The following is a 56100-nucleotide window of genomic DNA, read 5'->3' as shown; positions in this document are numbered from 1 at the left end:
ATAGCAACCACAGTTGGAATTGTTGGGCCGGCCGTGACTTTTTTAACTGAGCAGTCACAATAATCCAAATCCCATATACCGCCACGGCAAAGGTCGTGACGAAGTTTAACACGTTAATCATGTCTAAATAGCCTCATTTTTATTTTTTCGGTGCCAATAACGGACTACGGTAGGCTGCACTCGGCGCTAATTTTAGATCCGGTTGCGTTTGGGCTAGCCAATCATGCATTTCATCTATTGTTTGGACAGAGACAGCGTTAGCCGTTTGAAACCGCGGCAACGCCAATGCTGATACTTGCGTCGCAGGATAACCGAGTTTTTTTGTCAAAATCATCTGATAATCAAGACTATTAGGGTGACTATTCAACCAACGAACGGCTTGATTATAGGCGAGCATGAATTGGCGCATAGCATCCGAGTGATGAACTAGCATCGTTTGATTTATCACTAGTGCTGTGTTGGCTTGTCCGGCTTTAGTTTGGGCAATCGAACGAGCACCATTGCGTCGCAACTGACTCGCCGCCGGGTCTGGCAAGCTAACCGCTGTCACAGCTCCGGTATTTAAAGCAGCCAATAGCTCTGCTTCATTCGCATAGTTTTGAATCATTACAGTATCAGTCAGTCCTGCGTGATCTAATAACTGCGTAGTGGCATACGCAGCCGTTGATGATGCGACAACCCCCACTCGTCCGCCATTTAAATCGGCCAGCGACGTAACCTCATCATTAATCGTCATGATCGTCACGTAATTCGTCGTCAAGCTCACTATTTGTCCAGCGGCCTTAGTCGAATTAGCCGACATTAGCTCAGGCACGCCAACCACGGCGCCATCAACCTGGTGTTTTTGAAGTGCGCTGACCCGTTCACTGGCGTTGAGTTGAACCATTAATGTGACATTTAAGTGATGGGCGGTAAAATATCCTTGCTGCGCCGCCACATATAATGGCAATGCATCGATCGAATGCCCAACCGACAGTTTCAAATCGGTCACTGGCGTTGGCTGATGATTAGACGAGTGAGCTGTTTTCTTTGATGACCCACAACCAACCAGTAATACCGCTAATAGAAGAATCAATATTTGGCCATACCTAGTTCGTTTATGCTTGATCATCATGGTGTGGCTCACTTGCCGATGACACAGCCGGAGAGGCAGACTGTTCTAGTCCGCCAATAGATGATGCACCCGCACTCTGGCTAGTCGTCATACTGGCTGGATAAAAGATTTCAACTTGCGGTGTGACTGCTGTCGTTGCTTTTTGTTCACCGTTGCTATCATCTACCGCGCCACCGTCAGCCGCTGGATATTTGGTCTGCTTTCGACTGGCCGGCAATAACGTTAGTAACAATAGAATCAATTGGCCAATGCGACCAGCTAACGCCAGGAACACCCAACCAGCACTCAATTGTTGATCATGCAATCGTCGAGCCATCAATGCCAACTTTGGCAACCAGACTGGCACACTCAAGCCAATGCCCAACACCACTAATAGAACTAGCGGTCCGACCATCCCTTGCCAATTTGGTGCTGCCCCAAGTAGCGTGGCCTCACTTAGTCGCCGACCAAACGTCAACACTGCGCTGATAAACAGACCCATTGCCAAAAAAATTCCATAAATGGTGCCGAAAATGCCCCAGGCTACTCGCGCCCATAAGTAGTTTCCTCGCGAAGTTGTATCACGAAAATTGAAAAAGTTTCGCCAAGTATGCCCGAACGCATTCCCCAAAATACCGTGAACATAGCCGCGATGGTCCACAACTAACGAAGTCGGCTGATTATCAGCATCAACCATGTGATACCACGGTGCTCGGTCATCTTGTTCAGCTTCTGGCAAGGCGTGCAGCACAATCATATGTACCCCTGGTAAAAGCATTAGCCATTGATACTCACCGGGCAACCGTAAACTGTGGAGCCGGCGCACAGAAAGACTGAGATATTGGAGAAACTGGGCGATAAAAAAGAGGTCTAAAATAAGGCGTACACTCATCGATATACCTGTACTCATCGTTAGCGCTGGGCTCAGCAGCAAATTCAATACGATCGTCACAATTGCCATCCCGATAATCGCCGCCCAAAAATCCCGACGACGAGTCTTGCCGTGATAGTTAAACATCTGTTGCCAACTGGCTCGATAATTCTCCCAAACATTCATATTTGTCACCCTTTCTCAACTCATGCTATTACTATTATTTTAGCGGACTTGATCCTAGTTTGCACAAATTATCGTGCCTTTTGTCTCGTGCAGCAAAAGTCAAACGTGCTACACTAATAACAACGGTGCAACCGTTTTATCTTTAAAACAAACCAACATGGTCTTATTTTGCTTCAATCACCATCATCATGGTTTGAAATCAGGAGGCTACCCTAATGAAACAAGGCACCACGATTATGACCCTCGATAATGGGTATCATTTGTGGACAAACACCCAAGGTACTGGCGACATTCATCTCTTATGTTTGCACGGTGGCCCAGGTGGTAACCACGAATACTGGGAAAATTTTGCCGAAGAATTAGGCAAACAAGGCTTAAATGTCAGTGTCCACATGTACGATCAACTTGGTTCGTTTTACTCGGATCAACCTGATTATTCGGATCAAGCTACTGCCGATAAGTACTTGACCTATGAATACTTCCTCGATGAAGTTGAAGAAGTCCGGCAAAAGCTTGGGATCGATAACTTCTATCTCATCGGACAGAGTTGGGGCGGATTATTGGTTCAAGAATACGCCGTGAAATATGGTGACCACCTCAAGGGCGCGATTATTTCATCGATGGTGGACGAAATTGATGAATATGTCACGCATATTAATCAAGTCCGCGAACAAGCATTACCTGCTGAAGAAGTCACCTACATGAAACAATGCGAAGCGACCAATGATTATGACAACAAACGTTATCAAGATGACGTAGATGTCTTAAATCGAGGCTACGTTGACCGTAAACAGCCACCGGCCATCTCTCATCTAATTTCTACAATGGCCACCCCGGTCTACAATGCTTTCCAAGGCGATAACGAATTTGTCGTGACTGGTAAGTTAAAGGACTGGCATTTTCGCGATCAGCTCCACAATATCACCGTGCCAACGTTATTGACCTTTGGCGAACACGAAACCATGCCTGTTGAAACAGCCAAGACGATGCAGACATTAATTCCTCATGCTCGGCTGGAGACCACGCCTAATGGTGGCCACCACCACATGATTGATAATGCGCCCGTTTACTTCGATCACTTAGCGAAGTTTATCAAAGACGTTGAAAGTGGTCATTTTAATGACTAATTAAGCACTGGCCTTCAATTGAGGGTCAGTGTTTTTTTATGGATTGGCATTAGTGATTGTTTTGTCGCTTTTTAAGTAACATTTCCGTTGATCAAAGTATCTTGCAAAGATATCATCAATCGTCCTTGAATTGAAAATGACAAGCCTATTGATCCCTTGAAAAGGTAATCTCAGAGCCTGATTACATGCACACGCGACTTTCATCCTCATCAAATGACGTGTTACCATTGGATGAGTTTAGTGTAACGGGGGAAAATTTATGTTAGCCATTTCATTAGCCATCATCATTGGTATTGCCTTGCCCATTGAAACCGCGGTCAATTCGCGATTACAAGGCGTTTTAAAATCGCCATATTTTGCTTCATTGGTTTCTTTTCTAATGGGCACGATTCTACTGACCTGCATGTTGTTATTCACAGGCCACTCTTTCCTGATTGCTGGTAATTTTTTTAGTAATCATCCGTGGTGGATTTGGTTGGGTGGTGTGTTAGGCGTTATTTACTTAACTGGTAACATTCTCCTATTTCCCAAATTAGGGGGCATCCAAACAGTCTTAATGCCAATGGTCGGCGAGATTTTTGCTGGTCTAGTGATCGATGACTTGGCGTTATTTGGCAGTGGTCATCATGCCTTGACCTGGTTAAGGGCCTTGGGAACCTTATTAATGATCATCGGTATTGTGTTTGCGGTCGTTTTACCTGAACGGGCTCGTAAGGCCACTTTTCAGGGGGCCGCTGAAGCGGATGCACGTCGCCGTGAGCCAACCCGCTGGTTATGGCAATTATTGGGTATTTTATTTGGCACATTCGCCGCGTGCCAAACAGCCATCAATGGCCACCTCGGCCAGTTATTAAAATCGCCTATTCAGGGGGCATATGTCAGCTTTATTGTCGGCACCGTGCTGTTATTGGTGGTCGTACTTTGGCAGAATCACTCACTTCGCCTACCAGCTGGTGCTTTGGCACGGGAACCATGGTGGATTTGGTTTGGGGGCTTTATCGGGGCGCTTTTCGTGCTGGGCAACGTTTATCTGGTTCCCATTATTGGGACTGGTCTGACTGTGGTCATTGTTTTATTAGGTCAGATTGTTGGGGGACTACTTGTCGACCAATTTGGTTTACTAGGCGCAAAACGCAGTCCAATTGTTCCTTTAAAAGTGATTGGGCTAATCGTCATGATGTTCGGCGTCACATTGATCAAAATTTTTTAAAAATGAGTTTGATATCTAACAATGGCCAAAGCGTAATAATCACATTAAAAATCAATAAACAAAAACGCGTTGATAAGAACAGTTCCTTTTGTTGATTTAGATTAGCGAGCATCGTTAAGTGAATAGACGTCAAAGCAAAAAAACGACGGTCATCTTTGAGGGTTGATCACGAGCAAAGTGGTCAGTGGAGGGGTCCTATTCCAGGGCTAGCGACCCGCGTACCTGACGTAAGAAATCTATAAATAAAGATGGTCCCGCCTGTAACGTCCTTGATTCTGGTCATTGTCAGAAAGAAGCTTTTACGTATTGTTCCTACCTCTCTTAAAGCTCCTCACGATAAGCTTTCGTGACTAAACCTTTAAAACACACGGTGGCCGAGTACTTTGAGCAAATTAATTAAAACGAATGCGGCGGGCCTGTTTTTAAACGCGGCCTCAAAGAGTCCCAAGCAATCCCAGTCTTTGCTACACCATCACTATAAAGAAAAAGCGGTATTAAGGATTTCGTTGAATCCTTAATACTGCTAGCCCAGTAGATTTTAAGCAGAGTCACTTGACTTATGTCCTGTGTCTTAGCTATTTAGGTTGGAAGTGAAATCTAGATTTTGGTTTTGCCGCCAACTCTTTCCTACGCTGAGGATGATTAAAACTAACTTATTTGCGTGACAAAAATGACCACCTACAACTGGTTAGCTCGCACCAGCCGTACTGGCATTTTCTTCTTGATACTCTTGAATCACATTGAGAAATGCTTCTCCGTATTTCTCCAGCTTATTTTGGCCAACACCTTTAATGGACAACATTGCTAAATTACTGTCTGGTAATTCTTCACAAAAGGCCTGTAAGGTTTTATCTGAAAAAATAACGTATGGCGGCACATGCTGTTGCTCAGCAAAGTTCAATCGTAATTGTCGCAATGATTCGAACAAATCATCGTCCACTGAAACAGTCCGTTTAGCTTTAACGGCGCCACGGCGCAAGACTTTGGCTTTGCCTTTTAAAACACTGGCCCCTAGTTTGCTGACATGCAATGTCGGGTATTCCCCGCCAATTTGTTGCAAATAACCGCCACTCGTCAAAAAGTCGATTAGATTGGCAACCTCTTTTTGTGGTCTTTCTTTCATCAATCCGTAAGTCGATAATTTGTCAAAATGTTCCGTTTGAATCCGTTTGAGCCGCGATCCGGTCAGCACTTGCGCAATTAATGATTTACCATAGCGTTCGCGCATCCGTAAGACACATGACAGAACTTTTTGTGCATCGAGTGTGACATCAACTTGGTCACGACTATCTAAGCAATTACCACAGTGACCGCAATCAACAGCTTGTTCACCAAAATAACCTAAGATATAGCGCTGCAAGCAACCTTCCGTATTCGCATACTTGGCCATTTCTTGTAATTTAAGGTATTCGCGGGTTTTAAATTCAGGGGCCATCTCTGACTGATCAATAAAGAAATGCTGAATCTGTAAATCAGCCGGTTGATAAAGCAAAATGGCTTCACTAGGTAATCCATCCCGACCTGCTCGTCCGGCTTCTTGGTAATAGGCTTCTAAATTACCGGGGACTTGATAGTGGATAACGAACCGAACGTTGCTCTTATCAATTCCCATACCAAATGCATTCGTTGCTACCATTACTTGCAAACGATCATAGAGAAAGGCTTCTTGATTTTGATTACGTTCAGTCTCGCTCATTCCCGCATGATACATACCTGCTTTAAAGCCTTTATGCACCAGCAACTGGGTCAAACGGGCGACTTCCTTGCGCGTACTAGCATATATAATGCCAGCCGCATTGGGGTTCGCCTTTAAATACTCTAATAAAAAAGCTTCTTTATTTTGGTTTTTGACAACTTGAAACGAGAGGTTGTCTCGCGCAAATCCAGTCGTTACCTCGTTGGCGGGATTGATGTTAAGTCGCGTCATGACATCTTGCGCCACTTTTTTCGTGGCCGTCGCCGTCAGGGCAATCACCACCGGATTCGAAGGAAATTGTCGCACAGTTTGCATGAGATTTAGATAGCTTGGCCGAAAATCATGGCCCCATTGCGAAATACAGTGCGCCTCATCAATCGCCAATTGTGAAATATTGAGATCACTCAACTCGGCTAAGAACCGCTCATCATCTAACCGCTCTGGTGCAAGATACACTAATTTAACTTGCCCCATTGCCGCTTGTTGCAAACGCCCCTCAATCTCGCCATAAGATAACGTACTATTGATAAAAGTCGCGGGAATCCCATTTTCCGCTAATGCATCCACTTGATCCTTCATCAAAGAAATCAATGGCGATACAACGACCGTTAATCCTGGCAATAGCAACGCCGGAATTTGGTAACATAGCGACTTGCCGCCCCCCGTTGGCATCACCGCCAAGACGTTTTGATGTGTTAACACCTTATCAATAATGGCAGCTTGTCCCGGGCGAAACTCATCATACCCGAATTTTTCTTTTAAAATTGTTTGTGCTGTGGCGTTCATGTTAACCCCTTAATTAATCCGTTACCCGCGACAAAGTGTAACTTCAATTATACAAGGGTCCGCCGATATTCGCCAGTTAACCGCGAGGTATGATCGTTGCTTGGTGGTGCCGTTGTAAACACGATAGTTGACGCTCCGACAGCTCAGTTACCGTTGGTTTTACGACGCGAACAACTTGTGAACGACTGGTTACTGCTCGTGTCACATATCCTTGTTGAAAATCACAATTAATAATCTTTGATCTAGTCATCTGGCGAAGCCTCCTTAGCCATCAATCATAAAAGTTAAAAAGTTAATGCCGTGTTATATTAATCGACAGTTTATCTTATTTATAAGTAAAAGTAAATTATTTTTTATAAAATTATGAATAATCTGGCCAATCCTTTGGAGATAACGCCACTCAAAAAATCCCCCACTTTCCGAAATTCATCACGGAAAATGGGGGATTTTACGAACACGGGCAAGTCGCCTGTCCGATTATTAATCCAATACTTGCTTAGACTGATTTAGCCCTTTTTACAATCATAGACGTCGATTGAAGAAACAGCTCCTGGCAACCAGTCTGGTCCATATGTGAAACCAAGTTGACCCTTACCAAAGGTCGTTCCCTTCCAAATAAGGATCGCATCATCAGTGGTAAGGACGTTGCGAATTTCATCCAAATAGGCACCATTTTTGACCTGTAATCGTAATAACATTGGCGCACTTGCTTCAAGGGCGGTTGCCGAAAAATCTGTTCGGTGACCTGCAACTTCCACATAAAAACGTTCTGCCATGACTAATTCCTCCAATTTACTCATTCACTGCATTCAGATTAGCATGTCTGCTCTACGACAACAATTGTTTGTCATCGTCAGCTAGTCACTTACCAGATTTGGACGCGATCTGCTGGCGCTAACCACATGCCATCGCCTTCATGCACATCAAAAGCAGTATAGAAATCAGCTAAATTTTGTGCCTGTACATTAGCCCGCAATTTGTGTGGCGCATGCACATCAATATTCAAGAGCAATTGTTCATAAGCTTCGCTAGCTTTCATGCACCAGACTTTGGCCCAATTCGTAAAGAACGCGACTGCATCAAAATCGGTGTCAGCTTTAGCCGCTTCTAATGCACAACTCAGGCCACCCTGATCAGCCACATTTTCAGAAACAACCAGCTTACCGTTAACGTGACCGCCAGCAAATGGTAGGCCATCAAATTCATCGATCATGGCTTGCGTCAAACCTTGGAAATGTTTCAAATCGGCTTCATTCCACCAATTGTGCATATTGCCATATTCGTCAAATTGCGCCCCATTGTTATCAAAGGCATGTGAGATCTCGTGCGCCATTACCGCCCCAATCCCACCAAAATTTTCCGAACTGGTCTGCGATAAACTATAAAACGGTGCCTGCAAGATTGCTGCTGGGAAGACAATAATATTGTTCGATGGATCATAGTAAGCATTAACGGTGGCTGGGTCCATATCTGCCCACATCGTTCGATCAACAGGTTGGTCAATTTGATCAAAATTATCTTGCGTCGCCAGTTGACTAAATTTCAATGCATTATCAAATAATGTTCCACCGTCACTCGCTGATGTCACCACCAATTTAGCGTACAGCGGACTAATTTTATCGGGATAACCGACGTTTGGAATCAAGGTATCTAACTTAACGATGGCTTGTTGTCGCGTTGTCTCACTTAGCCAATCATTATTCGCCAAACGCTGCTTATAGACAGCAATCATCCGGTGTACCATCTGCGTAACGTCTGCTTTGGCCCGTGAGCCAAAGTATTTTCGTGCATAGTAATCCCCAACAACCATGTTAAAGCGACGATAAGCGAGATAATAGGCCCCCTTTTGTGGATTAAAAGCCGACTTGCTGCCGGATAGTGCTCGCTGAAATTCGCCATGAATAACCCGCGCGTCATCAGTTAAGTGCCCTGCCCAATTAAAGACAACATTGACCAATAACCAACTCTTCACCTCAGCAAAATTATCCGCACTAATAATATCGTCTACGGCGGCATAATACTTTGGATCGGTTACAATAACTCGGTCTACACGACCGGCCAAGGCCTCATCAATATACGCTTTCAGATTGATCACAGAACTGGATTGAGCAAAGTCACTCAGCGATTGTGGGTTGTACATTTTCGGATAATCAGCTTTTTCTTCACTACTCTTTTCATGAGCGGCCATCTTCGCATCTAAAGCTAAGGCCTGGTCCAAGGTCATCTTAGTTGTCGCCTCATCAAAGCCTGCCAATTTAAACAGCTTGCTCATCATAGCTCGGAAGACCTCAAGTAATTTAGGACCAGCCTCATTGCCAGCTTCATAATAAGTCGTATCCGGTAAAATCAATGACGGTGCTTCAACATATAACGCGTTGCGCTTGGTGTCCTTCATATCCGGACTGACGCCGATTGGAAACGGATCGCCAATACCGTCACGTAAGAACTCAACTAGCTGTTGCTGTAAATCGTGATAATTTTGCAACGATTGCACCTGCTCAATTAAGGGTTGGAGCGGTGAAAAGCCAAGTTTTTCACGCGTTTCATAATCGCTAGCAAGACGATAGTAACTAATGAAGTTGGCTAACAACACGTTATTAGGCGCCACCTCGCCGCTTAGCATCGCATCAAAATCAGTCATCAAGGTTTTTTCAATTTGGTCGGCCAAATCAGCAAACCCACCCGTGGTCGGTTTGTCGGCAGGAATTTTAGCCGTCTTCAGCCACTCCCCATTGACGCCTAAGTACAGATCGTCTTTAACCGCGGCCGTGCCTTCATCAGCGCTACTAGCACCGCCAGCTAACTGAACATTATGATGTTTTACAGTCATTATGAAACTCCTTCTCTGATTAAATTAAAAACTGATTAAAAACTTCATTCAGTATAGCAAGTTTATCACAGAAACGAAAGTCACTCTGACTAATGGACTTGCATCCGTGCTTCACCAGTTAATGAAAAATTTAAGTAGGCTAGATGCCCCAAATATGCAGAAAACGATTGTCGAAAATCCATGTACTTGTCATAAAAATAGTTATTACCTTGGAGAACTAATAGTTATATGCAGCCAGTAGGCCAATCTGGGCATAGCGGGCATCGGCTCAACCGGTGCTATTCTAGGCAAATGCCCGTGAATTTCAGGTTGCCAATAGCGAACAACATTATGAAATATTTAGGCCGCTACCAGTCTAAGACTCCCCCATCAAAAGTTGACGTTACTGCTTCATCCTAATGACTTGTTTTAATGACCTGATATCGATACACTCCTAAGTGTAAAGGTTTTAATCATTAGAGAAGGTGACGACCATGTTCGACAAACGCATCATTCGTATCATCGAATTTGCTCTTAGCTGTGGCATGCTCCTCATTGCCCTTCTACTGACGATTTTTATGTTTCGTGAACTTTACTACTTAGCTTTGTTGGTGACCACTCATGAAACAGCGGCAACATTTGCCAGCGTGGCCGAAGTCGTTCTCGCATTTTTCTTGTACTTCGAGCTGATTTCATTAGTCGTTGATTACTTTCGCGTGGGCCATAAAATCCCCTTACATAATTTTATTTATGTCGGCATCACCGCAATGGTCCGACTACTCATTGCTCAACACGATGATCGATTAGGGATTCTCATGTTAAGTGGCGCAATTTTAATTCTTGTCATCAGCCTACAAGTTCTGGATTTTCGGCCGTCTAAACGGCCATAACCCTAAAGCAAATCAAAGAAACCTCGATCAGAGTTTATACTTGAACTCAGATTGAGGTTTCTTTGTCACCTATAGGCTTGTTTTAAAACAGCTAAGATTGAATCTCTACGCCAAATAAACCAATCAACTGAGCCGCCTGAAATTCATTGACAATCAGGCCCCTAATTAAATCAGCGCTCACCCGCAAGGTTTCAAATTCAGCATTATGCCAATCTACCCCCGCTAATCGCGTTTCAGTAAAGTCGGCATCAGTTAATCGTGAGCCATTAAATGATAAGCCTTGTTTGATTGTTACGACTTGAAACACACTTTCACTTAACTCACAATCGATCAATTGACTACTCGTCAACTGAGCTTCACTGAAATTCGCATAAGTCAATTTACTAGCCGTGAACCGTGTTTGCTTGAATATTGCCCCGCTGAAGTCGCCACCAGCTAACTGAACGTTACTGGCCTGACAATCGTACCAGCGCGTCTGACGCCAAGATGTATTCACTAATTGAACATGGTCCAACTCAACGTGTACTAATTCAGCTTCATCAAAGTTACTTTGTTCAAATTGACAGCGTTCGAAAATCACATCCATTAAACGAATCGGTAAGTTTGATACGGTGAACTGACAGTTAATATAGCGTGTATTTGTCTCTACCTGATCTAATGACAATGTTTGATCACGCACTTCAACTAAATCTGACATCAGCTTTTCCTCACCAATCTTTAGATTCTCATTATATGAGCCGTCACATTTATTTTCTTAAACTTAATTTTTCCACATTTAAGGTTTCATCAATCCACTCGTCGTAAAAACCAGCTTCATGACTGACCATGATCAAGTTGCCACGAAAGCTGCGCAAAGCATCACTCAAAGCCGCTTTAGTCTCGTCATCTAGATGGTTTGTCGGTTCGTCCATGATTAAAAAGTTAGCGGGCGTTAATTCCATAATTGCCAGCTTAACTTTGGTTTGTTCCCCACCAGATAATAAATTCATCGGCTTCATTACGTTGGCTGCATTAATTCCAGCTGCGCCAAGTTTAGTCCGAATGGTCTTAGGCAACATTGTCGGAAATTGGTCTTGAATTGTTTGGAGCGGTGTCTTTTGATCATCCTCCCACACCAAATCTTGGCTAAAGTAATTCACTTTCGCAGACGGAGAGAATTCAGCCTCACCGCTTAATGGCTTAAGCGTTCCTAGAATTGATTTAATGAGCGTTGATTTTCCGACACCGTTAAATCCAGCAAAGGCAATCTTTTGAGCAGTACCAAGGGTAAACGTCACCGGAGCTAAGAGTGGATGTTCATAGCCAACAGACAGTTTGCGAACCACTAATGCATTTTGTGAACCAGTGTCTAGGTATGGAAAATCAAAACGAGCGCGTAAATTATCAGCTGGTGGATCAATGCGATCCATCCGGTTTAGCATTTTTTCACGTGACTTCGCTAAGTTAGAGTGAGAACCGGCTTTGAACTTTGAAATCAATCGTTCATTTTTCTCAATTACGACTCGCTGTTTCTCATAAGCCTTTTCTTGAAATTCTCGTTTCTCTTCCTTTTGCTTCATCGCCTTTTTGAAGCTGCCTCGATATTTGGTGATTTGACCAAACGAAACATCGCAAATTGCATTTGTGACGGCTTCAAGAAAGTCATAATCATGAGAAATGATCAAGGCAGCACCCTCGTAGCCATTTAAATAATCTTCAAGCCACTGAATATGGGCCACGTCTAAATAATTGGTCGGTTCATCCAGCAAAATCACATCTGGATTTTCAAGCAATAATTTAGCTAAGATAATTTTTGACCGCTGTCCACCTGACATTTCTGAAACTACATGATCTTTACCAATCTCATTCAAGCCAAGTCCGGTGATCACCCGTTCAATTTCTGTTTCAACTTCATAAAAATTTTGGGCCGCCAATTCATCTTGCAAACGCCCCGCTTTTTCCAACAATTGGTCATCCATTGACGTGGCGTAGTCAGCATAATAGCTCTGCATGCGGTCATTAATCGCATACAGGTCAGCAAAGGCGGTATGCAAAAATTGAATCAAGGTCATCCCTGCTGGAATATCCGCATATTGATCCAAATAGCCAATGCGTAAATTTTTCTGCCATTTAATACTGCCAGTGACCGGCAAAACAGTCCCAGTTAGAATTTTAATTAGCGTCGATTTGCCGGCACCATTTTGACCGACAATCCCTAGATGCTCCCCTTTTTCTAATTGGAAGCTCGCATCTTCATATAAATTTTTATCAGCAAAACTCATTGATAAATTTGAAACTTCTAGCAAACTCATGTGTTAGTTACTCTCTTTTTCTCAGTCATGCTGGGACCTTAAATGAAAAACCGGCAGGATCAGCACGCCCATACCGGTTAACAACTATTACTTAATTAAGTCTTTAATTACCCAGTCTTGTTCCATTAATCGTGCCTACTAATATAACATAGACCTATGGGTGAGAGCAAAACTCAGAGCGTATGCATGGCCGCTTTGATCCTGAGCAAAAAGCCTTGCAATCCCGTTAAGAAAGATTGTACGCAAAGCTCATTAGTCAGGTTTTGCCTAAACCTGTGCTACACTTAAATTAAGTTAGTGAAAGGGGCGGTGGCCAATGAATGTTCGCACCATCAATACTTATGAAATCTCGGTAACCGATCCACAACGCGCCTGGCGCTTTTATCATGAGGTATTTGACTTACCTGACGCAGTTTTAACGAACGGCTTAGAAACCGTGTCAGTCGCTGGTAAAAACGTAATTTTTCGTCAAGTCCCTGCCCACGACACTCACGTTGACCTCGATCATCCCGACCTGATTTTACGCGCCCGTGATCGAATCAATGATCTAATTAACCACCTGCAAAACTATTATGTTCCCATTGTCGCTGGTCCGACACCAGAAGATGATCTACAAGCAATTTTCGTTAACGATTACGAAGGCAACTTGATTAAGATTTTGGAACGGGCCAAGTAAGTCAACGACGCAAGTAACGCATCGAATAAGGAGGTTTTTATTATGAAACCTGTTGAACGTGATTATCATAAATTATTTGTTCCCCGTCGATTTGGTTTTGGCTACAACTTTAACACCCGCAGTAAAGGTGGGCGTTTCTTAGCAAGATCGGTCACGATCGCGATGGTCTTATACATGGTTGTTAGCATTCGTCATGGTAAATGGGCTGAAGAACACGGCCGTTAAACAACTTTTTATTGCTAAATTTAACCGGAGCTGTGTCATAACACCGGTTGGCCAACGAAAATAGCACTGTTTCCCGTAAAAATTGGGAAGCAGTGCTATTTATGTTGAATGAAATTGGCAGGCTTCGACGCGTAATTGAGACAATGTTCATCTCGTCGAGTTCCTCCCGCCATCTTGGTTATCAACGCCGATGGGACCATGCTTGCCACAATAAGCAACCCACGAAAAGCAATGGTGCTAAAAGAATCTCCACCACAAATAACACAAAATTAGCGCCCCAAAAGACAGCATCATCACGGCTTTGAACGTTCATCCGCGCCTTGGTTTTATAGCCATAACGATCATGATCACTCGCTTGGCCACGTTGTTTTCGCTGATCGAGATCATGGCGATCCAAAGCATGTGCAGTGTAGGATGGTTGATTTTGGTCGGCAAAGTGAAGCCGTTTCGCCACAAATGAGAAAAAAAGCCAAAGTTAATCACGCAAAGCGTATCCAACCATGACCATGCCCATACCGTTTGAAACCCACGACTATGCATGGCAAACAAGGCCACTAGCACCAGCAGAGCAGGCAATCCCCTCACATAGATTTTTATCAGCCACATTCGCTCACCCTTTTATTAATCCACTCGTTGATCCAGTGTGACATCCCACCACTGCTGAGAATGCTGGCGCCATTCCAAGACACTACCCACCGGCTGTTCGCGGATCGACCAAATGGTTGGTTGTAACAGGATCACGAAATTAAATGGCAGCTCCTCTAAGGGAGTCGCTAGCGGATCTTGATCAGTTGTGGCGAAAAACCGCCAACCAGTGTCGACTTCATTGCGCGGATCTTCACGTATTGCATAGCCGACTTTTTCGCCATTAATGATTTGGCTAGAAACTAAACTTGTTGGCCGAGCTATTGTTTGATCGACGTGTTCTGATTCGCTCATTGAGCCTCCCTTAATCACAATAATGTCTGCCAGTCTCGTGCATAAATGAATCCCATTGCTTTTTCACCCGTATGAACCCCGATTATTGGCCCAATAATGCCACTTTCAAACGTCACTTGAGGAAAGTTTGCTTGGGAAGTTGCTAGCCATTGCGCTTTTAAGTCTGGGTTATTGGCGTCAACAATGCTAACCCGCAGTGGATAATCCGTTTGGGCAACAATTTCGTGAAATTGCGTTTGGATCGTTTGAAAAGCTCGTTTCATCTGCCGCTCCCGACCAACAGCAATAATTTTGCCCTCGGGAGTAAAAGCTAACATTGGTTTAATTTGCAGCATGGCACCAATCAAAGACTGACCATTGGAGATACGCCCAGTCCGCATAAGATGGCGCATATCATTCACGACGAACATCACCTTTGTTGTTTGGCGTAACTGAGCTAATCGTACAAATATTTCGTCAACGGACAAGCCCTGTTGAGCCAAGGCAGCTGCTAACAAAACTTGATTGCCTGCCCCAGCACAAGCAATCCGAGAGTCCCAGACATGAACCGCGATGTTTTTAACTGACGGCGCGTAGCTCGTCACATTTGAAATGAAGCCGGAGATACCGCTGGACATGCCGACAACAATCGCCGTGTCATACCCATCAGCGACTGCTTGATCTAACACACGTTGAACCTCGCCGTTAGAAGCCTGTGAGCTAGTCGGTGCTTCATGCTCAGTTTTGAGTAGCGCATAAAATTTGGCTGCATCAAGATCAACATTTTCGTGGTAGACGTGGTGACCAAAGAGAACCGGATCATTGATGACATAGATATGATACTGATCCAAATCCGTTTGATTGATATACGCTGAACTATCTGTTAATACCGCAATTTTCATCTTTCAACCATTTCCTTACATCCTCATTGAGACACTATTGAGACTTTACGAAGTTGCCAAAGTATAACGCGCTTTAAGGTAATTAAGCTATTATTGTCCCTAGCCATGCCAGAGTTACGCCACCTAGCAGCGTCATCAACAAGTAACAGCAGGCAATGACTCGCTGGTGCTGACGTTCTAATAATAGCACCTCATTAATCATGGTGGAAAAAGTGGTAAAGCCGCCTAAAACCCCCGCCCCAACTATTACCTTGACTGCTAACGGCATTGGTCCAGTCATCAGAATCCCTAACAGAAAGCTGCCTGCCAAATTAATCCCGAATGTGGCCCAAGGAAAACGTGATTGTTTAACCGGTATTTGTGCCAATTGCATCACTGCGTAACGGGCCATTGCACCTAAGCTAGCTCCGCTCCCCGCTAGGAAAACTAGTAAGCCATTACTCATCACCGCTCACCTCCACGTTGTGCTCGCGCCATTAACCATTTTGCCAGCATTTGTCCAGCAAATGCGGCACATAAACCGCCGACTAGTGACAACGTGACATAAAGCATCGCACTACCAATGAAGTGGCGTAAAAGTAATTTAACCATCTCTAAAGAAAAGCTAGAAAATGTCGTAAAGGCGCCAACAAACCCAGTACCAAGCCCCAAGATAACTTCGCTCGGTAGTGGCAGGCGTTCCGCCGCCCAAAAGTTCACCAGCGTTAATAAAAAAGCTCCAATAATATTAATCAACATTGTTGTCCATAGCCAATGGTCACTCACCGGCCACAACAACTCCACTCCTTCTCGACTAGCGCCTCCTAGAAAAGCAAAGCCAGCCACTGCCAGATACCGTTTCACCAACCACCGCTCCTTCATCTGATAAGAATTAATTGCAAATAGCATACACGTTGCTCGCCCATTCACGCAAATTTGTTTGCGCTATATTTTCACCCTCCGCTTCCTTATATTTTTGCGTTATGTCAGGCTGACTTCACTGCGAATTCCCATGATCCGCTCACTTTTTTCAAAAAAATGCTTGACGCGTTCCTTTGGTTCACCTAAACTAATTGCCATAAAGACAGCCGAAAAAAGGAGATCGTTGTGATGGCTCATTTCACGAATACTCAACTAAATACTTGGCAAAGCCGGTAATTCAGGTTGCGTAACCACCATCTTGCATGGATGCAATCCTGAAGTCAGATCTTCGATTGTATCTGTGCCGACGACTTTGATGTGAATTCATCACCGAGTGCACGGGACAAAAACTGTGCGGGCTCGGTGTTTTTTTGTTTAAGACAGCTCGCAACTTGGGCTGTCTTTTTCTTTTTCCGTGAAACCAGGATTCACCATTAACTTTGACTAAGGGAGATAATCATGAAACGTATGTACGGACTAATCACCATTTTACTGATTTTCCTCGGTGTTGCTTATTTCCAGGGAAGTAACCAACAGGCCACTAAACAAAAAATACCGACGGTCGGCATCCTTCAACTTTTGAGTCACCCGGCCCTCGATACCATCAACCGTGGCATTGATGACAGCCTAAAAGCACATGGTTATATTCCGGGAAAGACGATCCACATTGATTTTCAAAATGCGCAAGGTGACCAGAGTAATTTGCAGTCAATGAGTGCCCGCTTTGTTCACGAACATGTCGATGCCGCTGTCGGCATTGCGACACCTTCCGCCCAAGCCTTGGCTAACGCAACCGATAACATTCCGATTGTCCTAGGTGCCGTGACTGATCCTAAAGGTGCTAAATTAGTCGCCAATAACGAACACCCTGGTGGCAATATCACTGGTGTCTCTGATCAAGCCCCTTTAAAAGAACAACTAGGATTGATCAAACAATTAACGCCACATTTGCGTACACTTGGCATCATTTATACCTCCAGTGATGATTCTGCCACTGCACAGGCAAAGCAATTCACCGCGCTCTGCAAAAAAGAACATATTAAGCTTAAAGCCTATACCATCGCTAGTACAAATGACGTCAACCAAGTATCACAAACAATGGCCAATGAAGTTGATGCCGTTTATGTACCAACGGACAACACGATGGCCAGCGCGATGCAAACCCTGGTTGCCAATACCAACGCTAAAAAAATCCCCGTTTTCCCAGCTGTCGATACAATGGTCAAACAGGGGGGCCTAGCAACCTATTCTGTTAATCAATATAAACTAGGCCGTTTAACTGGCGACATGACCGTCGCAATTTTGAAACACAAGTCTAAACCAGCAACGACACCGATTGAATTTGTCCGCCACGGAGATTTAACCATTAACTTGGCTACCGCTCAAAAATTAGGCATCACCATTCCACAATCGTTAATTAATGAAGCCAAACAAAAGGGGGAACTTTACAAATGAGCTTAATGACATCCGCAATCGGTCAGGGCCTCCTGTGGGCTGTTTTAGGCCTCGGCCTTTTTCTTACTTTCCGAATCCTTGATTTTCCTGACATGACGGTTGAAGGAACATTTCCGTTAGGGGCCGCTACCGCCGTTGCTTTAATTTATCGTGGCGTCAATCCATTACTCGCTACACTAGGTGCTTTTCTAGTGGGAATGGCTGCTGGAATGATTACCGGTTTGTTGTATACCAAGGGTAAAATTCCGATTCTATTAGCCGGCATTTTGGTTATGACGGCTGCCTATTCAGTCAACTTACGCATTATGGGCAGTGCAAATTTAAGTTTGTTGGGGAAAGCTTCACTCTTTAAAAATCCTTTTTTGACTGCCCTCCCCCAATATTTTCCAGCCGTATTTGTCGGCCTGATTGTCATTATCGTCACCACCCTGCTGCTTGTTTTCTTCTTAAACACCGACCTTGGGCAATCCTTTATCGCAACCGGGGATAATCCCACGATGGCGCGCTCAATTGGGATTAAAACCGATCGGATGACAATTATGGGATTAATGATTTCAAACGGGATGATTGCAATGGGTGGCGCTTTAGTCGCTCAAAATAACGGCTACGCAGACATCAACATGGGCATTGGCATCATCGTCATCGCCCTAGCGTCCATCATTATTGGTGAAGTTGCTTTTGGCGGCCTTTCGCTCACACAGCGATTAATCGCCGTCACCTTAGGCAGTATCCTCTACCGCTTCGTCTTATTGATCGTCTTACAGCTAAACTTCTCCGCTAACGACCTGAACTTACTTTCTGCTATTATTTTGGCTTTATGCTTACTCTTGCCACGTTTTCGGAATTTCATTCACTTTGACCATCTTGTTGAAAGGAGTGTCCGCCATGACAACTAATCCAACAACGCCATTACTTGAGTTAAAACATGTCAGTACAATTGTTAACGCGCATACACCAAATGAAACAAAAATCCTTAACGATCTGAATTTGGAAATTTTCCCGGGCGACTTTATTACCGTGCTTGGCGCGAACGGCGCCGGTAAGTCGACACTATTTAACGTTATTGGCGGTAATTTAAATGCTGATCAAGGTGATGTTTTACTCCACGGAAAATCCATCAAACATGAAAGTGAAGAACAACGGACTCGTTTTCTAGCACGCGTCTTCCAAGATCCCAAATTAGGCACTGCCCCACGAATGACTGTCGCGGAGAATTTATTACTTGCTGCTCATCGCGGGCAACAACGACGATTAGTTTTCCGCCAATTGCGTCGGCATTTGGCTGATTTCAAAGCAATGGCTGCTACGATGAATAATAATTTAGAAAATCGACTGTCAACGGCTACGGGAGATCTTTCCGGTGGGCAACGACAAGCCCTCTCATTTTTAATGGCGGTGGAAAGCAAACCCGAATTGTTGCTTTTAGATGAACATACTGCTGCTTTAGATCCCAAAACCTCGCAGCAACTGATGCAAGCCACTAATGATCGCATTGCCAGTGACCGACTCACTTGCTTGATGATCACTCATCGTCTAGAGGATGCCTTAATCTACGGTAATCGCTTGATCGTGTTAACCGATGGCAAAATCACCTTCGATGTTCGCGGTGAAGCAAAAAAGCAGCTAACCCGCGAACAACTCTTTACATTCTTTGAAGATCTATAATTTGGGTCGCCAACTTCAGTTTCCCAGTGAAGACGCGTATTCTTTAAACAGGATCAAAATCACTTGAGAGAGGTTTGTTATGTCACCGTTAGTGTCCATCATCGTACCAGTTTACAAAGCTGTCGATTATTTAGATCGCTGTATTGCCAGCCTCAGTCGGCAGACTTATCCAACCATCGAAATCATTTTAGTCGACGATGCTTCGCCTGATGAATCCGGCGCCTATTGTGATTTTTGGGCTAGTTTAGATGAGCGAATTCAGGTCCTCCACCAATCGACCAACCAAGGCGTGTCAGCCGCCCGAAACCGAGCTTTGACCGTCGCAGAAGGGACCTATGTCTGCTTCGTAGATAGTGATGATTGGTGTGAACCGGACTATATCGAACATTTCGTCAAAAACATGATCTCTCGACACGCTGATTTGGCCTGCTGCGGTTATTTTGCTGATGGCTTGTTAATCAAAGCCACCACCAACAAACCACTTTCGCGTCATTTAACCCAAGGTGAAATGTTACAAGATGTGATTAAACCGGGCGGCGATATTCGCGGGTTTCTGTGGAATAAATGTTACTCACGTGCCTTCATTGTTGAAAACCAACTGCAATTTGACACAAGCCTATCCGTCATGGAAGATCAATTATTTAACGTCAGTTTCATTCGTGATGCGCGTACATTTTGGTATGATGCTTATCAGACCTACCATTATGTCACCCACAGTGGCAGCGCCAGCCACAATCTCTCCGCGAAAACCTTTGCGGCTGAAATGAACGCACTAGATAAGATTAGTAACGTGATCCAAGAATCTGATTTGCAATTATCGTTACAAAAAGTCCTCGCCTCAAATCGAGCAACACTGAACGATTTATTTAAACAGGACCATTAATATGTCGAGCTCCACCAGCCTGATCCTTGCGCTTAAGCTGCCAGCAACCATCGGCAAAAAGCGCCAATCGTCGCTGACTAGTTAATGCTCAGGATCATCGGGCTGACTTTACTTCGAATATTGGCAATTAACTTCACTGCATTCTAGGAGGAAGTTAATTGTCTTTTTTTGTAGCCCTGACCTAGACTGAATTTATTCAAAGACCTCAGACAGGTCGGTAACAATGAATGATTTAATTGGAGGGATAGTTCATGTCAAGAAAAGACCGTAAACAAAAGATTAAGGATTTACTCACCTTAGAAAAAGTGGAAGGACCTGTTATTTCACTCTATTTGCCATTACATCCTCGCGAAGACAGTCCCGAACAGGATACGGTGACGCTTAATTCGCTCATTGATCAAGCTAAAACGGCCATTGAGCTAGAATATTCGAATAAATTATGGAATGCTTATCAGTTTCAACTGAATAAGCTATTTGCCAATGGCTTACCAACTTCGGAAACCTTGAGTCAAGGCTTGTTAGTTTATGTCACCACCGACAGTATTGAACAAATCGACTTAAATTTCGCGATTACTGCCGGTTTATACATCAACCCACAGCCATTGTTATGGCCAATTCTAATTAACAATCGGCCACAACCCGACTTTGACTTACTCCTGCTACAAAAGCACCAAGCACGTTTGGTACGCGTCACATATGCCAACCAAGTCACATTTGACACGATCCTCACGATTACTGCTAGCGCAGCGGAAAAGGCGGACCCAACCACGTTCTTTACCAGCGTTGATGAGCAAATTCTGACGCAGGCCACTAATCAAGATCAATTACCGCTAATCTTAATTGCTAATGAACAAGATCAAGGTGCTTTCCGTAAAGTTAGCAAGAATCGCGCGCTAAGTGCTTCAATTACCCAAACGATTGACCCTAATTTGCAAGCTGATCGCATGCAACTAGCACAATTAGCCCAGCAAGTTGCTGACAAATTAACGACTGCTGGTATCGCTGCCCTCCAGACCGAGATCACCAACGCACAAGGTGCTAAGAAGTTTATTCAAACACCGACTGAAATTGTTGATCAAATCAAGGTTAACGATGTTGCGACATTAGTCCTGACCTTAGACACTTTGACCGTCTTTGGTGATGCCAGCACCGTCAATGATTTGCTTAAACAAGCTGTTGTCGGTGATACTGAGATCTTCATTTTTACCGATCAAATGATGACACCAGTTGCACCATTGGCCATTTTACGCCACACAATCTAGCCATTTAGTTAAACGGTAAGCGCCATATCTACTTGGTGTCAGATTTAATCCTACGTTAAAAACCATTTCCAATCATGTTGCCGACTATTGCGCCGAACATGATTGGAAATGGTTTTTTGTCGAGCTTCGTTTATTTACTCTTTGTCCCTATTTGCCAGCTTGATCCCACCACAACTTAACGAGTGCTTGCGTGCCATCGTCACCTAAATGTTGATCATCCACTAACTGCTCGTAGAGCGCTTTGGCCACTTGGGTTGCAGGTAAATCAAGATGCATCTTTTCCGCTTCATTTAAAGCAATCCGCAAATCCTTTAAAAAGTGCTTAGCAAAAAATCCGGGAGTGTAATCATCCTTTAAAATCCGTGGCCCATACGTATCCATCGACCAATTATCAGCACCACCATGACTGAGTGTGGCTAAAACATCCGTCAAGGATAAACCAGCCGCTTTTGCATAAACCAACATTTCCGTCAAACCGGTCATCGTGCCGGCAATCATGATTTGATTGGCCATTTTTGCATGCTGCCCGGCACCGGCATCGCCGAAGCGATGAACCGATTGGCCCATCAGTTCAAATACCGGCATCACCTGCTCAAAAGTTGCTTGATCACCACCAACCATCACCGTTAATGTCGCTTTTTTTGCACCAATATCACCGCCTGAAACCGGTGCATCTAAGGCACCCACTTGGCGTGCTTTGGCAGCTGCCGCGATTCTAATGGCTAATGTTGGCGTACTCGTTGTCATATCGACCACGATTTGGCCAGGCCGGATTCCTTCGAAGATACCAGCTGCACCAAAATAAATCGCCTCAACATCTTGCGGATACCCCACCATGGAAAAGATGATTTCACTATTGGCGACCACGTCCAACGGTGTTTCAGCCCACAATGCTCCTTGATTAAGTAGGGACTGTGCTTTAGCCTTGGTTCGATTAAAGACCGTCAGTTGGTGTCCTGCCGCTAATACATGTTCAGCAATCGCTGACCCCATAACGCCTGTGCCAATAAACCCAATTTTCATCGTCAAACCTCGTCTTTCCATCTTAACTGATACCCTAGCTGCCCAAAATCAGTCACGATCTATTTCAATTTTCGCGGAATTAGGTTACGAACACCGCCTTCAGGCACACGCATGTCACCAAAATACCGTGGAATCAAGTGTACGTGTGCATGAAAAACTGTTTGACCTGCGTCTGCGCCTAGATTCATGCCGATGTTATAGGCATCTGGGTGATATTTCTCATCTAAAATGGCCTTCATCTGCATCACAAGATCATCGATCGCCACCTTTTCTTCTGGTAGCACGCCCCACCAATCGCTCACGTGGCGTTTAGGGACGATCAATGTATGACCTGGATTAACCGGATGAATATCCCAAAAGGCTTTTGCATAGTCATTTTCAATGATGAGCTCTGCCTTCTCACAAAATGGACAACCTGGTAAAGTCGTTATTTCGATTGCCATATCCTGACCTCCCTATTTATCACTTTGCGATGCTAATCGGCGTAACCGGCGTCGGTGATGATTACTAGTCATTAACCAACCCCAACCAAGGCCACTTACAGCAATAACCACATCAGCGATCAATTGGGTTTGTTGAATGCGATCAGCAAAATCATTCAGCTGATCGTTTTGAACCGATCGACTAAACGCGGTCAAAACCGGACCACTGATCATACTTGTCACAGCTGCTCCACTATCACCTTGCAAACCCACGGTGGCCATTTGCTGGTTAAGATTATCTTGAATGGCTCGTTGAACGGGTGGAACGTCGAAATTTAACACATTGCCTGCATAGATCTCTTTAACGCCCGTACTCAGCACCGTTCGAATCAATTGGTTAGAAATCAGACCAGTTGGCAAATGATGCGTAGTCATTTGCGTCTGCAACTGCTGTTGAACTTGGTTAATCACCAATGGATTTTGAACAGCTCGAACCATAAATGAACTGCTTAAGATCGTTAGCCGTGCGACTAAACTTACGATAAAAATCAAACCAACGAGGCCGCTCAATAGACGATGTGGTCGCTTGATCTTCGTCGTGACTGGCGGTTGAATTGTACTTTTCTTCAACTGTGGATGTCGTTGCATCCGACTCGTTATTGCTTGTGCTTCATTCAATTTCATATCGTTAGTTTAGCACAAAGCCATATGAAACCGTTGTTGTTCGAATTTAAGAATCCACTAAGCTCACTTTCCTTATTGTTGAGTTCGTTAATTATTATGAAAGCGATAAATAAGATTATTTTTTTCAAAAAAAGTTAAATTAGTTAATCCCCTGTCACTGTTCGTTTTCAGGAACATTTCATAGAGTTTGGTTATATGAAAATCAGAAATTCAATTGACACAAAATATAAAATAACTTATAGTGATCATCAGAAAGACATGCAAAAGCTGACAGTAATTAACGTCGACGCAGCGTCAAAATCACAATGATCCGCTGCGCAAGGAGGACTGCCGATATGCTACACATTTATACGATTGGTTCATCAACTTCATGCCGCCGTGCCATTAAATGGTTAACAGACAAAGCGGTTCCATTCATCGAACATCCAATTGATACAACTGAAAATAAAACAGTTAAATCACGAGAAAAATTAACGCCCATGACAATCCGCGAATTTTTGGCTGCTAGTGAAGCTGGTTGTGATGAATTATTAGCACCTCGATCAATGGCCATGGATCACTTAAGCCAACGTTTAGATTTAGCTAATCTATCCCTTAAACAGATGATCACAGTGATCGCCAATCATCCGAAAATGCTTCGCTGGCCAATCGCTTTTGATGATCAACGTCGAATTCTTCAAGTGGGCTTTAATGAAGATGAATTTGGCACATTTATTCCCCGTAAATTGCGCAAACAAGAGTTAACCAGCATCTTGGCTGCGCTTCATCAATAAACATCAACAACCTCACTCAATGATTTCCTTCAAATCACTGGGTGAGGTTGTTTAATTATCTGCACCGCATTGTTCGTTATCGTTGAATTGTAAATCTTTGCTAACATCCCTGAAAAAATGAATTCCAAGCTTCACATCTACCTATCGCAATGCTACGATACGCACAACTTGATGTTTATTTGATAGGAGATTTTTAGCAATGGATCTGACCTCTTGGGGACGTTTTTTTATTCATCACAAGCACAGTGAACCAGGCCACGTGGCAATTGAAATCGGTGTTGACGCACGCAAACCAACCTTAGTTAACGCTTTTTCACGATCTTTAAACGACGTTGATCACTTGGCCATCAATTATTCTGCCGCGACCATTGTCATTCAGTCAACTGACCGACCAGATCTGATCGTGCGTGAATACATGCTCCTCGATGAGGCCCAGTACTATGCTAAAGTCGATCAAACAATGGATACGCTAATCATTCGTGCCGGCGATCGCCCTGCCAAGGACAAACTACATATTCGAATCGAGATTGAAGTGCCCAGCACCTACCACCAGCGCTTAGAAATCAACTCGGTCAGCGGTACCATCAAATTGGTTGATTTACCACAATTGCGGCATTTAGCAATCACGTCCACCAGCGGTAGTATCGCACTTAGCCATTTAAAGACTCATAGTTTACTAATTGACTCAGTCAGTGGTGCGATCAATGGTGAACAGTTATCCGCAACTGATGCCACCATCAACGCTGTGACCGGAAACGTAGCGCTAGCCACTGCCTATGGTCGCTACAATGTTCATTGTGACGCAGGCGCATTACGCTTGATCGATGCACATGGCAGCGGTCGTTTCAATGTTACCAGTGGCTCTGCCAAGCTAGCCTTTACCACTGTCGACGGCAACATCACGGCCGAATCATCTGCCGGATCGGTACGGCTGCAAGTCCCACGAACTTTAAGTTACCGCTTTAATCTAGAAACCTCGATTGGCACATTAAAGACACCAGAAAATGCTCATTTTTCAAATAATGAACGTCGTTATCAAACTGGTGCCGTGGGTGATGCTAGTGATTTATTAATCAGTATGCTCACCGTGGTGGGATCACTAGTCTTAGAGACACACTAAATGATTTGACCGGTAATACGACAATATTAAATCTAATTAAAACAGTCCTTATCCCCCAGAACAAGCTTGGGGGATAAGGACTGTTTGTCGAGCTACACTAGCCTGTTGCCTGCGCCTAGCCCAGGCCGTCTAATTGGCAAAAAAACGCCAACCAGTCAGCCTCAGCTAGTGCTCGTCACCACCCGGCTTGTTTCACTCTGATTGTGTTTGTCGAGCTACACTAGCCTGTTGCCTGCGCCTAGCCCAGGCCGTCTAATTGGCAAAAAACGCCAACCAAATCAATCATTATGACTGAGACCGCTTAGCGTCAGTTTTTATGACCAATTGTTGATCCTGGTTGAAGAAACGGCGATACGCAATGTATGATGCACTGACCGATCCTAGACTTGTCGCCGATAACAACATAAATACGACCATAATTTGATATTTAATCGCATAGACTGGATCGACCCCCGCAAAAATCAATCCTGACATCATGCCTGGTAGACTCACGATCCCATAAGTTTTTGATGCATCAATCGTCGGTTGCATCCCTGTTCGAATACATTCGCGAACAATTGAAATTGCTGAATCGTGCGGCGTTGCGCCTAACGCAATTCGTTCCAATACCTGCTGTCGTTGATCACGAAATAGACTAAGCATATTACGATAACATAACCCAATTGCGACCATTGAATTGCTGGCGATCATCCCAGAAATTGGAATCATCTGTGAAGGAACAAATTTTATCGCACCAGATAAAACCAGCCCGCTTAAGGTCACACTAGTACTGATTAAAATGGACCAAAATGACGACCAAAAGATATGTGGAATACCTTGACCACGTTTACGGGCATTATAGGCCGCGTTAAAAATAATGACTAAAATCATGGCCAACGTCAGCAGAACATTATTCACCGCAAAAATATATTTGAGGACAAATCCCACAATCGTAAGCTGTACAATGGCGCGAATAACTCCAATAATCATGTCACGATTGACACCCAACTTCTGACGCCATCCGATAAATAACGCAACTAACACTAAGCCTGCCGCAAATGCCAGACTTAAATTGTTCACATTAACACTATTATGCATGGCTAGCCTCCTGAACGTGGTGTCCCTTTTCAATTCGATAAAGAACATCGGCTTGGGCAATTTCACTGTCATCATGCGTGACGGCAATCACGGTACCACCTTTTTGTTGAAAATGATCGATCAACTCATGGACAATTGATTTATTATCTGCATCTAAGCCGGTTGTGACTTCATCAAGTAACAAGACATCAGGCGGAAAGACGAGATTGCGAATTAATGCCACGCGCTGCCGCTCCCCGCCAGATAACTCGGTGATCTCATGATCTAAATAACTGGTGGGTAAATTAACCTGATCCAGTAAATCCAACTGACGTTTTGAATCGATTGTTTTACCTCGAATATCAAACGGAAAATTCAAATTGTCGGCGACAGTCGTTCCAAACAACGTGGGTTGTTGAAAGCAATAAGAAATTCGTCGTCGATAAACGGTTGGCTCATAAGAAAAGGCATCCTGGCCGTCAAAGGTCATCTTTCCACTAGTTGCGGTGATCATCCGGGCGATAAGTTGTAAGACAGTACTTTTCCCTGAACCAGAGGGCCCCACGATGGTCATACGTTGACCCTTAGCGATCCTCAGATCAATGTCACTCACAATCGTTTGCTGGTCAATTCGATAAGCAATCTTTTCTAACGTTAATAAATCTCCCATCAGCTGCTCCTTTAAATAAGAGTAATTCTATACTTAAATCATAACTTACTGAGTACAGAATGTCCGGTCATCGTGCCTAAGATCACCAAGATTTATATGATCAATTACGTTGGCGTTGACTGCCGTTCACTGGCTAAAAATGCTATGATTGTGAAGATTAATTTATCCCTGTTCCAAGCTATCCGGAGAAAAGAATGAACAATAATAGAATGACTAACTTCCGTCCAACATCACAGTCACCACATCGTCCAACCCCAGCAACCCCTGTGTCAGTGACGGTTGGGCAACGATTTCCACTCACCATCAAGCGTTTGGGCATTAACGGTGAAGGCATTGGATACTACAAGCATAAGATTACCTTTGTCCCAGGAGCACTCCCTGATGAAGTGGTTGTCGTCGAGGTAACCCAGGTTTCAAGCCATTTCTTAAAAGCCAAAGTTCGTCAAATTAGAACCTCAAGTCCCCATCGCGTAACCCCAGTCGATGAACTGGCAGGTGAAGTTGGTGGCTTTGAGCTTGAACATTTGTCCTATGATCAACAACTCGTCTTTAAACGTGACGTTATTGTCCAAGCCTTGGAAAAATATCGCCCTCGCGGTTGGAAAAATTATGAGCTGCGTCCAACGATTGGCATGAGCAATCCCTATCACTACCGCAACAAAGCGCAGTTCCAAGTACGAAAACCGGGGGACCATGTAGAGGCAGGCTTATACAAAGAGGGTACCCATGATTTAGTGGATTTACCTGAAGCTAGTACACAAAATAAGGCAACGTTGACTGTGATTCGTGGCCTCGTCACCATTCTAGAAGAGCTTGATTTACCTATTTATAATGAGGAACAAAGTTCGGGCATCATTAAAACCCTAATTGCTCGTTCTTCTCAGGCGACCGGCGAAGTCCAAGTAACGTTGGTCACAAACACACCTAAACTACCTAAAAAACGACAATTACTGGAATTAATTCATGATCGCTTGCCGCAAGTTGTTTCTGTCATGCAAAACATTAACCCGGGCAAAACATCTCTCGTTTGGGGTGATGAAACGCGTAAATTAGCTGGCCAAGACTACATCACTGAAACTTTGCTTGACAAACAATTTGAACTATCACCTCGAGCCTTCTTACAGTTGAACCCTGATCAAACCACGCGCTTATATCAAGAAGCCATTAAAGCACTTGATTTAACTCATGCACAGCGCTTGGTCGACGCTTACTCTGGGGTAGGCACAATTGGGTTAAGCTTAGCCGAACAGGTTGGCGAGATTCGCGGTATGGATACCGTTAGTGAGTCCGTCGACGACGCCAATCGCAACGCACAGTTAAATCATATTGAGAATGCAACCTACTTTACTGGAACTGCCGAAGACTTATTGCCGCAATGGGTTAGTCAAGGTTGGCGTCCTGACGCGCTGGTCGTGGATCCACCACGTGCCGGTCTGGCTGAGACAATGATTGACACCATCCTGCAAGTTCAACCCCCAAAATTTGTTTACATCTCATGCAATCCATCGACGCTAGCCAAAGATCTTGTTGCATTGGCGACCACCTATCAAGTCGACTACATTCAATCCATTGATATGTTTCCTCAAACAGCGCGTGTCGAAGCAGTCGTTAAATTGTCCCGGCGTTAATCGGGACTAACTATTTTTGAACTTACGCGAAGGAGTGTCCGATCATGTCTACATCGTTACTGCTTTCCTTAGCGGTTTTTGTCTATTTCATTTTTGATCAATTTGAATATAACACGGTCGGTCGCCTAAGCTATGTGATCATTCCAATCTTTTGTTTGATCAATTTTTTAACCACCTTCACATGGCGCCCACTCGCTTTCCTCAGTTTATTAGCTATTTTGATCGTCGGTGTTGGTCTTGGCTGGTACCAAGCTCGCTACGCCCAAATTAGGTTGGTGAATCAACCACGGGCTTATTTTAAAGACGACCAAGGGGTAGAACAGCCTATTTATCGAAAAGTGGTCAAAGTGCGTGGTGGCCAACACTATCTCATCGGCTGGCTGATTGCCTTATTGGTACAATTTGGTTTACAAATTCTCGCTAACCATCATCTACTGAGTGAACGCGAGATCTTTGCACAGGCCAAAGCAGAGATATTGGCAGATATCATGAGTGTCTTTCGCTTCGCTGGTCAAGGGCAAACGGCCTGGTATCTTTGGTCATTAACTGGCATTATCAGTGCTACCTATACATTCCGTTTAGCGAGCCGGTCACAAAATATTCGTCAGATTGTTCTGGGCCGTCATGAGGATGCCGGCCATATTGATCAATAATTTTTTCGTCGTTCAAGTATTTTTACGGAGATTAGTTTATGCAGCAACGTTCCCGGTGGCTACTACTGCTAGCCACCTCATCAGTGTCCTTTATGTCGACAATCGATGCTAGTATCGTCAATATCGCCATCCCCCATATTAGTCGGGACTTAAAGGTTCCTATGAATGAAGCTGAATGGGTCGTCTCAGTTTATTTAGTCCTCATCTGTACTTTACTGATTTTTTTCGGAAAGCTTTCCGATCAAATTGGCCGGATTCCCGTCTTTCAAGTGGGAACGCTCATTTTCTTAGTAGGTTCATTGGGCTGCGGATTAAGCCAAAGCTTACCGCTGCTGTTAGCCGCCCGAGCTGTCCAAGCGCTGGGATCTGCCATGGTGATGGCAACCAATTTTGGCATTATCACCCAGATTTTTTCAGTTGATCAACATGGTCGCGCATTGGGGATCAACAGCGCCTTTGTGCAAGTGGGTAATTTAGCCGGACCAGGTCTTGGTGGATTAATTATTTCATTGGTAAACTGGCACTGGATTTTCTTTGTTAATTTACCAATTGGTCTGATCGCCTTTTGGTTCGGCAATCGGATCTTTCCTAAGTCACCGTTGAAATTAGCACATGTCCACGTAGACTGGTGGGGGTATAGCACATTCGCGCCAATGATGATCACCTTTTTCGTCGCCATTTTCTGGGGTCAGGCCGTTGGCTTTCATCAAACTGGCGTCCTCTCACTGTTTATCGTTGCTGGCATCTTACTCGCTGCTTTTATTGGCATTGAACATCACGTGTCTGATCCTTTAATCGACTTAAAAATCTTTGCTAATCGAGGTTTCTCGTTGGGCATTATTTCGGCGATGTTAGTCTACATGGTTGGTTATTTCAACAATGTTCTGATGCCATTTTACTTACAAGAGACCCTTACTTTATCGGCAGCTAGTGCAGGTTTAATCCTAATGACAGTACCATTGTTAAACATCATTAGTGCCCCAACCGGTGGCATCATTGCTGATCATATTGGCGCCGAACGCGTCTCCTTTTACGCGTTATTTTTATTTATTATTCCGGGACTAATTTTCATCTTCGTCCAACCAAACTGGTCCATCGTTTGGTTAATTGTGGCGCTGGCCGGTTTCGGAATCGCTAACGGCGCCTTCCAAAACAATCCCATGATTATGGGAAATGCTGGCCCGCAATTTCAAGGGATTGCAGGTGCAATCGCCGCTCTTGGTCGCAATCTAGGGATGACCATTGGCCTATCTTTATCCACATCACTGCTCTACGTCGGCATCAGCCTTAAAGCTGGCTATCGATTAACCAGTTATCCACAACAACACCCGCAGTGGTTTGTCTTCGGTATGCATTTTAGCTACCTAATCGCCTTTTGCTTGATCCTGATTGCGCTGGGTCTTTTAGGTTGGCTACTAAACAGTCGTCGAGTAATATCAAATTCATTGAATCAGCAGCGTCAATCAAAAGACATTTAAAAGCGAACTCAGAGCGAAACAAGCCGGGGGGGTGATGTTGAGCACTAGCTGGGATTGACTGGTTGGCGCTTTTTGCCAATTAAGAAGGCCGGGCTAGGCACAGACATCAGGCTTGTGTAGCTCGACAAATCGAAAAAACCGAACCGCTAAATTTCTATAAATTAGAAATTAACGGTTCAGTTTTTGACTCGATCTTTTAATTCGGCGATCTCACAATCGCTATTTAACGTTGATATCTAACTGCATAGCTGTTTGCGGATCTGGATTCAGATGTTCAACATAAGTTAATTCTGCGCGGTCAAGCTCGTGAACAATTTCTGTTTCAACCGTTGCTAACGGCCGCTTGTCGTTTTTTAGCTGATTAATTAACAACGTGATCTTACCATCGTGAGGAGCAGAAATCGTATAAGCCACATCCTCGGTATTCAAAATTTCCGTAATTAACTTGCGTTCTTCCATCACCGTTGCCTCCCAAATTTAACCTAAGCTCATCATAGACTTCTTTATAAGACTTGTTAAGCCAGAAATAAAAGGTGATTAGCGCCAGGTGATGCCAGGGTACAACGGTTTTGACTCATTCTACCCGCGCTGGTCGAATGCGCTTGACATAATACCAAAGGGCGCCAATGATAAATAAACCAGCGAGGCCCACCGCGACGATTGTTGAAAACGTATCAACAACACCAGAGACCTGACTCCAAGCTCGACCAGCTAAACGACCGAGTCCGATTAAAACAATATTCCAAATCATCGTTCCTAAGGTTGTTAATAAAACAAATGGTTGCCATGGCATCTTGGTCATCCCGGCTGGAATTGAGATTAAACTTCGCACCACCGGAATGAAGCGACCAAAGAAGATTGTCTTGCGGCCGTGACGATTAAATAGTTGCTGCGCTTTTTCAATATCTGTCTGTTTTAAGCGTAAACTTCGACCTAGACGACTATTAATTAATCGTTCTAAGCGCGTTACATTTAGCCAGCGACCAATTCCATACAGCAATCCTGCACCGATAACTGCACCACTCGTGGCTGCGATAACGCTCCCCGTAATGGTGAGATCGGCGGCTAAGGTCATAAATCCAGCAAAGGTCAAAATAACTTCAGAGGGAATCGGCGGAAAGACGTTTTCCAAAGCAATCAATAAAACAATGCCGATATAACCAAATTGGTTCATAAAATCGATTAACTGTTGTTCCATTAGTGTCACCTTTCAATTGGATGGCAGATAGGGGCAACTGCTGTACCGAGGTTCTTCTCGGTAAATTCGTACCATCATTATTCCTGATTTGAACGTTCCCGTCGAGGATTTACTGCTAATCTGACAATTTCTTAATCATTTTCAGCTATACTGAAAAGAACACTGAAGGAAAAGAGGCTACTTGTGCAAAATCGTCAGGATACTGAACAACGTCTTTTATGGCTCGTAATTTCGATTCTTCTAAACGCAACTTTTAACGCGCTAACAATCACCACGAATATGGGTAGCGCCGTTTGGACCGCGTCGGCTGTCAACTTGGCTCATTGGGTAACCCATTCAACGAGTCCAGCTATCGCCAGCCAAGCCCTTGGACTCGTCCTAACCATCTATGGTATCCTCGTCGCATTTTTAGATCTTCTTTTGATTGGTCGTTTCGATTGGCAGCGACTCTTGCGAAATATTTTATTTGTCGTGCCCTTTAGTTACCTCATTCAATTCATCGTTCCCTTTTGGTCAAACATTGTGGGCATTAAATACTTACATGGGGATCTAAGCCATCCGGTTCAGTTAACCGTCTTGATTATTGTCAACATGATCGGTCTGTTTGGTGTCGGCGCCGCCGTTTCACTTTATCAGCGAGCCAACTTGATCATGCATCCGAATGATGATTTATCCTATATCATTCGTTTTCGCTACCTGCATGGATTGGCCACGGCGTCTCAAATGCTCAGTTATCTTCCGCCTGTCATCATTATGATCTGTTGCTTCTTCGCCAATCACCATACCTTATGGGCCGTTAATTTTGGCACTGTCTGGGCATTTTTAACGCAAGGTTGGGTTCAGGGTTGGTCAGACCGCCATTTTGTCAAACAACTCAAACATCATTTCACACACACGCCAGCTAATACCACGACGAAATGACTCCTCCAGCAATTAATTACGTTTACACCAAAAACCAGCATCCGCTATCAGATGCTGGTTTTATTCTGTCATGATTCATCAATTTCAATCTTACATTGCAACGCTAGCTTGTTAGGCATTAAACCCCCGCTAATTTGCGTCACTTTTCAAAACAGTTTAGACAAAGAGGAGCACACAAAGCACCGCGAGTAGTGCTGGTAAGCCCTGAACGACAAAGATCCGCCGACTGATCGTAACTGCACCGACGATCGCCGCCAACACAACGAACCCCATGAATAAAATTAAGACAGCTCGCATCTCTAATGTGGGTAACGCAAATAACGACCACAAAATGCCGACGCCAATAAAACCGTTGTATAGGCCTAAATTCTTGAACAATGCTTTAACCTGCAGCTGCTCCAAAAAGCTTTGGTCCCCACCGAACGTTTGTTGGGCAATTCGACCAGTTGACTGAAACATTTCTAACCACATAATGAACAGATGTTCCAGACCAACCACACCAACTAATCCGAGCGTAAATGCCAACACGACTTGTCACCTCATTTTTAGTATTGAATGCAGCCTACGCCATTTACGGCCTCCTGTCTACTGACTCACTAACACTATGCAGAGGGTGCATCAACTTTTAGTCAATTGGAAACGGAGACCCGTGCCAGAGTAAATCTTTCCAATATAGTTTACAGTCGCCAAAAATATGAGGCACCTTGTCAGTTCCGAAAATTTGTTGCTCAATGTCGGTCACGCGAGTAAACTATATTGGTCGCATTGTTCGGCCATGAGCACCTGTTGCTCATAAAATAACTCAAACAAAATTTCTCCGTCTAATATGGAGGTTTATTGATGTCTGACAAGATGAAACAAGCAGTTAAACATAGCAGCTGGCTGATGCTCGGGATAATTTTACTCGGGTCTAGTTTGCGGATGGTGATTACGGTCATTCCGCCAATTCTGGCGCCAATATCTCGGACCTTACATCTATCCAGCGGTGTTGCCGGCAGTTTAACCACCATCCCACTACTGTGTTTTGCGGTATTGTCGCCAATTGCACCTCGAATTTCGGCCAAGATCGGCACTGAATTTGCCTTACTAATCGCGCTAATCATTCTAGCAGTTGGCAACTGGATGCGGGTGTATTCTGCCACCGCCTTAATCATTGGTACACTACTCGTCGGCGTAGGCATTGCTTTTTTAAATGTTTTATTACCAGCTTTAGTGGCTGAAAACTATCCGCAAAAAATTGGCGAAATGACCAGCCTTTACTCATTTTCGATGACCTTTTTCTCGGCAATTTCAGCCGGAATTTCTGCTCCACTGGCCGGGAAAATTGGCTGGCAATTAACTATTCAAATTTTCACATTAGTTGCTTTAGTAAACATTGTCACTTGGCTGCCGAATTTACGCTATAACCATCGTGCTAACGCGACTACGGTATCAAAGACAACGACCTCGCGAGGCTCAGTTTGGCGCCAACCAACCGCTTGGGTCATGACACTCTTTATGGGGTTGCAGTCATTTGTGTTCTACACTTTAATCACCTGGTTACCAACCTTGATGGTCGACCGAGGTATATCTGCTAATACGGCCAGTCTACTGTTAGGGCTATATCAAATCGCCTCATTACCTGCCGCTTATGCTGTACCCGTCATTTCAGCAAAGGCTAGCAGCTTGCGTAACCTGTTACTCACGATCGGCTTTGGTTTCGTTTTGGGTATTGGCGGCCTGTTACTCCCCCTTCACGCTGTCTGGTACTTTGCAATTCTAAGTATTATCTTAGGATCGGCCACAACCGCCTCATTTGCTTTGGCCATGACGTTATTCAATCTTAAAACGCGCACGCCACAAGAGACAGCTGATCTGTCCGGAATGGCTCAATCTTTCGGTTATCTCATTGCGGCGATTGGCCCCATTGCTTTTGGCACATTGCATGTCTTACTTGGTGGCTGGAATTTATTAATGGGCGTTTTATTGATTATTGCCCTATTGACGATTGTGACGGCACTGTACGTCGATCATAAGCCTGACGTTTTCCATTAAAAATGCGCCATGTGAGCGCCTAAAACAGCCTCATTTTCCAATTTTCAGGAAAATGAGGCTGTTTTAGTGGGCTCTCGTAGTCGCGGACCATGATTTCAATCATTTTTTTCGAGAAAGCAAATTGAGTCCTTGAGTTAAACATGATACGCTCTTGTTATCACTTAACAAAGGAGTGCTCGCCATGCCAATCAAAATGATTGCTACTGATATTGACGGCACTTTTATTCGGACAGATCATCAATTTGACCACGACCGTTTCGCCCGAATTTTACGCCAACTCTCAGCCCGACACATCCATTTTGTAATTGCGAGCGGCAATCAGCTTCGGCACCTCACGGATATTTTTACTAATTTTGACGGGATCGATTTCTTAGCTGAAAATGGTGGCCTGGTGGTTAGTAATCAACAAACCCTATTCAGCGAGACGATTTCGCCAAGCCTATTGAACAAAAGTTTGTCCCTAATTCATCAATCACCCCTGCTGCAAGGTGGCGCTATCGTTATTTCTGGTCTCCATGGTGCCTATTTACAAAAGCCGGTAACTGATGAGCTACTGGCCTCGGCCAATTACTTTTACACGGATTTACAATTAGTCACCAACCTACTTGCAGTCCAAGATGACGTATTGAAATTAGACCTTGTTTGGCCTGATAATTTAGCCGATCAACGTGCCGCTTGGCTAAATCGCCAACTACCGACATCATTAACCGCAACTGCCAGTGGCTTTGGCGGCTTAGATATTATTCCCAGCCACGTTAACAAACAAGTCGGTTTAGCAGTGCTCGAACGTTATTGGCAAATTTCTCCAGATCAAGTTATGGCGTTTGGCGACAATGATAATGATATTGCCATGCTACGCCATGTCGGTCACAGTTATGCCATGCTAAATGCAGCGTCCAGAATTAAAGCTGCTGCCAATCAAGTGACTCAAAAGACCAATGACGATGATGGCGTGCTTGATACCATTGAAACCGTGTTAGATCTCCCATGTTAACCTCCATTAACCCTTCACGAATCAACCAAAAAGGAATTTTATGAAGACAGAAACCTCACACTATTTCGCGCTTTCAGAGTCCGATCAACATGCAATTGCTCAATTGAGCGATCACTATTGGCCCGGAATTGTTGATGATCCCAAACAAGTGCAACAACTTCGCTCATACTATGAGCAGATGTTGGTTTTGACGATGAAAGATGACGACGGTCAATTAGTCGGCTCCTTAAAAATCCCATCAACTAGTGTCGTGATTGCTGATCATCGCTATCAAATCAGTGGCTTATCAGAAGTGATGGTCGCACCAAAATATCGACGAAAGGGCTTCGGTATCTCCCTAATTATGACTGCTTTTGCCCTGATTCAACATGATGATGCCGATTTCTCCATTTTTACCTGTGCGCCCGATCTGGTTCCATTCTATGAACAAGGCGGTTGGACCAGTTCACCTCAAACGGTCTTGATTGGTGGAACCACTGCCGACCCGATCGCCAGTGACAAGATTGGCACTGTCGCAATGCTCAGTCTCTTCACCCCCAGTGCTTTAGATCACCAAGCCGCCATCGCTGGCGCTACAATTGCCCTTGAGGTGGGCGAGCGCATTATGTGGTAAGACTTAGCGTTGATGACCACGACGATGACGCGAATAACGACCTTCTTCTCGGTCTTGCTGACGTTTGGTCAATTCAACCTAATCTAATTGCCGTTTTGCTGAGTGTCAATTTAATTTTGCTCCTTTGCCTAACACTTATTTTGTCATTAGCCCATTATAGATAAGAGGTACGCTTATAATAGGCTAAAATTTCTATTTGATCCAAAAATACTCAACTAAGTTTAGTTCTGATGATACGTGTACACGTATTCGTCAGAACTTTTTTATTAGGCAAAAAGCAATGATGTCACAGTGGGACTTCAAGATCCGGCATCGGCGGCAAAGAAACAAGTACACCTGAGATAAGCATCAGTCAATCATGGCTATAAATGATCAGCAAACTAACGATCCCGATCCTGGTTCAAGCGTCGCCGCATGTCTGAACCGTCATGAAATTTGGCAAGCTTGCGCGCCGAAATCCTGACAGACTTACCCGTTGTCGTGTTAATCAGCCGTGCTTGACTGGTTCGCGGTGTAAAGGTACCGAACCGGCGCAACTCAACGCGATGATTCCGCGCCAATTCCTCAATAATTACTGCCATGAATTCATTGATCACGCACCGTGCCACCGCCTGTGATACATAAGTATGTTGTGAGACATGTTTGATTAGTTCATTCTTAGTTACGCGTTTAATTATCATTACCTCCCTCACAAATGAGCCAAATATTTCTCATGTCGCCTTACACCATGACGTGGAAAGAAGAAGTTTCAAAGTTTTTTAGTTTTGGACAGCGTTGTTTTAAAATTAATTTATATAATTATCTCAATAAAATTAGCCTTACCTCAAAAATAATATACAATCTTTTAAATTTTGTGTAGATTTCTCCTAAAAAAGTTGTATGATGTGACAGTACCGAGAAAACAAAGGGGAGGTATTCTTTTGGATACAATCGAGAAAAAGCCAAAAAAAGAACGGCTCATTCATTATGCGAACGGGCCGTCCTTAGAAGAAATTAATGGAACTGTGAAAGTTCCACAGGGCAAGGGATTTTGGAAAACCTTGCTCGCCTACTCTGGACCTGGCGCGTTAGTCGCCGTTGGTTACATGGATCCCGGTAACTGGTCAACTTCCATCACTGGCGGTCAAAACTTTCAATACTTGCTAATGTCCATCATCTTGATATCAAGTTTAATCGCCATGCTTTTACAATCCATGGCGGCTAAACTGGGTATTGTGACGCAAATGGATTTAGCGCAAGCAATTCGGGCCCGAACCAGTAAAGCTTTGGGGATTGTGCTGTGGATTCTAACAGAATTTGCCATTATGGCGACTGATATCGCCGAAGTTATTGGGGCAGCGATCGCCCTTTATCTGCTATTCAAGATCCCGCTTGTCATCGCCGTCTTTATTACTGTATTTGATGTCTTGCTATTATTACTTTTAACCAAAATTGGTTTTCGTAAAATTGAAGCCATCGTCGTTGCCTTAATTGTTGTCATCTTCGTGGTCTTTGCTTACGAAGTTGCTCTATCAGACCCTAATTGGAGTCAAGTCATCGTTGGCTTAGTGCCAAATGCCAAAACCATTGCAACCTCACCGACTGTTGGCGGAATGACCCCACTGACCGGTTCCTTAGGTATCATCGGTGCGACAGTCATGCCACATAATTTATACCTGCACTCTGCTATTTCGCAGACACGTCAATTAGACCACAATGATGAAAAACAAGTAGCTCAAACAGTACGGTTCTCCATGTGGGATTCTAATATTCAATTAACAGTCGCTTTCTTCGTTAATGCGTTGTTGTTGATCATGGGGGTCGCTGTTTTCAAAAGCGGCGCTGTTAAGGATCCATCTTTCTTCGGTCTACATCAAGCTTTATCCGACACATCGACCATGAGTAACGGTGTTTTAGCTGGTGTGGCTCGGACAGGTATCTTGTCCACCTTATTTGCGATTGCCCTACTTGCTTCTGGTCAAAACTCCACGATTACTGGCACCTTAACTGGCCAAGTTATCATGGAAGGTTTCATCCACATGCAAATGCCACTGTGGCTACGTCGACTCATCACCCGGTTGCTTTCAGTTATTCCTGTCTTAATTTGTGTTGGTTTAACAAGTGGTCAAAGCCTAGTTCACCAACACGAGGCACTCAATGATTTAATGAATAATTCACAAGTATTTCTAGCTTTTGCTCTGCCATTCTCTATGTTGCCATTGTTGATGTTTACTGATAGCAAAACGGAAATGGGAAAACGGTTCACGAACCACTGGTATACCAAGGCCGCTGGCTGGATTTCGGTGTTAGCACTGACTGGACTCAACATCATGAACTTACCAGCACAGATTGAAGGTTTCTTCGGTAATGGCGCTTCTAAGAGCGAGCTTGCTTTAGCAGATGGTATTGCCGATGTTGCCATTGTTGCGATCTTAGCTTTACTCGCATGGATGATCATCGACTTATATCGTGGTAACAAAGCGTACGCAAAACATTTAGCCACGGTTGCAAAAGAATCAGCTGACACAACGCCGGAAATTGAGATGCATAAGTAGGAGGAAATGAATATGTCCGAATCAGAATCAATTGATAAAGTTTTCAAACGAATTCTTGTCGGAGTTGATGATTCAGCCGATGCTCAACTGGCCTTTCATTATGCGGTTCGTCGCGCTGCTAAAGATCAAGCCACGTTAATTTTAACCTCGATACTCGAAAGTGATGAAATGAATGTTTATCAGGCCTTGACCAAAGATTATATTCATGGTGAACGTGCAGAACTAGTTGAGCATATGAAAGATTATGTCAAAGCTGCTCGCGAAGGTGGCGTAGCAGATATCGAAGTAATCGTCGACGAAGGAGATCCCGGTGAAACGATTGTCGAAAATGTTATTCCGCAGGCTGATGCTGATTTACTAATCATTGGTTCGTTATCCAAAAAAGGAATCCGAAAATATTTTGGTTCACAAGCCGCTTACATGGCCAAATATGCGCCTATTTCTGTCATGATTATTCGTTAAAATCACCATCAAGATAGCGACTAAAAACTCACAGCAAAGCCAACTTTGATCCTAATCATAGCTGACCGTAATTGCCCAATTGATAACAATCGGCTAAGCATCAAGATCAGGTTGGCCTAGCAAGTTAAAAAAAGACAAAAAATACCCCGAACAAAATTCAGGGTATTTTTTGTCTTTTTTTAACTTGCTAGGTTACTCATATGTTTCCAGCCTGTTTCAATGGTTTCAATAGCACAAATCCGATGATCATAATTGGAATAAAGATCAGTAAATCGACGATAATTTCTGCTGTTAATGTTTGCCCTGTCACGACCGTTGCCAACGCATCTTTCCCCTGATAAGTCAGCATAAAGCTTTGTACATCAAAAACGGCATGGATGACAATCGTCCACCATAAAGTGCCAGTACGCAACGTCACCGCACAAAAGTACACTCCCAGACAAAAAGCATAACCAATTTGTAAGGTCGTGTTGATGGGCGTCTGTCCTAGGTGGTCAAAAAAGTGCCCAGCGTGACTTAACGCGAAGAGTAAGCTGCTCACACCAACCGCTAATCTGACTCGTTTCAGGCCAAAACTGCGTAACAGGATTTTCAGAATCAGACCACGAAACATTGTCTCTTCAAAAAAACCGACTAAAGCTGCGACCACGATGGCATAAACCAGGGCCGCACTATTTTGATTAATCCACTGATAAGCGATAAAGGTCCCGCCATTAATGACAACGATGAGCATTCCCACCCAGATCACCGACCAGAACTGAATCCCAGTCTGTAAGCGATAGTTTAGCGATTCTCTTAGCCACCAGTGATTTACCGCTAACATTACTAGAATCATGACCACTTCAACACTGAAAGTCATGATATTCAATGGGATCAACGGTTTAAAAATCGTTCTTAGCACCCACAGCAGCAACATCATTCCCCCCGTTAAGCCAATGGCGATGCTAAGTGCCGCAAGAGAGGATCTTTTTTTAGTGAGTGACTTCATGGAAGTTTTACCAAGCATTTTTGATTCACAACTCCTTCTTGACAAGTCTACAATACAGCCAGCAAATAAAAGGGAGGTAGTTTTGATGCAATCACAATCAACTCCCACAGCCACCAACAACTGGTGGGTGCTCGTCGCATTGGGGATCTTTGCTTTCATGTCCAATTTAGACGCCAGCATCGTCAATATCGCCATGCCAGTTATGAGCAAACAATTACAAATTCCCGTCAACCAAGTCGAATGGATTGTCTCCCTTTATCTTATTTTGATGTGTGCGTTACTGCTTTTTTTCGGACGCCTTGGTGATATGTACGGTAAGATCCGTATTTTTCGAATTGGAACCGGTGTATTCGTCTTAGGCTCTGCTCTCGCTGGCCTAAGTCATGCTTTCACATTACTCTTGTTGGCCCGGGCAGTACAGGCATTTGGCGGTGCGCTCACTTTGTCTAATACTTACGGGATCGTGACTAGTACCTTCGACATCGCACATCGCTGCCGAGCAATGGGTTTTGTTGGCACCTTTGTCGCATTGGGTTCGGTTGCCGGTCCTGCTCTGGGTGGATTAATTCTCGCTAATGGTACCTGGAACGATATTTTCTGGATTAATGTTCCGATCGGTCTATTTGCAATCGGGGTGGGGATGCTAGTCTTACCCAAAAACGAGCCACGGCCTGGCGGGGCCATTGACTGGATCGGTTTATTGAGCTGGACGATGACAATCCTCGGCTTATTCGGGGCAGTTTTCATTGGTCAACAAGCAGGTTATACCGCACCGCTACCCATTAGCGGCGCTTTAATCGGCTTTTTCAGCTTGCTGATTTTCTTATGGCAGGAAAATCGTAGTGGCTCACCCATGATGCCATTAACCATCTTTAAAAATCGTCCGTTTACACTGGGAGTGACGGCGGCTGTCTTTATCTTTTTGTCAAACTTCTTCAGCGTTGTGTTGATGCCATTTTACTTAGAAGACAGTCGACACTTTACGCCTGGTCAAGCTGGTCTGTTATTAATGATCTTCCCGATCATCTTAGTCTTAGCTGGGCCGTTCGGTGGATTTTTGGCGGATAAGCTTTCCCAAGCAAGTGTTGCTAGTACCGGATTAGCATTAATCGCCCTATCTCAACTCGGTTATGTGTGGTTTTTAAATGCCACAACCACCATTTGGCTTTATGCCCTGATCACTATGATCATGGCAATTGGCACTGGCTTGTTTCAATCACCAAATGGCGACATTGTCATGTCCGTAGTCGCCAAAAATGAATTGGGTGTTGCTGGCAGCGTTAATTCATTGGCACGAAACTTAGGAATGGTCGCTGGCACCGCCGCTGCAACCACGACCTTATTTGCGGCTATGAGTCATCGCTTGGGCTATCGGGTAACCACTTATTTGCCTAAACACCCAGACGTTTTCTTGTATGGTCTCAAAGTTGCTTTCATCGTCTCATTTATCATGATTGTGCTAGCACTCTTAACTTCCCTGCGGCTAGGAAAAATTATGAAAGGCCGGCAGTTGAGCTAGTCAGCGCTTCGTTCAATCGCCACACGTAAAATTGTTTTTCGCTTCGCTTCCGCCACTCTGCGAAAGTCAGATAAATAAATTTCCTTGTGGTCTGGACGCATTCGTTGATAGCCTTCTGCGTGTAAATAATAATCCAAGCGTTCAAAATCTGTCGGCTCCGTATCAAATGAACCGACATGCAAAATCATTCCCACTAATCCCTCCGTAACGGAGACTAAACGCACTTGTGCAAGTACTTCAGGAGCAACTTTATTTTTAACTAAAGTCAGCGCTGTTTGAAAGACTTGTTCATTCACAAAATGTGGTTGTTTAATCATAATTTGGTAAACCAACTGATCTTTATCTATGATTTCCCCCGTCGGTTTATTCGGTAATGTCCATCGTCCCTCTAAGGGATAAACGGTATAATCAAAAGCTCCGGTAAATGATAATCCTTTTTTAGGTGCCATCTTGATCGCGTAACTGACCGCATAGAGTGCCGCAACTTGCGCGGCAAACTCGGGACTGTTGGGGTTGCCTTGGCCGCTTAAAGTGATAAACGTTTGTTCAGGAATCGTTGTAATCGTTGGTCGTTTCATCGTTGGATAAATTTTCCGCTCGACTTTACGCCATTCATATTTTGGATCGGCCATTTTAAAAACCTCTCATTATCTTTTTAAGACTAGGTTCATTATACTGAGATTGAACTTAAATCTGTCATAAGGAGCCAAACAAATATGAAAATTGGTGTAATTGGCGCGACTGGTAAAGCTGGGGCTTTAATCATGGCTGAAGCGCAAAGCCGCGGCATTGACGTCGAGGCCATCGTTCGCGATCATCATCGCTTAAGTACCCCTGTCCCTTATTTAGAAAAGGACGTAATGTCATTGATAACAGATGACATCGAAGACCTTGACGTCCTCGTCAGTGCCTACGGTGCTCCACGAGGTGAGGGATACCGTTATCCCTTGGTGACACAACATTTAATTGATATTACTAAACAAACTGGCATTCGGTTAATGGTTATCGGTGGTGCTGGTAGTCTATTCACGAACCAACATCGTACCAACCGGCTCTTTGACGAGCCCGGCTTTCCGGAAGCTTTTAAGGACACTTCGACCAATATGGGTGAAGCACTCAAACGGTTACAGGCCAGTGATGGCGTCGATTGGACTTACATTTCTCCAGCAGAAAATTTCGTCTTCAACGCGCCCAAGACAGGCAAATATCAATTAGGGGCTGATTTCCTAAGCTTCAACGCTGATGGGCGCAGTGAAATTAGTTATGCAGATTATGCTATTGCCTTTGTCGACGAAATTCAAAATCACCAGCACCGTAATGAACATATTTCCGTTGTTTCTGTGTAACCGTTGATTGATAATCTTAGTTCGCAAATCAATGGAAATATAGTAGCCAATCGGCAAATACTGGATCAAAAAGCAAAAATCACCCGTCTCCAATTCAGAGAATGGGTGATTTTTAATTGGGACCTTTTTACCACTTTGTTATTGATCCGTACTATACTTCAATTCACGCCAGGTATAATCGACGCAATTCAGCTATCTTTTCATCAGATAACTGCAAATTGTCAGACAAATAATGTGGCAAATCGCCAGCCTGTGTCTTGACTTCATCCATCGCCGCGGTGAAATAATCTTCATGCACCGTCCACAAAGCACGAATATTGTCTTTCACTGCCGCCGATGCGCCTTCCCCATCCAAACGATCCATATTTGCATCAAGTACAGCTTTAGAAACTTCATTGGTTAACAAGTAGTCCTGTAAAACGGTCGTTTGTGGAACACCTAAAGCCGCCAAGAACATGATCGCACCAAGTCCCGTCCGATCCTTCCCCGCTGTGCAATGAAACAATAGTGTCCCTTTTTGATTGGCAATTAAATAATCAAAGAAATTACGATAAGCTTGTTGCGAAAAATCATCGGCAATCATTTCATGATAGGTTTGAATCATTTGTCGGTGCCCATAGCCAGGTTCTGATAAGTCCTCGCGAAGTTCTTCGCGGGTGGCAGAACTTCGTGTATCATCAATGGCTAAAATTGGATTGTGATAATCTTTGGCACCACCAGGAACCCGATCTGGTGCCCGCAACAGTTCTTGATTTGTGCGGAAATCAAGAATGGTATGCACACCGTACGCCGACAGTGTGGCTAAATCTGCACGATTCAGTTGATTCAAGGCAGCTGAACGCACAGTCCGTTGCCACTTAGTTGTGTGACCATCAGTTGTTTGGTACCCGCCTAGATCACGAAAGTTATATCCATGTTTAATGTCTAATAGTCGTTCGATCGTTAACGCCCCCCTGTATTCGTTATACTTGTCATTTAGTATAACGTTTTCATGGCTTCGACGAAAGAGCCAGAGCGTGAGCCAAACCGGTTTGAGGCCGAGCAACAACGGACAATCACAATTGGGCGCATTTGGCCCGGTTGTGATTGTTGGTTGTGCACAGGACTCAGGTCTGGTGAGCGCGTTTACACCAGAATACGAGTCATCACTCTAAGGGTTGTGGTTTAGGCTAGCACTAGATGGCATGCACGCTTTTTATTTCGAGGTGCCTACTAAAACACGACCGTAGATAAGAAAACCACTAGAATATTCGAAAGCGTTTTCTTTTCATTGTCATTTTTAGTATGATGATAGTGAACCGTCGGTAGCGACTGTGAGCGTTACGCCACGGAAGAATATACTGGAGGAATCAACATGACTTATAAAGTAATTATGGACACCGATCCCGGAATTGACGATGCAGCGGCCTTAACGATGGCATTGAATGATGCCAACATTGATCTGCAACTAATCACGGCTGTAGCCGGCAACGTCACTGTGGATAAGACCACTAAAAATGCCCTGACAATCGATAACTTTTATGGCAAGCACGTTCCCGTGGCGGGCGGTGCTAAAGCGCCATTAATTAAGGAATTCGAAGATGCTGCTCGGATTCACGGCGCCTCAGGGATGGCTGGCTATGATTTCCCAGAACCAACTGACCAAGCGCTAGAAAAATCTGCCGTTGAAGCATTACACGATGCGATTATGGCTAGCGATGAAAAGATCATTTTGGTTCCAACCGGTTCTTACACCAATATCGCTTTACTATTTACCGAATATCCAGAAGTCAAAGATCGTATCGAACGGATCATTGCTATGGGTGGATCATTAGGTCACGGCAACATGACTAGCGCCGCTGAATTCAACGTTTTCACTGATCCACACGCTGCTCAAATTATGTATCAATCTGGCGTTCCAATTGTAATGGTCGGCTTGGACGTGACCATGAAAGCCTTAATCACTGATGAAACCCTACAAACCATCGACAAAATGGGCCGTGCCGGCCACATGCTGCATGAAATCATCAGCCATGATTTTGATCACAGCGACGCTGGAACTGCCGTCCACGATGCCAACACTATTTTCTACCTCTTACATCCAGAAGCTTACACGACCAAAGATTACTGGATTGATGTCATTACTGAAGGGCCCGCAAATGGCGAAACGGTTGCCGACGTTCGGGCCGCTTACCATGATGGTAAAACTAACGCTAGCGTCTGTGTTGACGTTGATGCGGCTGCCTTTAACCAATGGTTTATTGATGAACTAAAAGAAATCAGCGCTCACGAATAACAAACTCTACGAGATACGATTGCACCCATGCCACTTCACTATCGGTATGGGTGTTTTTTTGGCCTTTATTTGCGGCCAACAAATTCAAATCACAAACTGATGCGGATTAACACGCAAAGAAATATACTAAAGTTACTGACATACTTTAATCACGGGAGGAAGACACATGGACATCGTTCTTATTGGCGCAGGCCCCCGCGGCTTAATCAGCGCCGAGCGTTTGATTGAATGGCAACGCCAAACAAACACCTATCATCAGTTAAATATCACCTTAGTAGATCCGTTCGGGGTCGGTGGCCGCGTTTGGCAAGTTGGTCAACCCCATGAACTGGTGATGAATACGAATCCTGATTTCATTACGTTGTTTACTGACGAGACCGTTAAAATGGACGGTCCGATTGCCAAAGGGCCCAACTTATTTGAATGGGCCCATCAACAGGCGCCAGGTTTCTTATTTCATCACGACCTACCCAATCGCGCAGAATTGCTTAATGAAGCGGCGGCATTAATCCATAATGGCTATTCATCACGCAGTTTTTTTGGCGCTTATCAACTGTGGTTCTATGAGTATTTGCAACAGCGACTCACAGATAATATCACGCTAACAATCCTTAAAGAACAAGCACAATCAGTGCGTCGTATTGAGGCGACCGATCGTTATTTAATCAAAACTGGCACCCATCGTTTTCAAGCGGATGCAGTTATCATGGCGCTCGGCCACTTTGAAAATGACTTAACCGAAGAACAAGTTGGGTTGATGAATTTTGCTGACGAGCATAACCTTAACTACATTGCCCCCACCCAACCACAAGAGTATCAGTTCGACCATGTAGCAGCCGATCAAACAGTGATTTTACGCGGACTGGGATTGAGCTTCTTTGACGCCGTAACCATGCTAACGCAAGGCCGCGGTGGCCACTTCACTCAAGACGAACATCAGCGGCTCGTTTATCAACCTTCTGGCATTGAACCACATATTATTGCCGGATCACGCCGTGGTTTTCCATTGCGCGCTAAGGGGCGTAATGAAAAAGGTTATGGCGAACTCGATCAACCGCATTTCTTCACAGCGCCATGGTTTTCTCACTATCAGGCCGGCTCCTTATCAGGGACCCGTTTCATCGAGCAATTCCATCACGAGGCGGAGTACGTCTATTACAAACGTCTGTTAGCGCTCAAGTATCCACAAGTAGATGCTGAAGAATTTCTGCGTGAATTCGTTGCAGCGCCTCAACCATCAGCCGTTGTCTTCCGGTCACCGATTATTGAAAGTGACTACCTCAATTGGAATCAGTTACTGAATCCGGCAGAATTTCTAGCTCATAGTGATGATTCAAAAATCATGGCTGACTATCTACAAGCCGACGTAGAGGCTGCCTTAGCCGGGACTAAGACCGGACCACTGACTTCGTCTTTAGAAATGTTTCGCGACCTGCGCGACGTGGTTCGGCGTGTCGTCGACAACGAATTGATCCGTGCCGAAGACTTCCGTAACCTATTTCTAGGCCAATTTGATAACGAAAACTCCTATCTATCAGTAGGGCCGCCAGAAAGTCGCATCGCGGAATTACAAGCTTTGGTGGAAGCAGGCGTCGTGACCTTACTGGGACCGGGCATGTTAGTATCTGGTGACGAGAACAGCCAACGTTTTGTCACATGGTCAAAGAACGTCCCCGATCAGACTTATCAGGCTGACTGCCTAGTAGAAGCACGGCTACCAGCCGTTTCAGCTAGCCACAGCCAAAACCCCTTAATCAAACAACTCATTAGGGCGAAGCTAGCTCGGCCACAACAGCTAACAATGGAAGATGGCACCATCTTTGAAACCGGTGCTGTCGATGTTGACATGCATACCAACGAATTGCTTGATCAACACGGCCAAGCGGTCACTGGCTTATACTTCTGGGGAGTCCCAACTGAAGGTAAACACTGGTTCACCACTGCCAGTCCCCGTCCAGGAGTCAATGACAGCGTTTTGCGCACCGCCGATGCAACCATCGCCGATTTGTTTAACCGCTTTGCCGACCACTAGGCTGACTGATTTTATGGAAAGAAGATCCTAATATGACCGTTAAAAAGGCAATTAGTGCCCAACAGGCGCGTACATTTGATGACTACACGATTAATCACCTAGGAATTCCCTCACCCGTCTTAATGGAGCGCGCCGCCTTAGCTGTCACACAGCGACTAACGACCAGCATCAACTTTGAGCTAACTAATGTGTTGATCGTCGCTGGTAGTGGCAACAATGGCGGTGATGGCATCGCAGTAGCTAGATTACTACATCTGCGCCACATTCCAGTGACGGTCTGGTTAATTGGTAATTTGGATCATGCCTCTGAGCAACTCACGCAACAATATGAAATTGCCAAACGTTATGGCATCCATGTCACACAAACGAAGCCAGATCAACTTACAACTTTTACCACAGTAGTTGATGCAGTATTTGGGGTCGGTCTCTCACGACCAATCGCGGGCCAGTTAGCTGAGGCTGTTCAAGAATTAAACCAGACTAACTTGCCTATTTTAGCTATCGATATTCCAAGTGGTATTGACGCCGATACCGGTCAACCCATGGGCGTTGCCATTCAAGCAATTGAAACCATCACCATGAGTTATAACAAAATTGGTTTAACGACCAAGTCAGGACAACTGTATGCCGGCCGCATCACGATCGCAGACATTGGCATCTACGATCCTGAAACAATTGAGCGACTAGGCTAGTCATTTATCCAAAAAGAAAAATTTTGCTGACACTAATTTGTACAAAAAGAGCGAGTTTCCGAAATCGGAGCTCGCTTTTTTTGACACCCATTCAAAATTAAATTGCACCATTGTTGAAAGCGATCCTTAAAAGCATTAATGGATCGAACTCATCAAGTTATCGTTGGGCAATAATCTTATTTGCCTCATTTTCCAATCGGAACATGGTCCCCTCAGGACTTTGCCGATAATCGTTAGCAAACGTCGCACTCATTGGGCTCACTCGTCCCACTGGTTTGCCCATCACATCAGTTACCACGAGGTCTTGATCCACCCACGTGACTTCATCGTAATGACCATCCAGTAAATAGTCGACCCAGTATTGTAACGTGTCGTGAACCGCTGCCGTCATGACATCCGCTTCCGTTATCGGCGCTTGATCGCCTCGTTGTTCGTTTAAAGTTTGGACGCGCAATCTGACCTCGTTCATATTCTCTGGAATTGTTTCACTCATAAACGCACCCACCTCACTTTTTGACTACCCTCATTATATCGTTTCCGCGCACAACGACAATTAAAAAGCGTAGGTTGTTTTCGGCACCTCAAGTCACGAGTCACTTTATTGGCTTTTTCGGTCATTTCCTGCTAGGCTACTGGTGTAGTTAAATAACACACGCAATCCTAGGAGGCAAAAACTTATGGCAAATATCGGTATTAATGGTTTTGGTCGAATCGGTCGTGACTCTTTTCGACGGATTTTAGAATTGGATGACCCAGATTTGAATATTGTTGCCATCAATGATTTAACTAGTCCAGCTATGTTAGCTTATCTGTTTAAGTACGACTCCACCTTTGGCCGTCTTAACGCTGATGTGAGTTCCACTGACGATTCATTAGTCGTAAACGGCAAGAAGATTCGCGTTTACTCTGAACGTGATGCGCATAACATTCCGTGGGTTGCTAACGATGGGGTTGATATTGTGCTTGAATGTACTGGCTTTTATACATCCAAAGACAAATCACAAGCACATATTGATGCCGGCGCTAAGAAAGTTGTTATTTCAGCACCAGCAGGTCCCATTAAGACAATCGTGATGGGCGTTAATGACGATTTAATTGAACACGATGACCAAATCATCTCCGTTGGCTCATGTACAACTAATGCACTTGCACCAATGGCTTACTTCTTAAACAAGGAGTTTGGCGTTAAGGTCGGCACGATTACCGCGATCCATGCCTTCACGAGCTCACAAATGATTTTAGATGGTCCAAAGGGCTCCAAGTTCCGTCCTAACCGGACCGCATCTGCAAACACGCTTCCGCATTCAACTGGCGCCGCAACCGCAATTGGTTTAGTTATTCCAGAATTAGATGGTCACCTTAGCGGCCACGCCCAACGGGTTGCTGTGGTTGATGGATCTGTTTGTGAGTTAGTTTCCATCTTGGACAAAGAAGTCACCGCTGACCAAGTTAACGAAGCTATCAAGCCACACACGCAGAATAATCCTGCTTTCGGTTGGAACGAAGATGAAATTGTTTCCTCCGATATTATTGGCGACACACATGGTGCTGTATTTGACCCAACTTTAACTGAAGTAACCCAAAATGGTGACTTCCAAGTCGTTAAGACAGCTACTTGGTTCGATAACGAATATGGTTTTGTTTGCAACATGATTCGAACGCTTAAGGCAGAAGCTTTAGCTTAACCTTGGCACTAAATTGAATTTTCTGACATATTTATCCTTTACACGATATGTCTATCCAATACGATCAAAAACACCATCGGCTTACAATTTGCCGGTGGTGTTTTTGTAATATCAATGCGTTTTAATGAATTAATCAAAGTTGTCGCCCATGGAATCGGCAAATTCTTTAACTTTGCCTTCACCTTCCTTAACGTTACCGCCAATTTTATCGCCGGTATCGCCAGTAATCGCCCCTTTGACTTGCTGGGCTTTGCCTCCAGCTTCATCACTGAAATGATCAAATTTCTGTTTCAAATCTTTCATCTGGTCATTATCTTGAAATAACATGTATCCCAAGGCCACGTTGGCTGCCAAACTGAAGCCTAATAGTAAGTTCTTCATCACTTGCTTCCTCCCTGATTAATCTTTCTTCTTATCGTTACTTGAATCATCTTTTTGCTGAGCTTGCCACTCTTCTGGTGTCAATAAATCTTTCACGTGAAGTTTAATCGATGTGACCTTGTAGCCAGTCATTGAGCGAACAGCCGCGATAATTTTACGTGATAACTTATCAAAAATATCATTCGCATCACGACCATATTCCAGCGTACCATCGAGCTCTAAATCAACGGTTTGATCATCTTCATTGACATCAGCTGAAACGCCATGTTCAGGACGATCACCACGAATTTGGGTCGATAAATTATCCATTAGTCCACCAGATAGCGACAAGACGCCGTCAACCTCATGGGCTGTTTTACCGGCAATTTTTTCTAAGACATCATCATCAAACACAATTTGCTTCTTCGTTGCTGCTTCAGCCATTTAAATTCCTCCTTACACCATTACTTCAAACGGTCGTGGTTATTCAACATGTTTTGCTTCAGGCGCATGTTGCGAATTTGGTTTACCTTTTGTCTGTTCTTGCCAATCACGTTTACTCATTACATCATTAATGTGTAAATTCAGCTCAATGACATCCAGACCGGTAAAATTGCGAACATCGCGCACAACTCGATCACTAACTTGCTCAAAGATTTGATGAATGTCTTTCCCATATTCAACCGTCGCGTTCATGTCCAACGCAACTTGTTTTTGCCCGACTTCCGCGTCAATACCTTGCGTTGGGTCGGCTTGGTTCCTAAAGCGGTCGGTAATCCCGCTTAACATCCCACCGTCTAAGGATAAGATGCCATCAACGTTACGAGCTGCCAAACCGGCAATCTTCTCAATGACCCCATCATCAAATGATAAGGTACTTTTTAAAGGGGGTGTTTTTGTATCCGCCATCACTCATTCCTCCTATGTGATTAATCAGACAAAAACCGATTAATCTCTTGTTTTAATTGACGCGTACTTACTGGCCAGAAGTGACTAATTAAGCCACCAAGAATCGCAATTACAGCAACTAGAATCATGCTCCAAAATCCGGCTAGAACCCAAGCCAAGCCAAGAATCAAGCCGACCAGAGTGCCAAACATCATTCGATTCATTCAACCACTCCTTTCTAAACCACCCGGGCAGGATGGGTATCAGGGGTTGCCGGTCGGACTTCAATCCGTGGGCGCCGGAGGGTTAATCCTAAACTTTTTTGCAAATAATCATTCACTACTTGCAAGGCTTCTTGCCCAACTTGTTGATAATCCGGATCAGTAGTTAGCGCTGACACCTTCACATCAGCCTGTTTGTGTCGACGTACGGTTAATGAAACGTGGGGACGATCCAAACGACCGCTTTCGGACAAACGATACTGCAAATCATGTTCCATCGCGGCAATTGGCAGCATAATCTCGCCGTGGTTCTTCTGATAACGAACGGCACGCAATCGCTTTCGTTTAAAAATACCGATCAAGAGCAAGATCCCACCAGTCAGGGCCGTAATTACGTTTAGGACTAATAAGACCCAGCGAGTCACATCCGGATTAATTAATAACCAATGATTAAGCTCGTTGGTGACCCCAGGCACATTAATCGCTAATAAAATCGCCAGGCCACCGGTCACTAAGACAATTAACCCAGTGAGACTAATGATCCATTTACTAACTGGTCTCATCAAGTGACCTCCTAACTAATCTTTGCGTTTTCGCACGTTCATGATTAATGACAAGATCAAAACTAAAATGATTGCACCTAGAATTGACGGTACAACGGCCATTCCAGCCAATGAAGGCCCCCAAGACCCTAGCAATGATTGACCAATCCAAGCACCAACCAATCCCGCAATAATATTACCAATCACGCCACCAGGAACATCCCGATTGATAATTAACCCTGCCACAAATCCAATCAAACCACCAACAATAATTGACCATAACCATCCAAGCATTAAAACCACTTCCTTCCTTTTTTGATTAACTTAATCTTATGGTATTGATATGTTCAATCGCAAAAAATCTGCTTATAAGCATCATATGTTGCACTTACATACCACCTAGAATGTATCCTTGTCCTTGATACACAAAAAGACCCAAGAAAAAACGTCAGACTAAATACAAGAATCGGACTAGCCAATGCCCAACAAAAAAGTTCGCCTTGGCGACATTGCCAAAACGAACTTTTTATCAAATCTCACGTTGCTTGTTTTATCCCACAATATTTTAGAATCCTACAGATTAACATCCATATTAAAAGTCAGTTTAGACATCCCAAGTCCGTCTGTTACCAATTGACCAATGAATGTCATCGTCTTATCCCGCATCTGGTTAACGACTTCATGGTTTTGTTCCGTCAAGTAAGCAGTTAAGGCTTCACCACTTAACGTCTGTGCTTGCTGATCAATCGTTTCAATCAATCGCCGTAATTCCTCTCGACATTCTTTCAAATAGTCAGTATCAGCCTGAATAAAATGACTGTAATGACTTTCAGTTAACATCGAAACAGTGCGGTACATCCAGTATGCATCTTTCACATTATACGTCATGGACGTGTTAGCAAAGCTGGGGTCGGTGTCCGTCGCATTGGCGTAAAAAGGTAGATATGGCGTATAAGCCGGGATTCCGATGGAAATCCACATCACCGCAGAAATTGCCGCTGGGACATTAGTCCGAATCTGCAAGATGTGACTCTGCTGTGTCCGGTTCAATGAAATCGCTCGATAACGTGTCTTGTCTTCGTCGCTACCGTGACCTAATGGATCAAAAAGTGTTTCATTGTAGTGAGAACTTTCGATATATTCAACATCTTCCAAACTGATTAGCCGATTGGCGTGGCAAATAAATGGCAAATCACTAGACTCAGGCTCTTGCTTGATCTCTGGATTTAAGTACCGCTGCGCGAACCAAACGCGTGGTGTGTTGTAATGCCGATCCTTTTCAGTATCGGTTCCAAAAATGTGGCGAAAGTTCCAGCCCGTTTTGTCGGGATTTAAATGATGTTCGGACACGAATTCACGAATTCCATCTGACCACATAAAGTTGTCTGGATCATCAAAATCAATTTGTTCTTGTCCTACCTGATTTGCAGCGACAACATAAGCATCGTCTGGAATCCGGGAAGCCACCCAATGATGACCTGTCACGATTTCCATATACCAAATGTCGTCCTGGTCAGCAAAGATGACCCCGTTACCCTCTGGCGAACCGTATTTTGCCACGAGGTCCCCTAGGTAGTGAACGCCATCTTTGGCAGAGTCAATAAAAGGCAAGACCATCGTCTGCATCGTGTCTTCCGCCATGCCATCTGGAATCAGTGGATCGTAAGCAAGTACCTTTTCGTTGGCATAGACACTTTCTGTGGCAGACATAGCGACATTTTTCTCGTTAAAGCCGCTTTCATCGTAGATACCTTCACCAGCGACATCGACATTTGGTGTTGCTTGATAGCGATAACCATTTTCTGGCAGTGGTGCTTTAAACCCATTTTGGGTTGACGCCAGTTCTTCATGTCGGCCGGTGACAGCTGGTCGCATAATGACCCGTTGTGGTGCAATTGGTAAAAAAGTATCGTCATTTCTAGCAACCATGACGGAGCCATCAATTGAGGCCTTTTTCCCGACTAACACGGTGGTACAAGCTTTATCCCATTTCATTACTGGTTCAATCCTTTCTTACATATCCATTTTTATATTTAAAAATAAGTGTACTCCTCTTTAATTTATGAAACCAGAGCGTGAGCCAGACCGTCTTGAGTCCGAGCAACAACTGGGAATCACGGACGGGGGTCACCCAGTAGTGATTACTGGTTGTGCACAGGACTAAAGTCTGGTGAGCGCGTTTATACCAGAGCGTGAGCCAGACCCGTCTTGAGTCCGAGCAACAACTGGGAATCACGGACGGGGGTCACCCAGTAGTGATTACTGGTTGTGCACAGGACTCAGGTCTGGTGAGCGCGTTTAAGCAAATGGTGCAACCATCTTCTGATTAATAAATCGGCTTTTCTCAGTTCTAGTTACCACCTCTGTTATAATTGATTTAAAATAATTCCATAAAGGCGGAGGCTACTTTTAGATGCAGAACTTTCTTTTTGATGTAGATGGAACCTTGCTTGATTCTGAAAAAATGTACATGCTTGCCATGCAGCAGGCGCTAGATGAAACCGGTCGGCATTTTGAGTATGAGCGGCTGGCCCAAACATTTGGAACGACCGGCAAAATTGCATTTCAACAACTCGGCATCCCCGATGACGAAATTCCAGGCTTAATCGATATTTGGCAAAATTATACGAAATCGACCTATGATACAATGCGCATTTATCCTGGAATTGAAGCAGTTCTCCAGCAACTCCACGAAAATCCTCGGCTGACCACAGCCATTGTGACATCAAAGTTAGCACCTGAATATCAACGTGATCTTGTGACTAATTTTCCTTTAGATCAGTTCATGGATGGCCACGTAACTGCTGATGAAGTTCAACGAGGTAAACCGGCACCTGATTCACTGCAGCTAGCCTTGGCTAAATTAAAATTAATGCCTAACCAAACAATCTATATCGGCGATACAATTTATGATTTACAAGCAGCCCATGCAGCGGGACTTACATTTGGTTTAGCAACATGGGGCGGCCCAAAAGCCCAATCGCTCATTCGTGATAGCGATGAAGTCTTGGATCAACCGCACGATTTACTGAATTTAATTGGGTAAATGACAACTTCACCATTATAAAAACGGCATCCATCAAGAATAAATGAATGCCGTTTTTATAATGTTTTTTAATCTAATTAACGTAAACCAACTAAACTAGCAAAGACTGGTACTACTGCATTGACAACGATACCAATGATGACCACCGCGATGGCCCCCATTGATCCTTCGACTGACCCTAAACTCAAGGCAAAGGCCGAACCAATCGTGTGACCAGAGGTTCCTAAACCTAACCCTGTCCCAATTGGATCAGAGTCTAACCGGAAGACCTTCACTAGCCACTTACCCAATGCGTAAATAATCACTGCGTTAACGATACATGCCATAGCTGTAACTGCTGGACTACCACCAATTGCCGCTGAAATTGGTAATGCGATCGCGGTCGTCGCGGCCTGTGG

63 protein-coding genes (2 of these 63 running past the window's edge) are annotated in these 56100 nt (G+C 44.3%); 28 read left to right on the top strand and 35 right to left on the bottom strand.

Going from position 1 to position 56100, the window contains the following annotated elements; genetic code table 11:
• The 3 genes in view from ACYQ0Y_RS08075 to ACYQ0Y_RS08065 are tightly spaced (at most 18 nt apart) and all read right to left on the bottom strand, a layout consistent with a single transcriptional unit that may run on beyond the window.
• Positions 1-121: the beginning of a hypothetical protein gene (locus ACYQ0Y_RS08075; RefSeq protein ID WP_407883138.1), read on the bottom strand. 206 nt of this gene lie to the left of the window's left edge; 121 of the gene's 327 nt are visible here — the first part of the coding sequence; it begins with the start codon at positions 119-121; its stop codon lies off the left edge, out of view.
• Positions 122-139: 18 nt separating this feature from the next.
• Complete coding sequence (locus ACYQ0Y_RS08070; RefSeq protein WP_407883136.1) at positions 140-1114, bottom strand: ABC transporter substrate-binding protein; 975 nt, start codon at positions 1112-1114, stop codon at positions 140-142.
• Positions 1098-2150 (bottom strand): DUF805 domain-containing protein, encoded by a 1053-nt coding sequence (locus tag ACYQ0Y_RS08065; protein WP_407883455.1) that lies wholly within the window; start codon positions 2148-2150, stop codon positions 1098-1100. Before ACYQ0Y_RS08065 ends, ACYQ0Y_RS08070 begins: the two co-directional genes overlap by 17 nt.
• A 215-nt stretch (positions 2151-2365) precedes the next feature.
• On the opposite strand from ACYQ0Y_RS08065, the gene ACYQ0Y_RS08060 reads away from it, so the two are divergent.
• Together ACYQ0Y_RS08060 and ACYQ0Y_RS08055 are read left to right on the top strand one after the other, a co-directional pair.
• Entirely contained in the window at positions 2366-3277 is a 912-nt protein-coding gene (locus ACYQ0Y_RS08060; protein WP_407883134.1) for a proline-specific peptidase family protein, read from the top strand.
• 259 nt (positions 3278-3536) lie between these two features.
• Entirely contained in the window at positions 3537-4487 is a 951-nt protein-coding gene (locus ACYQ0Y_RS08055) for a DMT family transporter (protein WP_407883133.1), read from the top strand.
• Positions 4488-5175: 688 nt separating this feature from the next.
• Here the strand turns inward: ACYQ0Y_RS08055 and recQ are convergent.
• The 4 genes from recQ to ACYQ0Y_RS08035 all read right to left on the bottom strand — a co-directional run bounded on the left by recQ (position 5176) and on the right by ACYQ0Y_RS08035 (position 9799).
• Positions 5176-6969 carry a DNA helicase RecQ gene (gene recQ / locus ACYQ0Y_RS08050; RefSeq protein WP_407883131.1) on the bottom strand — a complete coding sequence of 598 codons (1794 nt, stop codon included), beginning with the start codon at positions 6967-6969 and terminating at the stop codon, positions 5176-5178.
• A 76-nt stretch (positions 6970-7045) separates the two neighbouring features.
• A complete protein-coding gene (locus ACYQ0Y_RS08045) occupies positions 7046-7219 on the bottom strand; it encodes a hypothetical protein (protein ID WP_407883129.1) in 174 nt (57 codons plus the stop codon).
• A 256-nt stretch (positions 7220-7475) separates the two neighbouring features.
• Positions 7476-7745 (bottom strand): hypothetical protein, encoded by a 270-nt coding sequence (locus ACYQ0Y_RS08040; protein WP_407883127.1) that lies wholly within the window; start codon positions 7743-7745, stop codon positions 7476-7478.
• 89 nt (positions 7746-7834) lie between these two features.
• On the bottom strand, positions 7835-9799 hold the full coding sequence (locus ACYQ0Y_RS08035) for a M13 family metallopeptidase (RefSeq protein WP_407883125.1): 1965 nt from the start codon (positions 9797-9799) through the stop codon (positions 7835-7837).
• A 473-nt stretch (positions 9800-10272) separates the two neighbouring features.
• On the opposite strand from ACYQ0Y_RS08035, the gene ACYQ0Y_RS08030 reads away from it, so the two are divergent.
• Positions 10273-10668, top strand: a complete 396-nt coding sequence (locus ACYQ0Y_RS08030; RefSeq protein WP_407883123.1) for a phosphate-starvation-inducible protein PsiE — start codon at positions 10273-10275, stop codon at positions 10666-10668.
• Between the two features lie 91 nt (positions 10669-10759).
• On the opposite strand, the gene ACYQ0Y_RS08025 is transcribed toward ACYQ0Y_RS08030, so the two are convergent.
• Together ACYQ0Y_RS08025 and ACYQ0Y_RS08020 are read right to left on the bottom strand one after the other, a co-directional pair.
• A complete protein-coding gene (locus ACYQ0Y_RS08025; RefSeq protein ID WP_407883121.1) occupies positions 10760-11365 on the bottom strand; it encodes a pentapeptide repeat-containing protein in 606 nt (201 codons plus the stop codon).
• A gap of 49 nt (positions 11366-11414) precedes the next feature.
• Positions 11415-12959 carry an ABC-F family ATP-binding cassette domain-containing protein gene (locus tag ACYQ0Y_RS08020; protein ID WP_407883119.1) on the bottom strand — a complete coding sequence of 515 codons (1545 nt, stop codon included), beginning with the start codon at positions 12957-12959 and terminating at the stop codon, positions 11415-11417.
• Positions 12960-13275: 316 nt separating this feature from the next.
• Between ACYQ0Y_RS08020 and ACYQ0Y_RS08015 the strand changes: the two genes are divergently transcribed.
• Together ACYQ0Y_RS08015 and ACYQ0Y_RS08010 are read left to right on the top strand one after the other, a co-directional pair.
• Complete coding sequence (locus ACYQ0Y_RS08015; RefSeq protein ID WP_407883118.1) at positions 13276-13635, top strand: VOC family protein; 360 nt, start codon at positions 13276-13278, stop codon at positions 13633-13635.
• Between the two features lie 42 nt (positions 13636-13677).
• Positions 13678-13860 (top strand): hypothetical protein, encoded by a 183-nt coding sequence (locus tag ACYQ0Y_RS08010; RefSeq protein ID WP_407883116.1) that lies wholly within the window; start codon positions 13678-13680, stop codon positions 13858-13860.
• A 181-nt stretch (positions 13861-14041) separates the two neighbouring features.
• Here ACYQ0Y_RS08010 and ACYQ0Y_RS08005 read toward each other — a convergent pair whose 3' ends face one another.
• The 5 genes from ACYQ0Y_RS08005 to ACYQ0Y_RS07985 form a co-directional block, all read right to left on the bottom strand.
• Entirely contained in the window at positions 14042-14314 is a 273-nt protein-coding gene (locus tag ACYQ0Y_RS08005; protein ID WP_407883114.1) for a hypothetical protein, read from the bottom strand.
• Between the two features lie 167 nt (positions 14315-14481).
• Positions 14482-14799, bottom strand: a complete 318-nt coding sequence (locus ACYQ0Y_RS08000) for an immunity protein Imm33 domain-containing protein (RefSeq protein ID WP_407883112.1) — start codon at positions 14797-14799, stop codon at positions 14482-14484.
• A 14-nt stretch (positions 14800-14813) separates the two neighbouring features.
• A complete protein-coding gene (locus ACYQ0Y_RS07995; RefSeq protein WP_407883110.1) occupies positions 14814-15680 on the bottom strand; it encodes a DegV family protein in 867 nt (288 codons plus the stop codon).
• Between the two features lie 82 nt (positions 15681-15762).
• Positions 15763-16125, bottom strand: a complete 363-nt coding sequence (locus ACYQ0Y_RS07990; RefSeq protein ID WP_407883108.1) for a fluoride efflux transporter FluC — start codon at positions 16123-16125, stop codon at positions 15763-15765.
• Complete coding sequence (locus tag ACYQ0Y_RS07985; protein ID WP_407883106.1) at positions 16125-16568, bottom strand: fluoride efflux transporter FluC; 444 nt, start codon at positions 16566-16568, stop codon at positions 16125-16127. The genes ACYQ0Y_RS07990 and ACYQ0Y_RS07985 overlap by 1 nt, the downstream gene beginning before the upstream one ends.
• Positions 16569-17039: 471 nt before the next feature.
• Here ACYQ0Y_RS07985 and trpX point away from each other — a divergent pair, with 471 nt between their 5' ends.
• The 5 genes from trpX (at position 17040) to ACYQ0Y_RS07960 (ending at position 21845) form a co-directional block, all read left to right on the top strand.
• Positions 17040-18035: a tryptophan ABC transporter substrate-binding protein gene (gene trpX / locus ACYQ0Y_RS07980; protein ID WP_407883104.1), complete on the top strand. Its 996-nt coding sequence runs from the start codon at positions 17040-17042 to the stop codon at positions 18033-18035.
• Positions 18032-18931 carry an ABC transporter permease gene (locus tag ACYQ0Y_RS07975; RefSeq protein WP_407883102.1) on the top strand — a complete coding sequence of 300 codons (900 nt, stop codon included), beginning with the start codon at positions 18032-18034 and terminating at the stop codon, positions 18929-18931. Before trpX ends, ACYQ0Y_RS07975 begins: the two co-directional genes overlap by 4 nt.
• Positions 18921-19700, top strand: coding sequence for an ABC transporter ATP-binding protein (locus ACYQ0Y_RS07970; protein ID WP_407883100.1), 780 nt, complete (start codon positions 18921-18923; stop codon positions 19698-19700). The genes ACYQ0Y_RS07975 and ACYQ0Y_RS07970 overlap by 11 nt, the downstream gene beginning before the upstream one ends.
• Before the next feature lie 79 nt (positions 19701-19779).
• Positions 19780-20583, top strand: coding sequence for a glycosyltransferase family 2 protein (locus tag ACYQ0Y_RS07965; protein ID WP_407883098.1), 804 nt, complete (start codon positions 19780-19782; stop codon positions 20581-20583).
• 251 nt (positions 20584-20834) lie between these two features.
• A complete protein-coding gene (locus ACYQ0Y_RS07960; protein WP_407883096.1) occupies positions 20835-21845 on the top strand; it encodes a baeRF3 domain-containing protein in 1011 nt (336 codons plus the stop codon).
• A 147-nt stretch (positions 21846-21992) separates the two neighbouring features.
• Here ACYQ0Y_RS07960 and ACYQ0Y_RS07955 read toward each other — a convergent pair whose 3' ends face one another.
• Genes ACYQ0Y_RS07955 through ACYQ0Y_RS07945 form a run of 3 tightly spaced genes read right to left on the bottom strand, consistent with a single transcriptional unit; the run spans position 21993 to position 23974 of the window.
• Positions 21993-22868 carry an NAD(P)-dependent oxidoreductase gene (locus ACYQ0Y_RS07955; protein WP_407883095.1) on the bottom strand — a complete coding sequence of 292 codons (876 nt, stop codon included), beginning with the start codon at positions 22866-22868 and terminating at the stop codon, positions 21993-21995.
• 59 nt (positions 22869-22927) lie between these two features.
• Positions 22928-23311, bottom strand: coding sequence for an HIT family protein (locus ACYQ0Y_RS07950; RefSeq protein WP_407883093.1), 384 nt, complete (start codon positions 23309-23311; stop codon positions 22928-22930).
• A gap of 12 nt (positions 23312-23323) precedes the next feature.
• The gene (locus tag ACYQ0Y_RS07945) at positions 23324-23974 is read right to left on the bottom strand and encodes a hypothetical protein (protein WP_407883091.1); all 651 of its coding nucleotides are present in this window, start codon (positions 23972-23974) and stop codon (positions 23324-23326) included.
• 335 nt (positions 23975-24309) lie between these two features.
• On the opposite strand from ACYQ0Y_RS07945, the gene ACYQ0Y_RS07940 reads away from it, so the two are divergent.
• Together ACYQ0Y_RS07940 and ACYQ0Y_RS07935 are read left to right on the top strand one after the other, a co-directional pair.
• The gene (locus ACYQ0Y_RS07940) at positions 24310-24747 is read left to right on the top strand and encodes an ArsC/Spx/MgsR family protein (RefSeq protein WP_407883089.1); all 438 of its coding nucleotides are present in this window, start codon (positions 24310-24312) and stop codon (positions 24745-24747) included.
• A 199-nt stretch (positions 24748-24946) separates the two neighbouring features.
• Entirely contained in the window at positions 24947-25867 is a 921-nt protein-coding gene (locus ACYQ0Y_RS07935) for a DUF4097 family beta strand repeat-containing protein (RefSeq protein ID WP_407883087.1), read from the top strand.
• A gap of 285 nt (positions 25868-26152) precedes the next feature.
• On the opposite strand, the gene ACYQ0Y_RS07930 is transcribed toward ACYQ0Y_RS07935, so the two are convergent.
• Together ACYQ0Y_RS07930 and ACYQ0Y_RS07925 are read right to left on the bottom strand one after the other, a co-directional pair.
• Positions 26153-26944 carry an ABC transporter permease gene (locus tag ACYQ0Y_RS07930; RefSeq protein ID WP_407883085.1) on the bottom strand — a complete coding sequence of 264 codons (792 nt, stop codon included), beginning with the start codon at positions 26942-26944 and terminating at the stop codon, positions 26153-26155.
• Positions 26937-27593: an ABC transporter ATP-binding protein gene (locus tag ACYQ0Y_RS07925; protein ID WP_407883083.1), complete on the bottom strand. Its 657-nt coding sequence runs from the start codon at positions 27591-27593 to the stop codon at positions 26937-26939. The genes ACYQ0Y_RS07930 and ACYQ0Y_RS07925 overlap by 8 nt, the downstream gene beginning before the upstream one ends.
• A 194-nt stretch (positions 27594-27787) precedes the next feature.
• Here ACYQ0Y_RS07925 and rlmD point away from each other — a divergent pair, with 194 nt between their 5' ends.
• From rlmD to ACYQ0Y_RS07910, 3 genes are read left to right on the top strand one after another with little or no spacing between them, the layout of a single operon-like run.
• Positions 27788-29221 carry a 23S rRNA (uracil(1939)-C(5))-methyltransferase RlmD gene (gene rlmD, locus ACYQ0Y_RS07920; RefSeq protein WP_407883081.1) on the top strand — a complete coding sequence of 478 codons (1434 nt, stop codon included), beginning with the start codon at positions 27788-27790 and terminating at the stop codon, positions 29219-29221.
• 44 nt (positions 29222-29265) lie between these two features.
• Positions 29266-29874: a hypothetical protein gene (locus ACYQ0Y_RS07915; protein ID WP_407883079.1), complete on the top strand. Its 609-nt coding sequence runs from the start codon at positions 29266-29268 to the stop codon at positions 29872-29874.
• Between the two features lie 38 nt (positions 29875-29912).
• Positions 29913-31352: an MFS transporter gene (locus ACYQ0Y_RS07910; protein ID WP_407883077.1), complete on the top strand. Its 1440-nt coding sequence runs from the start codon at positions 29913-29915 to the stop codon at positions 31350-31352.
• A gap of 219 nt (positions 31353-31571) precedes the next feature.
• On the opposite strand, the gene ACYQ0Y_RS07905 is transcribed toward ACYQ0Y_RS07910, so the two are convergent.
• Entirely contained in the window at positions 31572-31811 is a 240-nt protein-coding gene (locus ACYQ0Y_RS07905) for a hypothetical protein (protein WP_407883075.1), read from the bottom strand.
• Positions 31812-31926: 115 nt separating this feature from the next.
• Positions 31927-32550 (bottom strand): DedA family protein, encoded by a 624-nt coding sequence (locus ACYQ0Y_RS07900; protein ID WP_407883073.1) that lies wholly within the window; start codon positions 32548-32550, stop codon positions 31927-31929.
• 183 nt (positions 32551-32733) lie between these two features.
• Between ACYQ0Y_RS07900 and ACYQ0Y_RS07895 the strand changes: the two genes are divergently transcribed.
• On the top strand, positions 32734-33471 hold the full coding sequence (locus ACYQ0Y_RS07895) for a DUF6198 family protein (RefSeq protein WP_407883071.1): 738 nt from the start codon (positions 32734-32736) through the stop codon (positions 33469-33471).
• A 156-nt stretch (positions 33472-33627) separates the two neighbouring features.
• Here ACYQ0Y_RS07895 and ACYQ0Y_RS07890 read toward each other — a convergent pair whose 3' ends face one another.
• Entirely contained in the window at positions 33628-33999 is a 372-nt protein-coding gene (locus ACYQ0Y_RS07890; RefSeq protein WP_407883069.1) for a DUF1304 domain-containing protein, read from the bottom strand.
• Positions 34000-34311: 312 nt separating this feature from the next.
• Between ACYQ0Y_RS07890 and ACYQ0Y_RS07885 the strand changes: the two genes are divergently transcribed.
• The 3 genes from ACYQ0Y_RS07885 to ACYQ0Y_RS07875 all read left to right on the top strand — a co-directional run bounded on the left by ACYQ0Y_RS07885 (position 34312) and on the right by ACYQ0Y_RS07875 (position 37112).
• The gene (locus ACYQ0Y_RS07885; protein WP_407883067.1) at positions 34312-35505 is read left to right on the top strand and encodes a CynX/NimT family MFS transporter; all 1194 of its coding nucleotides are present in this window, start codon (positions 34312-34314) and stop codon (positions 35503-35505) included.
• A gap of 181 nt (positions 35506-35686) precedes the next feature.
• Positions 35687-36499 carry a Cof-type HAD-IIB family hydrolase gene (locus tag ACYQ0Y_RS07880; protein WP_407883065.1) on the top strand — a complete coding sequence of 271 codons (813 nt, stop codon included), beginning with the start codon at positions 35687-35689 and terminating at the stop codon, positions 36497-36499.
• Positions 36500-36539: 40 nt separating this feature from the next.
• The gene (locus tag ACYQ0Y_RS07875) at positions 36540-37112 is read left to right on the top strand and encodes a GNAT family N-acetyltransferase (RefSeq protein WP_407883063.1); all 573 of its coding nucleotides are present in this window, start codon (positions 36540-36542) and stop codon (positions 37110-37112) included.
• Between the two features lie 380 nt (positions 37113-37492).
• On the opposite strand, the gene ACYQ0Y_RS07870 is transcribed toward ACYQ0Y_RS07875, so the two are convergent.
• Complete coding sequence (locus tag ACYQ0Y_RS07870) at positions 37493-37792, bottom strand: HU family DNA-binding protein (RefSeq protein WP_407883061.1); 300 nt, start codon at positions 37790-37792, stop codon at positions 37493-37495.
• Positions 37793-38032: 240 nt separating this feature from the next.
• On the opposite strand from ACYQ0Y_RS07870, the gene ACYQ0Y_RS07865 reads away from it, so the two are divergent.
• Entirely contained in the window at positions 38033-39646 is a 1614-nt protein-coding gene (locus tag ACYQ0Y_RS07865) for an Nramp family divalent metal transporter (protein WP_407883060.1), read from the top strand.
• Between the two features lie 12 nt (positions 39647-39658).
• Entirely contained in the window at positions 39659-40108 is a 450-nt protein-coding gene (locus tag ACYQ0Y_RS07860) for a universal stress protein (protein WP_407883058.1), read from the top strand.
• A 196-nt stretch (positions 40109-40304) separates the two neighbouring features.
• On the opposite strand, the gene ACYQ0Y_RS07855 is transcribed toward ACYQ0Y_RS07860, so the two are convergent.
• Positions 40305-41114: a CPBP family intramembrane glutamic endopeptidase gene (locus ACYQ0Y_RS07855; protein ID WP_407883056.1), complete on the bottom strand. Its 810-nt coding sequence runs from the start codon at positions 41112-41114 to the stop codon at positions 40305-40307.
• Positions 41115-41181: 67 nt separating this feature from the next.
• Here ACYQ0Y_RS07855 and ACYQ0Y_RS07850 point away from each other — a divergent pair, with 67 nt between their 5' ends.
• The gene (locus ACYQ0Y_RS07850) at positions 41182-42615 is read left to right on the top strand and encodes an MFS transporter (protein ID WP_407883054.1); all 1434 of its coding nucleotides are present in this window, start codon (positions 41182-41184) and stop codon (positions 42613-42615) included.
• On the opposite strand, the gene ACYQ0Y_RS07845 is transcribed toward ACYQ0Y_RS07850, so the two are convergent.
• Positions 42612-43247, bottom strand: coding sequence for a GyrI-like domain-containing protein (locus tag ACYQ0Y_RS07845; protein WP_407883052.1), 636 nt, complete (start codon positions 43245-43247; stop codon positions 42612-42614). The genes ACYQ0Y_RS07850 and ACYQ0Y_RS07845 overlap by 4 nt on opposite strands.
• 84 nt (positions 43248-43331) lie before the next feature.
• On the opposite strand from ACYQ0Y_RS07845, the gene ACYQ0Y_RS07840 reads away from it, so the two are divergent.
• Positions 43332-43961, top strand: coding sequence for an NAD(P)-dependent oxidoreductase (locus tag ACYQ0Y_RS07840; RefSeq protein ID WP_407883050.1), 630 nt, complete (start codon positions 43332-43334; stop codon positions 43959-43961).
• A gap of 163 nt (positions 43962-44124) precedes the next feature.
• On the opposite strand, the gene ACYQ0Y_RS07835 is transcribed toward ACYQ0Y_RS07840, so the two are convergent.
• Positions 44125-45006 (bottom strand): tyrosine-protein phosphatase, encoded by an 882-nt coding sequence (locus ACYQ0Y_RS07835; RefSeq protein ID WP_407883048.1) that lies wholly within the window; start codon positions 45004-45006, stop codon positions 44125-44127.
• A gap of 309 nt (positions 45007-45315) precedes the next feature.
• On the opposite strand from ACYQ0Y_RS07835, the gene rihC reads away from it, so the two are divergent.
• The 3 genes from rihC (at position 45316) to ACYQ0Y_RS07820 (ending at position 48960) form a co-directional block, all read left to right on the top strand.
• Positions 45316-46236, top strand: coding sequence for a ribonucleoside hydrolase RihC (gene rihC, locus ACYQ0Y_RS07830; protein ID WP_407883047.1), 921 nt, complete (start codon positions 45316-45318; stop codon positions 46234-46236).
• A gap of 166 nt (positions 46237-46402) precedes the next feature.
• Positions 46403-48268 carry an FAD/NAD(P)-binding protein gene (locus ACYQ0Y_RS07825; protein ID WP_407883045.1) on the top strand — a complete coding sequence of 622 codons (1866 nt, stop codon included), beginning with the start codon at positions 46403-46405 and terminating at the stop codon, positions 48266-48268.
• Between the two features lie 32 nt (positions 48269-48300).
• A complete protein-coding gene (locus tag ACYQ0Y_RS07820) occupies positions 48301-48960 on the top strand; it encodes an NAD(P)H-hydrate epimerase (RefSeq protein ID WP_407883043.1) in 660 nt (219 codons plus the stop codon).
• A gap of 157 nt (positions 48961-49117) precedes the next feature.
• Here ACYQ0Y_RS07820 and ACYQ0Y_RS07815 read toward each other — a convergent pair whose 3' ends face one another.
• The gene (locus ACYQ0Y_RS07815; RefSeq protein WP_407883041.1) at positions 49118-49453 is read right to left on the bottom strand and encodes a hypothetical protein; all 336 of its coding nucleotides are present in this window, start codon (positions 49451-49453) and stop codon (positions 49118-49120) included.
• Positions 49454-49637: 184 nt separating this feature from the next.
• Between ACYQ0Y_RS07815 and gap the strand changes: the two genes are divergently transcribed.
• Positions 49638-50645: a type I glyceraldehyde-3-phosphate dehydrogenase gene (gene gap, locus ACYQ0Y_RS07810; protein ID WP_407883039.1), complete on the top strand. Its 1008-nt coding sequence runs from the start codon at positions 49638-49640 to the stop codon at positions 50643-50645.
• Positions 50646-50774: 129 nt separating this feature from the next.
• Here gap and ACYQ0Y_RS07805 read toward each other — a convergent pair whose 3' ends face one another.
• From ACYQ0Y_RS07805 to ACYQ0Y_RS07775, 7 genes are all read right to left on the bottom strand, one after another.
• Positions 50775-51026, bottom strand: coding sequence for a CsbD family protein (locus tag ACYQ0Y_RS07805; protein ID WP_407883037.1), 252 nt, complete (start codon positions 51024-51026; stop codon positions 50775-50777).
• 18 nt (positions 51027-51044) lie between these two features.
• Positions 51045-51449 (bottom strand): Asp23/Gls24 family envelope stress response protein, encoded by a 405-nt coding sequence (locus ACYQ0Y_RS07800; RefSeq protein WP_407883035.1) that lies wholly within the window; start codon positions 51447-51449, stop codon positions 51045-51047.
• Positions 51450-51488: 39 nt separating this feature from the next.
• A complete protein-coding gene (locus tag ACYQ0Y_RS07795; RefSeq protein ID WP_407883033.1) occupies positions 51489-51914 on the bottom strand; it encodes an Asp23/Gls24 family envelope stress response protein in 426 nt (141 codons plus the stop codon).
• A gap of 20 nt (positions 51915-51934) precedes the next feature.
• The gene (locus ACYQ0Y_RS07790; protein WP_407883031.1) at positions 51935-52117 is read right to left on the bottom strand and encodes a DUF2273 domain-containing protein; all 183 of its coding nucleotides are present in this window, start codon (positions 52115-52117) and stop codon (positions 51935-51937) included.
• 14 nt (positions 52118-52131) lie between these two features.
• The gene (amaP, locus tag ACYQ0Y_RS07785; protein WP_407883029.1) at positions 52132-52677 is read right to left on the bottom strand and encodes an alkaline shock response membrane anchor protein AmaP; all 546 of its coding nucleotides are present in this window, start codon (positions 52675-52677) and stop codon (positions 52132-52134) included.
• A gap of 15 nt (positions 52678-52692) precedes the next feature.
• A complete protein-coding gene (locus ACYQ0Y_RS07780; protein ID WP_407883027.1) occupies positions 52693-52950 on the bottom strand; it encodes a GlsB/YeaQ/YmgE family stress response membrane protein in 258 nt (85 codons plus the stop codon).
• Between the two features lie 279 nt (positions 52951-53229).
• Positions 53230-54651, bottom strand: coding sequence for a C69 family dipeptidase (locus ACYQ0Y_RS07775; RefSeq protein WP_407883025.1), 1422 nt, complete (start codon positions 54649-54651; stop codon positions 53230-53232).
• Between the two features lie 418 nt (positions 54652-55069).
• On the opposite strand from ACYQ0Y_RS07775, the gene ACYQ0Y_RS07770 reads away from it, so the two are divergent.
• Entirely contained in the window at positions 55070-55702 is a 633-nt protein-coding gene (locus tag ACYQ0Y_RS07770; RefSeq protein WP_407883023.1) for an HAD family hydrolase, read from the top strand.
• A gap of 77 nt (positions 55703-55779) precedes the next feature.
• On the opposite strand, the gene lrgB is transcribed toward ACYQ0Y_RS07770, so the two are convergent.
• Positions 55780-56100, bottom strand: partial view of an antiholin-like protein LrgB gene (gene lrgB / locus ACYQ0Y_RS07765; RefSeq protein WP_407883454.1) — the 3' end only. The gene runs 438 nt beyond the window's last position; 321 of the gene's 759 nt are visible here — the last part of the coding sequence; its start codon lies off the right edge, out of view; its stop codon occupies positions 55780-55782.

The sequence above is a fragment of the Furfurilactobacillus curtus genome, assembly GCF_054657915.1.
The sequence above is the reverse complement of the archived record's forward strand: the minus strand, read 5'-3'. Positions and strand labels throughout refer to the sequence as shown.

Bases quoted from the DNA above. Each gene is read 5' to 3' on its own strand.
- ACYQ0Y_RS08070 (WP_407883136.1), bottom strand. From the start codon at position 1,114: ATGATGATCAAGCATAAACGAACTAGGTATGGCCAAATATTGATTCTT.
- ACYQ0Y_RS08065 (WP_407883455.1), bottom strand. From the start codon at position 2,150: ATGAATGTTTGGGAGAATTATCGAGCCAGTTGGCAACAGATGTTTAAC.
- ACYQ0Y_RS08060 (WP_407883134.1), top strand. From the start codon at position 2,366: ATGAAACAAGGCACCACGATTATGACCCTCGATAATGGGTATCATTTG.
- ACYQ0Y_RS08055 (WP_407883133.1), top strand. From the start codon at position 3,537: ATGTTAGCCATTTCATTAGCCATCATCATTGGTATTGCCTTGCCCATT.
- recQ (WP_407883131.1), bottom strand. From the start codon at position 6,969: ATGAACGCCACAGCACAAACAATTTTAAAAGAAAAATTCGGGTATGAT.
- ACYQ0Y_RS08045 (WP_407883129.1), bottom strand. From the start codon at position 7,219: ATGACTAGATCAAAGATTATTAATTGTGATTTTCAACAAGGATATGTG.
- ACYQ0Y_RS08040 (WP_407883127.1), bottom strand. From the start codon at position 7,745: ATGGCAGAACGTTTTTATGTGGAAGTTGCAGGTCACCGAACAGATTTT.
- ACYQ0Y_RS08035 (WP_407883125.1), bottom strand. From the start codon at position 9,799: ATGACTGTAAAACATCATAATGTTCAGTTAGCTGGCGGTGCTAGTAGC.
- ACYQ0Y_RS08030 (WP_407883123.1), top strand. From the start codon at position 10,273: ATGTTCGACAAACGCATCATTCGTATCATCGAATTTGCTCTTAGCTGT.
- ACYQ0Y_RS08025 (WP_407883121.1), bottom strand. From the start codon at position 11,365: ATGTCAGATTTAGTTGAAGTGCGTGATCAAACATTGTCATTAGATCAG.
- ACYQ0Y_RS08020 (WP_407883119.1), bottom strand. From the start codon at position 12,959: ATGAGTTTGCTAGAAGTTTCAAATTTATCAATGAGTTTTGCTGATAAA.
- ACYQ0Y_RS08015 (WP_407883118.1), top strand. From the start codon at position 13,276: ATGAATGTTCGCACCATCAATACTTATGAAATCTCGGTAACCGATCCA.
- ACYQ0Y_RS08010 (WP_407883116.1), top strand. From the start codon at position 13,678: ATGAAACCTGTTGAACGTGATTATCATAAATTATTTGTTCCCCGTCGA.
- ACYQ0Y_RS08000 (WP_407883112.1), bottom strand. From the start codon at position 14,799: ATGAGCGAATCAGAACACGTCGATCAAACAATAGCTCGGCCAACAAGT.
- ACYQ0Y_RS07995 (WP_407883110.1), bottom strand. From the start codon at position 15,680: ATGAAAATTGCGGTATTAACAGATAGTTCAGCGTATATCAATCAAACG.
- ACYQ0Y_RS07990 (WP_407883108.1), bottom strand. From the start codon at position 16,125: ATGAGTAATGGCTTACTAGTTTTCCTAGCGGGGAGCGGAGCTAGCTTA.
- ACYQ0Y_RS07985 (WP_407883106.1), bottom strand. From the start codon at position 16,568: ATGCTATTTGCAATTAATTCTTATCAGATGAAGGAGCGGTGGTTGGTG.
- trpX (WP_407883104.1), top strand. From the start codon at position 17,040: ATGAAACGTATGTACGGACTAATCACCATTTTACTGATTTTCCTCGGT.
- ACYQ0Y_RS07975 (WP_407883102.1), top strand. From the start codon at position 18,032: ATGAGCTTAATGACATCCGCAATCGGTCAGGGCCTCCTGTGGGCTGTT.
- ACYQ0Y_RS07970 (WP_407883100.1), top strand. From the start codon at position 18,921: ATGACAACTAATCCAACAACGCCATTACTTGAGTTAAAACATGTCAGT.
- ACYQ0Y_RS07965 (WP_407883098.1), top strand. From the start codon at position 19,780: ATGTCACCGTTAGTGTCCATCATCGTACCAGTTTACAAAGCTGTCGAT.
- ACYQ0Y_RS07960 (WP_407883096.1), top strand. From the start codon at position 20,835: ATGTCAAGAAAAGACCGTAAACAAAAGATTAAGGATTTACTCACCTTA.
- ACYQ0Y_RS07955 (WP_407883095.1), bottom strand. From the start codon at position 22,868: ATGAAAATTGGGTTTATTGGCACAGGCGTTATGGGGTCAGCGATTGCT.
- ACYQ0Y_RS07950 (WP_407883093.1), bottom strand. From the start codon at position 23,311: ATGGCAATCGAAATAACGACTTTACCAGGTTGTCCATTTTGTGAGAAG.
- ACYQ0Y_RS07945 (WP_407883091.1), bottom strand. From the start codon at position 23,974: ATGAAATTGAATGAAGCACAAGCAATAACGAGTCGGATGCAACGACAT.
- ACYQ0Y_RS07940 (WP_407883089.1), top strand. From the start codon at position 24,310: ATGCTACACATTTATACGATTGGTTCATCAACTTCATGCCGCCGTGCC.
- ACYQ0Y_RS07935 (WP_407883087.1), top strand. From the start codon at position 24,947: ATGGATCTGACCTCTTGGGGACGTTTTTTTATTCATCACAAGCACAGT.
- ACYQ0Y_RS07930 (WP_407883085.1), bottom strand. From the start codon at position 26,944: ATGCATAATAGTGTTAATGTGAACAATTTAAGTCTGGCATTTGCGGCA.
- ACYQ0Y_RS07925 (WP_407883083.1), bottom strand. From the start codon at position 27,593: ATGGGAGATTTATTAACGTTAGAAAAGATTGCTTATCGAATTGACCAG.
- rlmD (WP_407883081.1), top strand. From the start codon at position 27,788: ATGAACAATAATAGAATGACTAACTTCCGTCCAACATCACAGTCACCA.
- ACYQ0Y_RS07915 (WP_407883079.1), top strand. From the start codon at position 29,266: ATGTCTACATCGTTACTGCTTTCCTTAGCGGTTTTTGTCTATTTCATT.
- ACYQ0Y_RS07910 (WP_407883077.1), top strand. From the start codon at position 29,913: ATGCAGCAACGTTCCCGGTGGCTACTACTGCTAGCCACCTCATCAGTG.
- ACYQ0Y_RS07905 (WP_407883075.1), bottom strand. From the start codon at position 31,811: ATGGAAGAACGCAAGTTAATTACGGAAATTTTGAATACCGAGGATGTG.
- ACYQ0Y_RS07900 (WP_407883073.1), bottom strand. From the start codon at position 32,550: ATGGAACAACAGTTAATCGATTTTATGAACCAATTTGGTTATATCGGC.
- ACYQ0Y_RS07885 (WP_407883067.1), top strand. From the start codon at position 34,312: ATGTCTGACAAGATGAAACAAGCAGTTAAACATAGCAGCTGGCTGATG.
- ACYQ0Y_RS07880 (WP_407883065.1), top strand. From the start codon at position 35,687: ATGCCAATCAAAATGATTGCTACTGATATTGACGGCACTTTTATTCGG.
- ACYQ0Y_RS07875 (WP_407883063.1), top strand. From the start codon at position 36,540: ATGAAGACAGAAACCTCACACTATTTCGCGCTTTCAGAGTCCGATCAA.
- ACYQ0Y_RS07870 (WP_407883061.1), bottom strand. From the start codon at position 37,792: ATGATAATTAAACGCGTAACTAAGAATGAACTAATCAAACATGTCTCA.
- ACYQ0Y_RS07860 (WP_407883058.1), top strand. From the start codon at position 39,659: ATGTCCGAATCAGAATCAATTGATAAAGTTTTCAAACGAATTCTTGTC.
- ACYQ0Y_RS07855 (WP_407883056.1), bottom strand. From the start codon at position 41,114: ATGCTTGGTAAAACTTCCATGAAGTCACTCACTAAAAAAAGATCCTCT.
- ACYQ0Y_RS07850 (WP_407883054.1), top strand. From the start codon at position 41,182: ATGCAATCACAATCAACTCCCACAGCCACCAACAACTGGTGGGTGCTC.
- ACYQ0Y_RS07845 (WP_407883052.1), bottom strand. From the start codon at position 43,247: ATGGCCGATCCAAAATATGAATGGCGTAAAGTCGAGCGGAAAATTTAT.
- ACYQ0Y_RS07840 (WP_407883050.1), top strand. From the start codon at position 43,332: ATGAAAATTGGTGTAATTGGCGCGACTGGTAAAGCTGGGGCTTTAATC.
- rihC (WP_407883047.1), top strand. From the start codon at position 45,316: ATGACTTATAAAGTAATTATGGACACCGATCCCGGAATTGACGATGCA.
- ACYQ0Y_RS07825 (WP_407883045.1), top strand. From the start codon at position 46,403: ATGGACATCGTTCTTATTGGCGCAGGCCCCCGCGGCTTAATCAGCGCC.
- ACYQ0Y_RS07820 (WP_407883043.1), top strand. From the start codon at position 48,301: ATGACCGTTAAAAAGGCAATTAGTGCCCAACAGGCGCGTACATTTGAT.
- ACYQ0Y_RS07815 (WP_407883041.1), bottom strand. From the start codon at position 49,453: ATGAGTGAAACAATTCCAGAGAATATGAACGAGGTCAGATTGCGCGTC.
- gap (WP_407883039.1), top strand. From the start codon at position 49,638: ATGGCAAATATCGGTATTAATGGTTTTGGTCGAATCGGTCGTGACTCT.
- ACYQ0Y_RS07805 (WP_407883037.1), bottom strand. From the start codon at position 51,026: ATGAAGAACTTACTATTAGGCTTCAGTTTGGCAGCCAACGTGGCCTTG.
- ACYQ0Y_RS07800 (WP_407883035.1), bottom strand. From the start codon at position 51,449: ATGGCTGAAGCAGCAACGAAGAAGCAAATTGTGTTTGATGATGATGTC.
- ACYQ0Y_RS07795 (WP_407883033.1), bottom strand. From the start codon at position 51,914: ATGGCGGATACAAAAACACCCCCTTTAAAAAGTACCTTATCATTTGAT.
- ACYQ0Y_RS07790 (WP_407883031.1), bottom strand. From the start codon at position 52,117: ATGAATCGAATGATGTTTGGCACTCTGGTCGGCTTGATTCTTGGCTTG.
- amaP (WP_407883029.1), bottom strand. From the start codon at position 52,677: ATGAGACCAGTTAGTAAATGGATCATTAGTCTCACTGGGTTAATTGTC.
- ACYQ0Y_RS07780 (WP_407883027.1), bottom strand. From the start codon at position 52,950: ATGCTTGGATGGTTATGGTCAATTATTGTTGGTGGTTTGATTGGATTT.
- ACYQ0Y_RS07775 (WP_407883025.1), bottom strand. From the start codon at position 54,651: ATGAAATGGGATAAAGCTTGTACCACCGTGTTAGTCGGGAAAAAGGCC.
- ACYQ0Y_RS07770 (WP_407883023.1), top strand. From the start codon at position 55,070: ATGCAGAACTTTCTTTTTGATGTAGATGGAACCTTGCTTGATTCTGAA.